This window comes from Desulfosarcina variabilis str. Montpellier, assembly GCF_048565275.1.
GTDB lineage: Bacteria > Desulfobacterota > Desulfobacteria > Desulfobacterales > Desulfosarcinaceae > Desulfosarcina > Desulfosarcina variabilis.
Window position 1 is genome coordinate 5824103 of the sequence record NZ_CP159846.1, and the last position, 56349, is coordinate 5880451.

The window sequence follows — 56349 nt, forward strand, 5'->3', positions numbered from 1 at the left end:
GAGGCAAATCTTCCTAAACATCTCTTAGCTCGATCTCTTTGATTTTTTATAATATCTACAGGCATTATTTTGCCACAGCGGTCAGTGAAGACCTTTGCGATAACACGGTCGACTGTCTCGAAAAAGAAAATCTGGTCCGATTCAGTCCACGTGCCATCTCTGCGTCGTCTCAAGATCTGAATTAGATCATCTGGCATAAGCCTGTAACTCCACTAAATGGTAAAACCTACAACATTTTCATTTTTTCAATCGCAAATGCTAACACCTCACGGCGCACAGTGCCAAGACGTGCTATTGCGCAACCCAACAAAGTCTCTGTGCTCATAGGCTGAGCGCAGGAAACTTTTAAAACTGAAGGGTGGCGAAACAATAAATTTGGAAAATTTTCAACTGCTGGTCTGGCGTTATGGCGCAAGTGGCCTTGTGCTTTTAAATCAAAAAGAATGTCCTTGGCCTTATTTATGGAGCCTGTTTTTGTCGTAAAAGGAATTATTGTTACATTCCCCGACTGTACCTTAACGATTAGTACGCGTCTTGCATATGGTTTCGCTTCTCTTAAGGGCTGATTGAAAGTTACTTCAGAATCTGGAATCAACATAATTTGACCGGCAGCTATGGAATTGCTTAAGGCATTCATGTAGTTTTTTAGGGATTTGCGAATTAGTTTGGCAGTTTTAACATCGCAGGGTACTAACTTAAATGGTTGGTGCTGCAACAATGAGGTCTTAAGATTAAAACGCCAAAGAAACGAGAAAAGATGAGCGTTTAGCTTGTAGGAATAAGCTACTACATTTTTCCAATTTTGAATTTTTTTCAGCTCTTCTGTCAACCCTTGCTCGCTATTATTTAATCCGGGGACCACCAAATGTCTAGCTTCTGACCCTGGAATTAAAGTTGTCTGGCGAGGATTAGGCAGACGATTGTCCTCATTTCGATTGATATGAAAGGATATGCAAGAATCATCTAATAAAGCTATCAAGGGATGGTCAAATTTGAAACGATCCGCCATAGAAATCCCAATCAGATAATTTTCATTTAGGAAAACTACACGTTAGGCAATTAAACAGCAAAATCTGTCAGAAATCCACAAGCGTCTTAGAATCAGCTATTAGTTAAAATGGGCCAAATTCGAATCAATTGATTTTTCTTCTAAGTAAACGCAACTTTTTACACAATATATAGAATTGATATAACTTTTAAACCACAATTTATAAGATAAAGAGATATCATCGCCAGGGTTTATTTCTCGGTCTAGTCCCGGACGAATGCCCGAGGGGATTCGCTAATAAACCTTCCATGGTTTGGGTCAAGTAAGCTGAAAGCATTGGCATTATCATTTCAATCGACTGCACGTTTTTTAAAAATCAGGATAGTTATCTCGATTTTCCCAAAGTATCGCATACTTAACAAATCATAGGAAAAAGGTCAAACTGGTATTCTGTGACATATCGATATTACAGTATATTTTGGTTAAATATGAACCATTTTTTTCACCTTAAAATAAAAAATCGACTGTTCGATACGATTAACTATCTAAAATAACTGTTTTTCAATCGTCTAAACCTTAAAATAGGCTCCGGCTGCGGCCTATAGTTTATCACAACCCCTTATTTACCCTTCCGGGGTCGACCAAAAGCCGTTCTTAGGGTGGTGTGGCCAAAGAGTAGCAGGCTGGTTGATCGGAGGGCATGGTGGAGAGGCGGTGCCAATTTGGCATTTCGCATTGACTCGACTTCTACTGTAAAATTATAGGACTGAGGATTTTCGTATAAAAATCTGCCACTTTTCCTTTATGTAGAGGGTGAAGCGACAAATAGGCAATACCACACATATTTCAGAACTGGCGATGAACTGCAATATGATCCAACTGAGTTCAATCCATTAACAGGTACAAGTAGCCAGATTCCCCAATCCAAAGCCGTTTTTGCAACCAAGCAAAATTGCATTCAAGTCTGTGTAACACAGATGTAACAAATATCCGGTCACTGAAGGGATTTTGATGGTAAAACCGGGAATCCCGATGTGTTAGACAATAGATTGTTATAATAATTTTTACGATAACTTAGGAAATATTATGCAAGATCGGGATAACGCAGGAAAATGGTAGAACTTGGCCCTGAAAATCCCCGTGTCGGCAGTTCGATTCTGTCCCTCGGCACTTACGATTATAAAGCCTACTGTTTATGCAGTAGGCTTTTGATTTTTTTAGAGATACTGACAATTTTGATCGATTCCGACTGTTACACCAAAGTCTTACACCAAGTGACAGACGGAGGTGATCAAAATGGGTTCCCCCTCCTACCGATGCCTTTGGTTTGGATGTATTGGCGGTCCTTATCCGTCAATTTGAATCGGGATTGGAATTTGTAGGAATAGCGGAGAATTCACGCCGTCCCGCTATTCACATTTACCCATTTACTGCTATCGTTTATTGAGATGTTCCGGCCCGTCCCTGAACAGTCGTGATGGGATGGCTATTTTTCCCCACCGAGCTTTCCATCTTTTTTATTATTCCTGCGAGAGTCTCTAATGCTTTGTCATAGTCATAGCTATTGATCTGGGTCTCAATATCCAGGAGGAGTGAGGGATCAAGATGCGCTTTGACAGCGTTTAGATCCTTTTGAACCACCGTAGGGTCGGCGAGCCTGAGCGCATCGGCCAGCCGTTTCAACATGGGGATCGGGTCTGCCCCACCCACAGGGCGTTCCCGGTGATCTAAATCGTCGGATTCCGGGGCAGCAACGATGGATTCCAACGATTTCAGCACCTGATTCAAAGCGGTTTCCACGTTTTCGACCAATGCAGGATCAGGAGACCTGGAAGTTGCTTCATTGCTTGTTGTTTCGAGTTCCTGTGCAGCGGCTTGCAGCTCGTTGGCGCCGATATTGGCCGCCCCCCCTTTGACACTGTGCGACAACTGTCGAAGCAATTCCCAATCCTTACTGTCGTAAGCGTTTTTTATCTTCTTTGAGGTATCTTGATTGTTCATGAAGAATGTGTTGAGGATCCGTTTGAAGGTATCCCGGTCTATTTCAAGCCGGTCCAAGGCATCTTGAATGTTGATTCCCGGGAGGCTTGCCGGGAGGTCTCCCATCCCGGCGGCCCCGCTGTGCGGTCTTTTTTTTCTCTGGGGCACCAATTGGTGCGCTTCAACTGGGGGCGCCTTTTCTGTGGATCGGATGGTTTTGCACAGGGTTTGGAATAATTTGCCTTGATCAATCGGTTTGGAAACATATCCATCCATTCCAGCGTCCAAACACTTTTCCTCGTCCCCCTTCATGGCGTGGGCGGTCATGGCGATGATGGGAAGCGATCGAAACCGTAGGTCTTTTCGGATCGTCCGGGTCGCCTCGTATCCGTCCATTTCCGGCATCTGAATATCCATCAGCACCCCGTCGAAGGCCCTCCTGTCAAGGGCTTTTATCGCTTCTTTCCCATTGGCGGCAATCTCGACAAAAATCCCTGCATTCTCCAGAATTGCCGAGGCGATTTCCTGGTTGGTCGGGTTGTCTTCCGCCACCAGAATCCGGATTCCCTTTAATCGCTCTTTGGAAATGGATGTCGCCTCGCTGATCAACTGATGATCAGCCACGCTTTCCATCGCCTTTTTCCCAAACGTATCCATGATGGCATTAAAAAAGGTGGAGGGGGTTATCGGTTTGGTAAGAAACGCGTTGATGCCGGCCTTTTCGGCCTCGAGCCTTTCCGTTTCTTTGCCGAAGGCCGTCATCATAATGATGGGCAGATCAAGATTCAATTCCCGGCGGATTTTCCTGGACACTTCAATTCCATCCATCTCCGGCATCAACCAGTCCATGATAACCAGGTCAAACGGTTTTCCCCCGATCCTGGCTTTTTCCAGCCGGCTTAACGAGTCTTTGCCTGAAAAGACCGATTCGACATGATAGCCAAACGACCTCAGCATCCTTTCGGCAATGATCCTGCTCTCGAGGCAATCGTCAACCACTAAAACATTCAACCCCTGAAGATCTTGCGGGGGGGCAAGCGTTGGTTCCCGAACCGTTGGCTGCCAACCCAAACGGGCCGTGAAGGTAAACGTGCTGCCCGCGTCCAATTGACTTTCAGCCGTTATGCTGCCGCCCATCATCTCAACCAATTTCTTACATATGGTCAGTCCCAGACCGCTGCCCCCGTATTTTCGCGCAGTGGATGTATCCGCCTGGCTAAACGGCTTGAAAAGCTTGTCAAGAATTTCCGGTGCGATACCAATGCCGGAATCCTTAACAAAGATGGTCAAAATGATCTGCTCGGTATCCAACGGCCGGGCTAATTTTTCCCACCCTTTAACGCCTTCAATAATAATCCCCCCCGGTTTGGTGAATTTGATCGCATTGCTTACCAAATTGGCCAAAATTTGCTGAAGGCGCAAGGGATCGCCAATTAACGATGTTGGTGTTTCATGGGGGATGTCGATAAGCAGTTCAATCTTCTTCTGAGCGGCTTTCAGGCCGAAAACTTCCGAAACCCGAATCAGCACATCCTCCAAGCGGAACGGACGGGTTTCCAATTCCATTCTGTCAGCCTCGATTTTGGAAAAGTCCAGGATGTCGTTGATCACTGTGAGCAGGGATTCCGCAGAGGTGCGAATGATTCTGAGATAGTGTTCTACCTTGGGGGGCAGCTTTTCATTCAGGGCCAGGTCGGCGGCACCAATAACACCGCTCATGGGGGTCCGGATTTCATGGCTCATGTTGGCCAAAAACTCTTCCTTGGCCCGGGTGGCAGCCTCGGCCGTTGCCTTGGCCTCGCGAAGTTCTTCATTGGTCGTGCGTAGCTCGACGGTACGCGCTTCGACCTGTTTTTTAAGCTCCGCTGCGTGGCTGGTCAGCAATTCCTCCTTTGCCTGATAATAATCGATTTTTTCTCTCAGCTCTTCGGGCGTAACTCTGAAATCGGCCAGCATTTCACGATAGACGTCCATGAGGTCTTCGGTTTCTTTGGGATCAAAACTCACCCCGCGGGTCATGGCTTTGTGGGCGGCGGCGGCCCCGATGTAACCGGTCAACGATCGTTCCACTTCGTTGTAGAGCTTGAGAAAGTCAGTGATGGGAATCTGGTTGTTCTCTTGAGGTCCCAATGCCTGCAAGCCCTTTTTGATTATGGTGGAAACCTGGCCGGGGCCAAGATATTGGGCCAGCAAGTTCTCTATCTGCTGTCTTTTGGTGAGTAAATCAACAAAGGCTTTTCGGGGAACAAGACGGCCAACGGCGGGCGGGGCGGCCAAAATGCCCACAAACTCTTCCGCCAGTCGTTGTTCCTCTTCGTTTTGCTTGAAAAAGAGAGACCCTATAATGTACAGCCCGATGTTGAAGAGCATTGTCCAGAACACCGCATGGCTCATATAGTCCAATCCAACCACCCCAAAGAGTTGTTCGGGTTTCAAAAACGTTATTCCCCAGGGTCCGTCTTCTAGCAAGCTGATCGGCAACCACCGGCTTTTCACCAAAAACGGCATCAGCAAGGTGTAAAACCAGATCAAAAAACCGGCACTCAAGCCCAGCAGCGCGCCGGCCTTGTTTCCTTTGCGCCAAAAGATACCGCCCAAAATGGTCGGGACGAACTGGAGCACAGCGGCAAAGGAGATCATGCCGATACTAACCATACTATAAGGATGCCCGATTTGCGGTTCCACATACTTAAGTACAAGCCTGGATAATTCCACTTGTTGCTCAAACCAGTAACTCAAGATGAGGACGCCAACCACAGCCATCCATTTACATTCCAGGAGGTGACCTTGCAAGAAAGACAGCCAGCGAATCCTTCCTAAAAGGGGTAATACGAGATGATTGGTCACCATGGTCGAAAGCGTCATGGCGCTGATCATAACCATGCCTGTGGCGGCAGCAAAGCCCCCAATGAAAACCAACAGTCCCAACCAGGGGTTGTCTTGAATTATCATCAGCCGGGGGGTCAAAAAATCTATTCCCTCGGGCGAAAAGCCCATCAACAGGCCTCCTGCGGCGATGGGGAAAACAAAAATGTATATCAACAGCATATAGACCGGAAATAGCCACATGGCGGTGAGGATGTGCCTCTGATCATAATTTTCCACTACGGCAACGTGGAACTGATGTGGTAGAAAAAGAACGGAGGACATGGCCAGTAGCGTGTAGGTCGCTATTATTGGGACCGGGGAGGTCCCGGATTGGGAAATGCTCGGCATCGTCACGAACCGGCTCTCGGACAAGCGGTGGAAAATGTCGGCAAATCCATCATACGTGAAATAAGTGACCGAAATGCCAACCACCAGAAATCCCAAAAGCTTGACCATTGACTCGACCGACACGGCCATGACCATACCCTCATGACGTTCGGTGGGGTCTAAGCGCCTTACACCGAAGATGATCGTAAATAAAATCATGATTCCAATGAGAATGGGGCCAACGTCCATCTCATACCAGATAGTCTGCGTGTGGCTAGCCGAAATGAGCGTGAAGGTTGAAAGAATGGCTTTTAATTGAAGGGCGATAAAAGGAATGACACCGCAAAGTGAAAGGACCGTTGCGATGGACGCAAGTGCCTCGGATCGATCATAACGCGCCGAAATTAAGTCGGCGATGCTGTTAATGTGGTAGTGGGTCCTAATCTGGACCAACTTGCGAAGGATCAGCCACCAGAGCATGATAGAAATCGTCGGCCCCAAGTACAAGGTGAGGAACAACATACCGGAGTTGGCAGCAAGATCGACAGTGCCGTAGTAAGTCAGTGTGGTAACATAAACAGCCAGAGAAAGGGAATAAATGACCGGATTGTTGACCAGGCTTTTTCCTTTGGCCGCTTTTCGCTCCACCCACAGAGAAATGGCAAACAGGCATCCAACGTAAAAGGCAATCGTTATAATGACGATCAGGGGATTGAACATCGCTATTGTTCCGGCGTCTCTTGCTGGGCCTGCCCCACCGACCAATATCAGCCCAATGGATTCATGGCAGTTTGTTTTGACTGCCAAAACGTTTGGCATTTAGGATACTACTGGAATAATACGTTATCGAATCGAAAAAACGATCATTGCCGAACAGGCTTTTTATTCTGTAATGCAGAGGCGTCGTGGAGCAATTGAAACCCGTTTCAAGCGCGAGGATGGATTGTCAACAATCGAGTATATCATGTACCATTTCGGCCTGTTCTAACTGTTTACCCAGCAGGTTCCTGCATCGGCAGGCATTCTACAGAGCGAATTGAAGCCCGGTGCATCTCAATCAAAATTATTATAGGCGATAACCAGCCGTTCAACAAGGTTCAAGAATGGTTTGTTCAACGGTCCTATCATGCATCGGACTTCTTTTCAGCATCGGTCGATTCGGTCTAAAAAAAAGACTGCCTTTTGGTGGCTTGGGCGGTTTTGGTTTTTAATTGTGGAACAGGAGTGTGGCAGACTCCATCTGTCAAGAAAAATGTTTAATGGATCTAGCCTGAAAACCTTTAAAACTGTTTTTATCGGTTTTAAAAGCCTATGACACATTTTAGCTAATTTTGGATTTTTTTCACACACAGGATTTAGACGAGAGAGTACCATTCTGATCCTTTATCCAACCCATCACCCCAACTCCACCCCATCCCCGATTTCATCATCAGTCAGCGCCCTCCCTTTTCCAATCCGATGCCACTTCCACAGACATCCTCGGGAGCAAGTGGCGGTAGCATGCTGGGCGATGAATACAGCAGGATGCCCTTTCATTGGGGTCTGTTTACCATCATCTTTAGGGAACGCCGAATCCAACCTGGTTGTTATGAAATCGAATGCGTGTGAACGGATGGTGTCGATACCCTTAGTCTGGATGTAGAGGCTGTCCTTGTCCGTTAACTTGAATTGGGATCGGAATTTGGAGTTTTTTAGGAAGGTGAGGGCTGTGGCGATTTGGTTGGTCATAATTTGGAAACGGCCCTATGATCCAATTTATTTTCTGACCGATAAGTAGCGTACTCGATGCCAGGCCCAATAGGCAACATGATTCATATATATGAAGACATGCGCTATACATGAAATTAAAATGATACGAATTTAGTTGGTACCCATGTCAACGGCAATTGGAAGGTAAGCGTCATGAAGACCCCACATCCACGAGACTGGGCGGATTTTTTCCACCGCCTCCCGCGATGGGTCATCCCGCTGATCTTGATTCTCCTATTTGGGCGATTCGTGCTGGTGATCTTATTTCATCTGTTATCGTGATGCCCTTATTGGTTTCCGTTTAGACTCGATGGTATTTACGCCATGTATTGAGATGAAATCAATGCTTCCCCCCATTTCGCTTGTCTGGTGGCTGCTTTACTATAATAGAGAAAGCTTTGAGACACCGTTAACCATCAGTTGCCATGGCGGAACGGAACGGATCTTTAGATGAACACCAAGACAGCAAAGGAGGAATGCATGCAAACGCTTTATCCGTCAAGCGATATCAGAGAAAACGCCTTTACCCCCCCGAGCGGTGACGTTTTAAAGTGCGTTGATTTTTTGGCGGAATCATTGACGGCCGCAGTCAGCGGCAATCCCGACGCACCTGTGAAAGATCCGCCATCACCGCCGAATGAACCGCCCATCAAAGAGCCGGACACGCCGCCGAAAGGACCGTTTCCACCGCGCCATCCGCCCGTGGAAGAGCCTCCGGACGCGCCGCGAAAGTCGCCGGTGGGAGATCCGCCGACGGACGACCCGGATCGGACACCGGCACATCAATCCTGAAAATGGGGGACGGTTGGAAGCACCGGTTCGCCAATTTGAAAGACAGTGTCGACCGGATGCCGGCCAGTTAGTCCGTCGGCCGCCTGCGACAGTCCGGCCCGGGCCGTCGGTCGAGTCTTTCGCAATCGGAGAAAGGATCGTAATCGGCCTCTACGGCCGTGTCTTTTTTTAGATCAACACGAATCATCGCTCTTGACACAAGTCCTCCGATAATCGCACTGCCTTTCCAATCTGCAAACATCTCACCATCATAAATAACAAGGCCGGACGGTGCAATGGAGGGCACCCAAAATGTCCGAGGGGCTTCGAAATCAGGACGGGTATGATGATCGGGGATCGGCTCACCCGAGTAGTGGTCACCATTCGATACGATCGGCCAGCCATAATTTTTGCCGGCAATGATCAGATTCAACTCATCGCCGTGAAGCGGCCCCATCTCATGGACCCACAACCGCCCTTCATCATCAAAATCGACTCCCAGCATGTTGCGGTGACCGATGCTCCAGAATTGTTTAGCCATCTCACCCCGATTTTGCCACGGATTGTCATTCGGCACGGTGCCGTCGTCATTTAAGCGCAGCACCTTGCCAAGATGGCTGTTGAAATGTTGAGCCGGTGCAAGTTTCTGACGATCACCGGAGGTAATGAACATTTTACCGTCGGGGCCGAATGCAATGCGATGGCTGTAATGTCCTTTCCCCGTTACTTTTGGTTCCTGAACCCACAGTTTTTCCACGGATGTAAGCGTTAGCGGAGTGTTTTTTAGATTGAACTTTGCACGGACAACAACAGCACCGATTGTGGAATGATCATCTGCACTTTCGGCATAAGATAAATAAACCCAGGAATTGTTTTCAAAATCAGGAGATAGATAAAAAAGCGCATAGATGTAGCTCCGTTTTTTATTCCAATCAAAGTTTATTTATCACCTTGTATGATCAAGGATAGCAGTAAATTTCAATAGGGATGAACCCTTTCCAAATAAGCGACATGATTTTGCTCATCCTCGGCCAAATCCTGGAAAATCTTTTTTCCGGCGCTGTCATCGGTACCAGCAACCGCCTCTATGTAGAGATCCCGAATCCGCTTTTCAAACGTTAATGCCGATTTAAGGGCTACTTCCAACTCCATGGGTTCCTCCTTGGATTAATGGTATCTGTTGTGGGGGTAGTACCAGAAGTAAGTCTATGATATCCACTTGCTAAATGCAAATTTCTCTATATCGTTAATCTGGTTGATTCTGTCGTGTTGACGTGCGTGACATTGCCGTCGTCGCGGTCCATGCCCTAAGGACTCGCGCAAAAATAACTTCACATTTTCAGCGCCCATCCATCCCGCTCAGCGGTGTTGCGTAAACACGGAATATGCCTGATATTCCTTTGTCTTCGCGCCTTGCTGAGCGGGCGCCTGAACACTGACAATTTGTGAATTTATTTTTGCGCGAACCCTTAGCGGTTTGCTTTGCATGGCAATTGCCATCGGTACCAGCAAAAATGATGAGCAATACAGTTTGTGATCCTGCAGCCGTCCAATCCCAAAAAAAGACAGGCGTAATAAAATGGCTGCCTCTAAAAAAATCTGCTATACATACGAAATTATGGTTAAAGACTCCTTTTGGTGATTGGAAGACGGGGAAGGAACGGATTTTATATGCAGATGAAGCGCGGCCCGGAATACCGGGAATTTGTCACCCTTATGGCACTTATGATATCCATCACGGCGCTGTCCATCGATATGATGCTGCCTGCCCTGCCAGAAATCGGAAGGGATCTTCGTGTTGACCACGCCAATGATGTACAACTCGTTGTTACGGTTTTGCTTTTCGGCATGGGGATTGGTCAGCTGCTTTTCGGCCCCTTTGCTGATTCATTCGGCAGAAAGCCCGTCATTCTTACTGGTTTTGTTATTTTTATCATTGGATGTCTGCTTTCCATTTTTTCTACCCGATTTGAATTCATGGTGGTCGGGAGATTGATTCAGGGCATCGGTACGGGCGGACCACGAACGGCAATTATTGCCCTTGTCAGAGACCAGTATGGCGGACGGGCGATGGCACGAATCATGTCCGCTATAATGGCGGTTTTTATTATTGTACCGGCTGTCGCACCAGCACTGGGACAGCTAGTTCTGCTGGTATTCGGTTGGAAGGCCATTTTCGGCGTCTTGGTGCTACAAGGAGTTGTCGTTTTGACTTGGTTTGGCATCAGGCAACCGGAAACGCTTTCTCGCAATAATCGCATCCCCTTTTCTTTTGTCCGCATTTTAAGTGGTGTCGCTAAGGTGTGCAAAAATCGCATCTCCATGGGATACACCTTAGCTGCAGGATTCATATCCGGTGCGCTGATGTCCTATTTAAGCAGTGCTCAGCAGATCTTCCAGGAGGTTTACGGCCTTGGCAAGGAATTTCCTGTCTACATGGCTGCCCTTTCACTCTTCGTTGGCGGAGCCTCCTTCGTGAATTCCCGGATCGTCATGCGATTGGGGATGCGGGTGCTGTCCGATCGGGCAATTTTGTCTTTTATTTTTTTAATGTCGATTTACCTCATAATCATTTATCAAATGGACGGCCGTTCTCCGCTATGGCTGATGATGGCTTTTTTCGCACCGTCTTTTTTCTGCATGGGGATACTTTTTGGCAATTTGAACGCTTTAGCTATGGATCCGTTGAAGCATATGGCAGGGATTGGGGCAGCGATTATCGGATCGTTATCTAATTTTATCGCTTCATTTTTAGGGACCACAGTTGGTAGATGCTATGATGGATCCACGCTTCCGCTCACTTCCGGGTTTGTTATTTTAGGAATATTGACAGCAATTGCCATGCGATGGGCAGATAACGCTTAAAATGTGATGGGATGCCCTCTCATCGGCGCCTGTGCTGCATCATCTTTGTGGAAAATCGGTGCCAACCTGATGGTTATGAAATCAACTTGAAGCCCCATCCGCCATGAAAAGGCGGATGGGGCTCATTTTTAGGAAATAAACGAACAAGAACGCGATATAAAAATCAGGTCGGATCAATTGGTATGTATTTTCACATCTGCACTTTAACCACACACATTGCAGCGGGTAAGGCATTGTTCATAGGATACATCACGGTCTTTCACCGGTTCACTCGATTGAGACCAATACTTAAAAATACACTGACTAATGCATTCACCCTCGTTTGGTACGATATCTTTATTTTCCATGACAACACTCCTTATATTTGGAAACGTGTCGTAAAAACGAACGTTACCGTTTTTTGTTTCGTAAGGCTTTTTTTCGGGAAAACAATAACGGAAACAACCTTTTCATTGTTCTCCGTTATATATAAGAATAATGAGTTCGACTGCACGCTGCAAGATCCACGATAAGGACACATCCTGGTTTTCGAGAAGATTTGAAATACCGTAAAGACAGTTCAACTCCTTGATTCGTTCAGCTAATAGGACAATCCACTACTCAAATTAAAGCCTATTTTTGAACCTGTTGACCAAGCCTTTCAAATCTGCCATTAACGCAAAATACATTCCTTTAGAAGAAAATTACAGGAAAAGAAGACGGAGGCGCTTACATCCCAAAAAGCGACTCCGTTTTTCAATTGTTATGCTGGATTATCCTAAAATAGCCTTTAAATCATCATCAGCTGTTCCAATCGGTTTGATGTTTTTTAAGTTAATCACTGCGGATCATGACCAGCAGCATCTTGAAGCGCTGCTTGGCTTGAAGGGCGTGAGATACGTTTGCAGGCATGATCAACATTTCGCCGGCATTTACGATTTGAGGTTTTCCACCGATGGTGATTTCTGCTGTTCCGTCTAAGATATGGACAACGGCATCGAAAGGCGCTGTGTGTTCGCTGAGACCTTGGCCCCGGTCAAATGCAAATAGTGTAATGGTGCCGATTTCTTTCTTGATCAAGGTCTTGCTTACCACGGAACCAGCGGCGTATTCAATGTGGTTTTCCAGGTTGAATGGTTTGCCTTTCGGGGTATGGGATTGTTCACTCATATAAGCCTCTCTTTTTTTCCGACTCGATTTTATCAAATCCTTGTTTCAGCTCGGCTAATTTCTTTTCAGACAGATGCTGGATCGCCAAAGGGAAAAGTACGTTGTTTTCTTTGTCGATGTGAAATTCCAGCAGCACAACATAATCGTCCGCATATTTTTTATAAACTTGATCATACCGGCTGCTTTTTTGCGATGGAATTAACCGGAACATCATGGATCGTGTCATCTTTTTGATAAGACCAACCCGTGATCAGCCCAATAACAAAATAGGCCAATGCACCGACGCCGATCAGGAAAACCGTGTCACCGATCGTCCTCAACCAGCGCAAAGCCTCCATAATGGGCTGTTGGAGAAATTCAGCACTGCGTGCATACCACAAGCCGTGCTCGATACTGGCCCACGTCTGCATCAGGCCAATGGGGAGCAGACTCAACGCGATCATGAGCACCAGCCCCCCATTCATTGACCAAAAAGCCAGCCGCAGGGGGCCTTCACGCCATACGCCTTGGGGGTAAAGCCGTCTCAGGACGACAAGGGTCAAACCGAGTGCCAGCAGTCCGTAGACACCGAATTGTTGTAAATATAGCAACATGGATTTGATCGAACCATTGGTTTCCATCGCGGTGGACCTCACAGCAGCAATGACTGCAAAAGATCGTTATGAGAGACTTCTTGTCGCCCTAAGGAAAGTCATTCCCTACGACGCAGCAGCATTGCTTCGTGTTGACGGGAGTATATTGACACCGGTTGCCGCGAAAGGCCTGACGCCGGATGCGCTCGGACGCGAATACTCACAAAGCAACCATCCGAGACTGGAGATCATCTGTAATTCCGATGAACCGGTACGATTTCCAGCACAGACCCCTCTTCCGGATCCGTTCGATGGCTTGCTGGCTGAAAACGCAAATGCCTGGAGTCACATTCACGCCTGCCTGGGATGCCCCTTGCGGGTCGAGGGTCGTCTCATCGGCGTTCTTACAGCAGACGCGCTATATCCTGGCGCGTTTGACGGGATTGATCCCCGCTTCTTGAAAGCCGTGGGTGCACTGGCAGGCGCACAGATGCAAACGGCAAACCTCATCAGCGCACTGGAAAAAAGTGCAGAACGCCAGGGGCTGATCGCCACGGACCTGATGCAGGATATCCAGAGAAGGCAGGGCGACCAGATTATTGGAAGTAGTTCAACAATGGCGCACCTGCGCAAAGAAATCGATCTGGTCGCACGCTCTGATTTTAATATTCTTGTATTGGGTGAAACCGGCGTAGGCAAAGAACTGGTTGCCAGAGCCATCCATGCCGCCTCAAATCGTAACGGAATTCCGTTGCTTTATCTGAATTGCGCTGCATTGCCCGAAACCCTTGCTGAAAGCGAACTTTTTGGTCACACGAAAGGAGCGTTCACCGGAGCGAATCGTGACCGGGCAGGCAAATTTGAGTTGGCGGACAAGGGGACCCTCTTTCTGGACGAAATCGGGGAGCTGCCGCTTCCTGTTCAGCCAAAACTATTAAGGACAATCCAGGAAGGAGAGATCCAACGCGTGGGAACCGACAAGGCCATGCGTGTCAATGTAAGGCTGATCGCAGCGACAAATCGTGATCTTGAAATAGAGGTCGAAAAGAAACGATTCAGAGCTGACCTTTACCATCGATTGAACGTGTACCCGATAAACGTCCCTTCCCTGAGAAAGCGGAAATCGGATATTCCATTGCTGGCTGGCTTTTTTTGCGAGCGCATTCAACGCCGATTGGGATTGGGACAGGTTCGGATCAGTCCATTTGCGTATGAGGTGATGGAGGGGTATGATTGGCCGGGGAATGTGAGGGAATTGGAAAACGTCATTTCCAGAGCGGCGTTAAAAGCATCGTCCGGTGTCCCCAGAAACGAAGCGGTGATCATCGACGCGGCCCATCTTGAAAGCGACCTGATTCCTGTAAATCACCGCGATGCGCATTCGAAACCGAATAGAAGCAGCGTACCATCAAAAGATTTGTCTCTCAATGACGCGGTGAAAAATTACAAGCGAGAATGTATAAAACGTGCGATAGACAAGAATCAAGGCAATATTTCCGCAGCCGCGCGAGACTTAAAAATGAATCGCAGCAATCTTTACAACCTATCCAAACAACTGGGCATTATTGGCAATAAGGAGTAAATCTCTCTCGCACCGCCCAAAAATAACAATTACTTTTGCATCCGCAGAATAAGAACTCGGATTACTCACATGAGCTGTGACTGATCGCTTTTTGGGGACAAACCGCCACGCAGGTGCAACACTCGATGCAATCATCTACTCTTGCTGGAACGGCCTTGTTATCCACAAGATCGTATACTTCCCCGGGACAGGAAGACGCGCATTCACCGCTGCCCACGCATTTATCATGATCGACACGAATGCTGACCTCTTCATTTTCCGCTTTTACGACTGACAATGGCCCCTCCTTTGAATGACTACGGGTCACCAGCACTCCCCTGAGCAGATGGAAAAGGCCGATGACCCGTATTTTTAATGTTGTTATTTGTTACCGAATATCTTTTCCGGTTTTTGTGTATCCCCGGTCGCGTTGGGGTATTTGGGATAGACATAGGCCTTTTTGCCCGTGGCGATCAGGTGGTCCGCCTCTTCCATGAATTCGTTGAAGCGGGCCTTGCATTCATAAAAGCCGTGCCACCAGGCGTAGTCCGGGGCCATCATCATGACGCCCATACGCGCCCGGCGTCCCTCGTGGTGCCACAGCTCGTAGAACTGAAGCTCCAGGTGCTCATCGAAGAACTTGGTCTTGTCCAGCAGGTTCTTGGCGTACAGGTCGTCCAGCATGGCCTTGGCCGGCTTGAAGTAGACATTGTTGTATTCTTCCACGGCCTTGTCGAATCCCTGGTAGAAGTCATCGATCCACGAATCCCCATGGCAGGCGCGGCAGACGTTTTTCATTTTGTCGCGTTCCACCTGCCAGTCGTTGTCGGCGGGAAAGGGTTTGAAGTCGGCCGGGCGAACGGTCAGCGGTGCCTGGGTTTCCCAGGAAATGCGTTCGGTAACATCGTGGGTGCCCATGACCTTGCCGCTGCCGCTCATGTGGCAGGCGGCGCAGGTGGGCGCCCGGTAGTCGGTGCCCGGCGACCACGTTCCGGCGGCGGCCTTGAAATTGAATTCATCCCCGAAGGCGTTGTAGATGGTGCCGTGTTTGGACTCTTCGTAGATCTCGATCTGGGGATGATCCGGGCCCAGGTGGCAGGAATCGCAGGCCTCGGGACGCCGGGCCTCGGACACCGCAAATCGGTGCCGGCTGTGACAGCTGGTACAGGAGCCCATGCTGCCGTCCATATTCAGCCGCCCCACGCCCACGTTGGGCCAGGTGGTGGGGTCCAGCTTGCCTTTGTCATCGATGGCCAGCACGGTACCGTGGCAGTGGTAACAGCCGGTTTTGCGTTCGTTGTCCGAGTTCATGCCCTTGTTCAGCCAGGGGTCGAGCTTCCAAATGATCTCGATTGTGTTGGCATGCTTGCTCTTGCTGTACTGGGTCACCTCGTCCGGGTGGCAGCGGGAGCAGTCCTTGGGGGTGACCACGGTGGCGATGGGCACCTTGTATTTCTGCTCCCCATAGGGAAGGTCGCTGCGGCCGTAGTACTTTTCGTGATCTTTGGCCACGTCCTGATCACCGGGCTGGGCCAGGTGGCAGTCCAGACAGGAGATGTTGGCGCTGGCATGGCGGCTGTTGGCCCAGTCGCCGAACAGACCGGGATTGGTCTGCTTGTGGCACTCGATGCAGGCCACGGCTTCGGGCACCATGCTGCGCTCGATGCGAAACTCCTTGGCCTTGGCGTAATTGGGCTGTGCCAGGGCGGGTAATGATGTACCGGCCAGCACCAACAGGACTATCATGGTGCCTGCCAAAACAGACAACTTGCGTCGCCTCATGGTGATCCTCCTTTCGATTGAAAGATCTGATGAACGATTATGCAAATAGGTCTTTCAGATTGGCATTCATAGCTTTCTCAGCCCCTTGGCCTGATACGGCACCTCCCGGTACTGCTTGTACATGACGGTCACCTGATCGTTGTGAACCAGGTCATAGTGACAGTCTACACATTTTTTTTCATACCCCGGACGCGGGTAAAGGACTGTTTTATGGGCCAGCATAGCGCCGCGTTTGTCCGGCATGGCGAGCAGGTTGCGGTGGCATTTCTGACACTGGGCATTGTCGAAGGAGGCGTAAGCGGCTTCGCGGTTTTTCTCACGATCGTATTCGTCGATGATGAAGTGCTTGATCACGTCCTTTGCGCCATGAAGGGTTTTGGCAAAAAAGAAGTCGAATGTTTTGTGAGGTGCTGGCAGGTGACAATCCATGCAGTCAGCAACAAACCCTTGAGGATTGTTTACATGGGTTGAAGACCGCCAGGCCACAACTGCCGGCTTTATTTCGTGGCAGGAGGCACAGAAGTCAGGAGTGGAGGTTCTTACCATGGTGTAGTTGGTCATGCTGAACAACGGAAAGGCGATGATAATACCGATACCGACAAGGATGGCTGCAATCACATACTTTTTCATGGTGCCACCATCAATCAATTTTCGTCAGATTATTAAGGTGAATGCTGAATAGCGTGTAAAAAGAGATTCCACGCGTTTTTGGATCAATGCCAATACAGCATCGATGATCTCGCTTTTATTTTTGAAATGCCGGTATACTGCAGATGGAACCAAGCCCACCCGTTTTGCCACTGCCGCGACATTAAGCCCCCTGGTACCTTCTGAACGAACAAGGTCTAACGCGGCTTCGGCAATCTGATCATGGCGAACAGCTGTTCCGTAACGTTTTTTTACCATAGCGAAATGATAAGTGAATGTACATTCACGTAATAAATATTGGTGTGCTTGTCAAATAAATCTATTCTATTGGCAAAGGCTTTAAGCTATCTATATTTTTTACAAGATTGCTTGAACCCATGTTTAATAATGGAGTATTTAAAAAATACGAAGCGCAACGTTGGTCCGGCATCGCATTACCTTCACCCCCTAAGAGCAGTCCTCTGCCACTCGTCTGGATGTATAGGAAAAAAGCAGGAAAATACGATGGAAAAAATTATTTCAAATGTTGACCGTCTGACAACATCGGATATTTTTAAAGGATTGGCTGAGAATCAGCAGAGCCAAATCATCGAATGCGGAACTAACAAACAATTACCTGTCCACCATTATCTTTTTCATCAGGGCGATCCCGCTTTGCAATGCTATATGGTGATAAAAGGACAGCTTAAGCTGACCAAACTCAACGAGAATGGAAAGACCGTGACCATTCGTTATGTGGGAAGCGGAGAATTGACGGCCGCCGTTGCGGTCATTAAAAACGGCGTCTATCCGGTTACCGCGGAAACCGTCCAAGAGACAGAAATTGTCGGATGGGATCAACCGAAGATGATGGAATTGATGCGTCGATTCCCGGATATTGCTATCAACCTGTTGAGTGTCGTTCTGTTCCGAATCGAAGATATCCAGCAACGCTACCTCGAGATATGCACCGAACAGGTCGATCAACGAATTGCCCGCTCACTGCTCCGGCTGATGCGCTGGAAAGGGATTAAAAATGATGAGGGTGTCTTGATCGACATCCCATTAAGCCGCCAAAGCCTCGCTGATTATTCTGGCACCACGCTCTACACAGTCAGTCGAACCTTAAGCGCCTGGGAAAAAAGGGGATGGGTCGAAAGCGGACGGGAAAGAATTATCGTCACCGATCCTCATGCCCTGGTTGCCTTTGCCGAGTAAAAGATCTTTTTATCCCATCGCCTTGTCAAAAAAATAGCTGCTGTTTGCGCCAGCGCAAAGACATGTACCCAAAATCCGAGTAGGTTCAGCTTATAGTGACACGGGAAAGCATAAAGGAACGCTCGGCCATGGAAACCTTTCTTTCAGAATCAACAACCGTCAAAGAACTGCTGAATTTTTACCCCTATTTGTTGCCCACATTCATCGAGCTGGGCATGATGTGCGTGGGATGTCCAGCCGATGCATTCCACAATCTGGCCGATGTGGCCAAGGAATATGGTTTAGATAAATATGCGTTGATCGCTCGCCTGGAAACCGCGATCGACGAAAACATGAACCCAAAAAAAAATCGTTGATACAGCCAACAAGAAAACTGGAGGTGGCTCTATGGATTCAAAAATACCGGGCAATCTGCTGACCACCGCCATGGCGGTCATGCCGCACACGGACGTGGACCGGGCACTTGAAATGGCGCTCTCTCTGGACGTACCATTTTGGCCGCAACTTCCCAACTACAGCTACTATGAAGACATGTACGTACAGGCGGCTGAACATTTCCCAGGGATTGTATTGGATACAGAAAAACGCACACTGCGTTTTTCAGCGGAAAAATTCGCCGAGGAATTGGAGGCGGCGCTTGAGCATTTTGACGATCCCGCCATGTTTGACGTCAGTGAGACCTATTCGGCGGTCTATCACCGCTTTTTGGAATTGAATCTTTCGGACCGGCCTGCGATTCGGGGACAGCTGGAGGGGCCTATCAGTTTCGGTTTTAACATCCTCGATCAGGATGAGCGCCCTATTCTTTTCGACGACACGGTCAGGCCGTTCATGCTGGATTTCATGGCCAGGCGGTTGAATGTCCAATTGGCGCGCCTCAAGAAGCGCAACCCCAATGCCTTCATGTTCGTGGATGAGCCGGGATTGCAATTTTTATTTTCAGCCATGGCAGGCTATGGGGATCTCAAAGCCAAAGGGGATCTGGACCAGTTTTTCGCCAAGGTTGACCGGCCGCGGGGCATCCATTTGTGCGGCAACCCGGATTGGGACTTTCTGTTGAATCTGGACCTGGACGTGCTTTCCCTGGACGTCTACACCAATGCTGAAATTTTCGCATCCTATGCAAAGTCAATCAATAAATTCCTGGATCGGGACGGCGTGATTGTCTGGGGGATCGTTCCCACGGGGATCGAGACCTTCCAAAAGGAAAACCTGCCCTCGATACTGAGCCGATTGGAAAATGTCTGGCAAGTCTTGTGGGGCAAGGGCATCGACAGGGATCTGATGATTGCCCGAAGCATGCTTTCTCCGGCCACCTGCTGCCTGGTCAACCCGGATAAAGAACGGACCGTGGAGCGTGCTTTCGCTGCGGTTAAGCGCATGGCCGTGCAACTTCGAGATCAGTACATTACCTGATTCGATGTGCATAAGCGATTGTCTCAAGACAGACGAAAAAAATTATCGATTACGAGAGCGAACAACAATGGAGAATGAGTCATGAATTCATCCAACCTTAGAGAATGTGCCCCTGTCGAAATTTCCGACACTGACGTGATGGCGGCCATGAAGTCCATGCAAGGGTATATCGACATCACTCCCGCCGACTTCAGAGAGGTTTACAGGGTCGCCTATGCCTTGGCCAAGGAACGAATGATGACCGCCTTTAAAGCCACCGACATCATGAGCACCCCGGTGCAGATGGTGAGTACCGGCACTGATTTGGTCACAATCGCCACGCTGCTTTCTGAAAAGGGCATCTCTGGAGCACCCGTAACAGATCCCTTGGGTCGCATTGTCGGGGTGATATCTGAAAAAGATTTCCTGCGACAAATGGGGGCCGACAAGGCAGGATCATTCATGAAGGTGGTCGCCCTTTGTCTTAAAAACAAAGGATGTGTGGCCGCCCCAATGAAAAACAGCACCGCCGGCGACATCATGACCGCCCCTGCCATTTCAGCCAAGACCGACATTTCTATCGGTGACATCTCGGCATTGCTGATGGAGAAAAACATCAACCGACTTCCGATTGTGGACAACGACAGCCATCCAATAGGAATCGTGACCCGTTCGGATCTCGTCAACGCCTTCTGCATGCTGGGGTAAATACTAATGCAATACGTTAAGAAAATGTTGGGACATACACAGAGTCCGCCACGAGTGTCTATAACTGAAGTCTTCTGGTCCTGGTTGGGAAGCTTTCTGGGTATCGCCCTAGTTGGCGCAGTTCATTTCAACTTGTTGGATCGAACAGCATTGATCATGATCATCGGTTCCTTTGGCGCCTCTGCAGTGCTGATTTATGGCGCCATTCGGAGCCCTCTGGCGCAGCCGCGCAATCTGATCGGCGGTCATATGCTTTCGGCGGCGATCGGTGTTGCAGCCTATCAATTTCTCGGCGGGCTACCCTGGTTGGCGGCAGCCTTAGCTGTTTCAATCGCCATCGCCGTCATGCATCTCACCAAGACGTTGCATCCGCCGGGTGGGGCAACAGCCCTGATCGCGGTGATTGGCGGCGATGCCGTACATCAGTTGGGGTATATTTACATCCTCATGCCGGCCGGCCTTGGCGCGCTGGTTATGCTTATTGTGGCTCTACTCATCAATAATCTGGCACCGACCCGGCGCTATCCTGAATACTGGTTGTAGGTGATAGAAATTAACAACGGCACAAAAAGGAGATTTGGTCATGCAAAAAAGAAAAATCATGGAGAAAATTTACTTGTTAGGCGCCGTGGATTGGGACCGGCGACTTTTTGACTCCCTCATTCCCCTTCCGGACGGTACAACCTACAATGCCTATCTGATAGAAGGCAGTGAGAAAACCGCGCTGCTGGATACGGTTGACCCGGACATGGCCGATGTCCTCACGGCCCAGCTCGACACGGTGCCAGCAATCGACTTCATCGTCTCCCACCACGCCGAGCAGGACCACTCCGGAACAATACCACAGGTGCTGGAGCGGTTTCCGCAAGCCAAGGTGGTGGCAACGCCCAAGGCCATGGGCATGCTCATGGATATTTTGAAAATCCCCGAAAACGCCTTCGTCACCGTGCAAGACGGTGAAACGCTGTCTCTCGGAGACAAGACATTAGAATTCATTCACACCCCATGGGTCCACTGGCCCGAAACCATGGTGACCTACCTGCGGGAAGACAAAATTCTCTTCAGTTGCGATTTTTTCGGTTCCCACATTGCCTCCAGCGATCTTTTCGTTACCGACCAGGGACGGGTGCATGAAGCAGCCAAACGCTATTTCGCGGAGATCATGATGCCCTTCCGCAAGATCATCGCTAAAAACATGGAAAAGCTCAAGGGCTATGAAATTCAAATGATCGCCCCGAGCCACGGGCAGATTTACGACCCGCCAGCCTGGATCATGGAGGCCTACCAGGATTGGGTGAACGGCAACCCGCATAATCTGGTCGTGCTGCCTTTTATCTCCATGCACGGCAGCACGCGAAAAATGGTGGACTATCTAACCGCCGCCCTCGTCGGGCAGGGGATTCGCGTGGAGCTGTTCAACCTTGCAGTTACAGACATCGGCAAGCTCGCCATGGCGCTTGTTGACGCGGCTACGATTGTCGTGGGGGTGCCGACGGTGCTGGCCGGGCCGCATCCCCTGGCAGCGTATGCGACCTTGCTGGCCAATGCGCTGAAACCAAAAGTCAGGTTTCTCTCCATTATCGGCTCCTATGGATGGGGAGGAAAGACCGTGGAAACACTTGCCGGAATGATTCCCAATCTGAAAGTCGAGGTGATCGACCCGGTGCTTTGCAAAGGGCTTCCGGCCGAAGCGGATTTCGCTTCCCTGAACCGGTTGGCAGACAGCATTGCGCAAAAGCATAAAGAAAACGGGTTTTGTTAATATCAACCATTTCCACCCACCATTAAAATCAAGGAGGCAGTCTATGTTTTGTTTTCAATGTCAAGAAACGGCAAAAAATCAAGGTTGTACGGTGAAAGGCGTGTGCGGCAAGCCCGAAGAAACGGCGGATCTACAGGATCTTCTCATTTACGTTTGCAAGGGCATTGCGGTTTATGGGGAAAAACTGAAGGAGAAGGGCACGGTGGACAAAGAGGCCGGCCACTTCATCTGTGAAGCGCTTTTCACCACCATTACCAACGTGGCCTGGGATGATGACGTGATCGTCGACCGAATCCGGCAGGCCCTTGATGTCAGAGACGCGGTCAAGGCAAAACTTGGCGGCGACCTTCCGGACGCGCTTCCGGATTGCGCGGTCTGGTTGGCGACCAACAAACAGGCCATTATGGACAAGGCATTATCCGACGAAGTTCGCATTACAGCCATGCAAAACGAGGATGTGCGGTCCCTCAGAGAGCTGTTGATCATCGGCAGCAAGGGAATCGCCGCTTATGCAGATCATGCCGCGATTCTTGGTCATGAAAAGGACGACATCTATGGATTCCTCATGGAGGCCCTGGCTTCCACCACCAAGGAACTGTCAACGGACGAGATGGTCGGTTTGGTCATGAAGGCTGGAGAGTGCGCCGTCAACACCATGGCCCTGCTGGACGAGGCCAATACCAAGGCCTACGGCAATCCTGAAATCACCGAGGTGAACATCGGCGTGGGCAAAAACCCCGGCATCCTGATTTCCGGCCATGACCTGAAAGACATGGAGGAATTGCTCAAGCAGACCGAGGGAACAGGCGTGGATGTCTACACCCATGGCGAAATGCTGCCGGCCAACTACTATCCGGCCTTCAAAAAATACGGCCATTTTGTCGGCAACTACGGCGGATCGTGGTGGCACCAGAACAAGGACTTCGAATCTTTCAATGGGGCCATTGTATTGACCACCAATTGTTTGATCCCGATCAAAAAGACTAACACCTATCTGGATAGGCTGTTTACCACCGGCGTGGTGGGCTATCCGGGAGCCAAACACATTGCCAAAAGGCCGCAAGGCGGTGCCAAGGATTTTTCCGCTGTCGTGGAACGAGCCAAGCAATGCGCACCGCCAGAGGAGATCGAGTCCGGCAAGATCGTGGGCGGTTTCGCACACAACCAGGTGCTGGCCCTGGCCGACAAGGTCATCGATGCGGTGAAATCCGGTGCCATCAAGCGGTTTGTGGTCATGGCCGGCTGCGACGGACGCCAGAAATCCCGCAGCTACTTTACCGAGGTGGCCGAAAACCTGCCCAAGGATACGGTAATTCTGACCGCTGGATGCGCCAAATACCGCTACAACAAGTTGAACCTGGGCAACATCGGCGGTATTCCCCGCGTGCTGGATGCCGGTCAGTGCAACGATTCGTATTCGCTGGCCGTGATCGCTCTCAAGCTCAAGGAAGCGTTCGGGCTGGACGACATCAACGACCTTCCCGTTTCCTATGACATCGCCTGGTACGAGCAAAAAGCCGTAGCCGTGCTGCTGGCCCTGCTGTTCCTCGGCGTCAAGGGGATCCGGCTGGGACCGACCCTGCCGGGCTTTCTCTCACCCAATGTGGCCAATGTGCTGGTCGAGAAATTCGACATCAAACCCATTGGTACCGTCGAGGAAGATATCGCTGCCATGATGGCCGGCAAATAGCAATAAGCGGCCTGCGTGTTTGCCCCCAGGGAGCAGACACACAGGTCTGCCTTACCTTATACTCAAGAAGCTATCATTTCGGTTCAATCTGTTCCTTAGCTTAAATAATTCGGATTTACTATCTCTTGGTGCACTTAATTTAGAAAACCAGATGGGGAAATTGGGCCATCTAATATGAAAAAACTCTCTTAAAGGTCTCTTGCTGGGATTTTGATTGTCATTCTGATTTTGGCCGCTGTTGTGCTGGTGCGCCATCGCAAAACCCAGCTCGCAAACCAGCCCGCACCCTCTCAGCCGCCTGTTGCCGTTTTCACCAAGTCCGGACAGTGGGGACGTTTATCCGTTACCCGGCACTATCTTGGAACCATCGAACCCGAAGCCGAAGCCGTGCTGTCGGCTCAGACCACGGGTTATATCACGGCGCTTCACAAGGATGTGGGAGATCGGCTGACAAAAGGTGAAGCTGCGGCAGAGATAGACACCCGGCTGTCACAGGCAACGAAAAATGCCCTGGTTGCCGAGCTGTCCGGGGCGCGGCAAGACCTGGCCATCAAAAAAACCATCCGCAGCCGCCGGCAGGAACTGCTCCTGAACCAGGCCGTCTCCCAGGAGACCCTGGACGAATCCGAACTGGCGGCAAGCCTGGCCAAAAGCCGCGTCCGGCGTCTGGAACAGGAATTGTTGGCGGCAACCATATCCCTGTCATTCTCCCGTCTTGAATCGTTTTTCGTTGGAATCATTACCGAGCGTATGAAGGAAAGGGGCGATTTGGTCACCATTGGAACACCGGTTTTCCGGGTGGAGGATCCGGGTCAATGATACAAGATTCAGGTCCGGGTGCCGCAGGAAACAGCGGCGACTCTCGCCGGCAACGCCCCGGTTCGAGTGACGCACGGCAATAAGACTCTGGAAACAACCGTCGATCGTATTCACCCGGCCATCGTGTCCGGTCATCTGGCAACCGTGGAAATCAAATTGCCGACAAATCCTTTCGGCCTGCCCAGTTATGGCCTGGTAGGAGTGGACCTGACCGTAGACGAACCAGAGGGCTGGGTTGTGGATGCGGATTGTCTTTTGGAAACCGGATCAGAAACGCTGGTGTATCTTCTATCCGATGATATGACGGTCTCTCCGGTGGTCGTCACCGTGCGTGGACGCTCCGACTCACGGGCCGTTGTGGCGGGTCCCCTGACTGCAGCGAGCACGCTGGCCGCTGGCGCGGAATCCATGCTGCTGGCGCTGGGGCCCGGGGTTCGCGTCCAGCCGGTTTCCGGAGGTGCCCCGTGAACTGGGTGGGCGCTTACCTGAAAAAGCCCCATGCCGTCATCTCTCTGGTGCAGCGGTAACAGACGTCAATGCGGCGTTGAACCGGATCCTACCCAGCTTGCCGTCTGACCTGCTGCCACCGGGAATCTACCGGGTCAGCGACGCCACCGCGCCGGTGCAAACCCTTGCGGTTTCTCCGGTACCCGGATCGCTGATGACCCTATCCAAGGTCCGCCAGATCTGTGATAATGAAATTCAGGAGGCGCTTTTACGGGTCCCGGGTATCGCCGACGTGGAGGTGTTCGGCGGCTATCTTCCTGAAATCCGCCTGATTGTCAGCCGGGACCGCCTGGCGCAATACGGGCTTTCCGCGGATCAGGTGGCACGGGTAATTTACGCCCGTAACCGCAATATCCCCAGCGGCATGCTGCTTTCACGTTCCGAAGAACAGGTCATTACTATCCGCGGAGAGCGGAGTCTGCACAATGATCTGGCAGACATTGTTCTTGCCCGTGATGGCCGGGACGGTGCAGTGTATTTACGGGACGTGGCCGACATCGTCACCACCACCCAGGAACGGCGCTCATTTTTCAGGGGTAACAGCCGGCCCTCCATCGGCCTTAATATTCTGCGAGGTGAAGGCGCATCGGTTACAGGGACCTTGTCTGCCTTGGAAAAGGCCTTGCCGGGAATCAGAGCTATGTTCCCGGATCTGGTGGTCGAGGTGGCCGACACCCAGGGTGAAATCATCGACACCTCGGTGTCTAATCTGATCGGCGCGCTTCGGGATTCCGTGCTCCTGACGGTGATGGTCATTTTTCTTATCCTGGCCCGCATCCGCACCACCCTTCTGGCTGCCGTGTCCATCCCATTTACATTTTTCATGACCTTCGCCGGCATGAAACTCATCGGCTACGAGCTCAACATCGTCACCATGACCGCCATCATCCTGGCCGTCGGGCTCCTGGTGGACGATGCCATTGTGGTCATCGAGAACATTGACCGTCATGCAGCCCCGGGGAACAAATCTCTGTTTCAAGCATCGGTGGATGGCACCCAAGAAATCTTCCTGGCAGATTTCGCAGGTACAGCGACCACCTTGGCGGTTCTGGTCCCGATTATCTTTGTGGGCGGCTATTCCCAGAAAATTCTGCGTCCCCTTTCGGTGGTTTGGATTTTATCGAAACGGCCAGGGCTGAAGGCGTATCGATTCAAGACGCCATCGAGCAGGCCATTTTTCGCCGAACCCGACCCATTTTGATGACGGCGCTGAGCACCATGGCCGGTATGCTCCCGGTGGCGGCACAGTCTGCCGTTGGACTCTAACGGCTGTCTCCCTTGGCGGTGGTGGCCATCGCCGGGCTTTTGGTATCGACATTTCTCACCCTTGCCTGGGTGCCGACAATATATATCGGCATTGAACGATTAAAAAAAACTGAGCCACTCATCCAAAAAACAGCTGGTTCCCTATGGTTGATTGGGTGGATCATGCTTTTTTTCCAATAAGCAACCTTCGAAATAAAGCCCCATCAGCTATGAAAAGGCGGATGGGGCTCAACTATAGAAGATAAATCAGAAAATAAGGATGAATGAACGGATGTGAATAGCCGGCACCCCATTTAAGTACCTGCCTCAGCTCTTCTTTAAAAAAACCTCGTTGACTTTCTCCCAATCTATGACATGGAAAAAAGAATGATTGGCATGACCTCCACCGTGATTCCTGACGGCTGTCCGTATGTCTTCAGAGATGGTGCTCAACTTTTTAATTTCTCGAGTAATGATCTTCACATTCAAGGCCAGCGCTGACCAACGTTCAAGCGGTTGAAATCTGGGAAATTACGCACGCTTCAGAAATAAATGGACCTCAATTTGTTGAGTTATACGAAAAGCTGATTATTTTATCTCAAGGAATTGAGTTTTTTCTGAAGAGGTAAAAAATGGCTGTAAACCAATCCGAGCCGAGCCTGAAAGCGTTGGAAGAAAAATGCCAACTATTAGAAAACCAATGCTCGGAGTACGTCCGTGCTCTCGAGCGAACCAATCAGCGACTCGAAAAAGAGATCCGCAAGCAGAAGCGGACCGAGTCGAGGTTGAAGATCAGCGAAATGCGATTTCGCAAGATCTTCGAACACGCGCCTTTCGGTGCAGCCATCGCCGACCGGGAAGGAAGCATTGTGTTGGCCAATCATGCGCTTTGCCGTATGCTCGGCTATTCGCAGCATGAATTGCAGCGCATGCATTTTGCCGATATCACGCATAAGGAAGATGTCGATGCCGATATGGAACGGTTTCGTCAATTGATCGATGGTGCGATCGACCACTACAACCTGGAAAAAAGATATCATACCAAGCAAAACAAGGTAATCTGGGGAAGCATGGCGGCCACGCTGATACATGGCAGAAATCCCCAAGAGCGGTCTATCCTCGGCATGGTGGAGGATATTTCCGAACGCAAACGTACCGAGAAAAAAATTATTCAATCCAGGGATGATCTGGAGGCTGTGGTTGCCGAGCGTACCCGGGAAATTCAATCCCTTAAAGACCGATTGCAGGCGGAGAATCTGATCCTAAAGCAGGAACTCGCCGAATCTCAGTCATACGGCACGATCATCGGCGAGAGCCACCCCATCAAGACTGTTATTTCACAGATCGAACTCGTTGCGCCCACCGATGCCAATGTTCTTATTCATGGAGAGTCCGGCACCGGTAAGGAACTGGTGGCGCGCGAAATCCATCGCCATAGTCAGCGCCAAGACAACCCCTTGATCAAGGTCAACTGTGCCACCATCCCCAAAGATCTCTATGAGAGTGAGTTCTTCGGCCATGTCAAGGGCGCTTTTACCGGTGCCGTCAAAGATCGTATCGGCCGGTTCGAAGCCGCCGACGGCGGTACCATCTTTCTGGACGAGGTGGGTGAAATACCCCTGGATCTGCAAAGCAAACTGCTGCGCATCCTTCAGGAAGGCGAATATGAACGGGTGGGGGACGATAAAACGCGAAAGGTGAATGTCCGCATCATTGCCGCCACCAACAAATCATTGCTAAGCGAGGTCCGGGCCAAACGGTTCCGTGACGACCTGTTTTACCGGCTGAACGTGTTTCCCATTCAGATTGCCCCTTTAAGGGACCGCAAGGAGGATATCCAGCTGCTGGCCACCCATTTCGTCGAAAAGCTCTCCCGCAAGCTCAATGTGCCGCCTCCCCAGTTGACCCAGGCAAATATTTTGGATCTGCAGTCCTATGATTGGCCGGGAAATGTGCGCGAACTGGAGAATACGGTAGAGCGGGCAATAATCCTCTCCCGGTCAACATCACTGAACTTTTCTGCCATGCAGGACTTTGCCCTCACCGACACGGAGCCGCGAGTGGATCGAGCAGCCAAGCCTCAGAATCGGGAAACGGTTCTTTCCGCCGACGCCATGCAACAATTTGACCGCCAAAACACAATCAACGCCTTGAAACAGTGCAAATGGAAAATCTATGGGAATGACGGTGCGGCCCATCTGCTGGGTATCAAGCCCACCACCTTGATCGAACGCATGAAGCGCATGCGTATTCGCAAACCCTCTAAAAAAGCTTCCGAAGCGCACTAGCTTGTCCATAAAGACCCCACTACCCTCAACCCACTGATCAACTCTGCTGGCTATTTGATGCACATAGTTCGGATTGAATTTAATGGAATGCAGATTGCATCTCTTCCCAGTAATACTTGCAGATGTCGCGCACCACGAAGTGCTGATAGCCACCGAAACATCAGCAATCGTTTTTTGGTGTGCCAGTAGCATTCATCTAAGATCTTTTGATGACAGTTTTACGAACAGAGGAGGTACTCCGATGCTGACAGATAAAGACGTATGCGGCCAAATCCGTTCCTTGTATCCTGATTTTGGACACTGTGGTGAAAATTTGGATGTGAGATGGGATGAGAACAATCACGCTTGGGCGGTTGATTTCGAGTATCAGGGCAATAAAATCCGTCACTACCTTGATAACGAAGATGCCGCTGCCTGTGTGAACGGCGATCAATGCCTGGGCTTAGGCATTGAATTTGGGCAGTTTCGATGATTCCACAAAACCTGACGGTGGCTGTTGGCTCCTGCGATGCAGCAACCCGTTCAGCCAAGCCGCACCGGTTGCCCGATTGGCACACATCGACCGCTTGGTCGTGACCCGCCAGGACCCGGATCAAGATGACTCTTTTTTGTCTGAAATGGAAGGCATCTGGAGGAAGCGGTTCGACGGCATCGTGTTCGCGTGGGAGGGAATGGTAATCGACTGGTAGAAAATCATTTTTTTGATTTATTCACTCAATTTCTTGATAAGGAGGCTAACCATGATGAACGCATTTACTACCAAGGCCAAACGATGTTGCTCCCAGGCGCATGAACAGCTGGTTCGCCGGCTCGACTCGTGCAAAATGGAATCCAAAACCGCCGGTGAACGGCATGATTGCTATCGACGGGCAGCCAAGATGAGCGGCGCCAGGGCCAAAAGATGCATCGCTGAAGGCAACCATTGATGGTGCTCCATCCAATCACGGTCAATACGATTCTGTACTGCCGGCAATGGGATGACATGGTTCGCTTTTACAGGGATCGACTCCAATTGCCGGTCAACTTTTCCAACGATTGGTTCGTGGAATTCCACCTGACGGAAAAAAACCGCTTGAGCATTGCCGATGAAAAGCGATCGACCATTAAGAGCGCTGCTGGAAATGGCATTACCATTACTTTGGAGGTCGAGGACATAGCGACGGTTCACAAAAGGCTATTGGCTATGGGTTTGAAGCCCAATGGCATCAGAAAGCATCCATGGAATGCCCTCGTTTTTCATCTGTTCGATCCTGACAGCAATCGCATAGAGATCTGGCAGTCCATGAAAAATGGTGGATTATCATGATCCAGACACCAAAAAGGTTCAATTGTCTCGAAAACGACCGGCCTGAATTAAAGGCGAGGGGCAAAATGAAGGAAAATAAAAAGCGCTTTCTTAAAAGAGAAAATGATCTGCCTGTTGCCGTGCGGGGCGGCGGCCATCATGTTGCCGGCTTCGCTTTAAAACGTCATCGTTGCAAACTTCACCGTTAAACGCTTTAACCCAACAACATGGAACACGTCTAAAATGAAAAGGTATTGCTATCCGCTGTCTTCAAAGCGCTATCTAATTAAACCAAGCCATTTGCCACTCAAAGCGACCTTTCACGAACCCGGTTCGATCTGGACGAATCGTAAACCGAGAAAAAGTAGTACGATCGGACCGGAAACTGCCATTCACCGTAAAAGAGGTCCTCAACCAAAGACGATGTTACGCAGGTCCACCGCTATCTCTCAGCGCCAGTTCCCAGCCGTTAAGCGTATGGGTGAAGGCCATCGGCTGTTGCTTCACGGATGCGGCGAAAGCCTGAATCTGCTGGAGCGCCTGCCGGCGCCACCTCTCCCGGCCGGTCAACCGTCCGAGGTGCAAAAGGTTGTTCAGGGCCACCGCATTGGCCGAAGGCAAGGCGCCGTCGTAAAGCTCCAAAGGTCTGACCGGCAGATCGTTATCATCGGCGGCCGTCAGATAAAAACCGCCCTGCTCAGCCTTCCAGAAGCCTTCGTTCATGGCCGATTGCAAGGCTTCGGCGTGGTTCAACCAAAATGGCTCACCAACGCTGCGGTGCAGATCGATCAGGCCCATGATGAAAAAAGCATAGTCGTTGGCGGTTGCCGCAATGGCGGCTTCTCCCCCCCGGTACCGGTGCAACAGGGCGCCGCGTTCATCAACAAGGTGTTGCAGCACGAATCCGGCCGCTTTTTCCGCAGCGTCCTTGAACCGCGAATCACCCAGCACCCGGCCTCCCTTTGCCATGGCCGCTATCATCAGACCATTCCAATCGGTCAGGACCTTGTCGTCTTTGAGTGGAGGAATGCGCCGCTCCCGCCGGGCAAACAGACGCTGCCGCAGTTGTTCCCATTTCGCGGCCAGTCGATCCGGGGCCGTTTTCAATTCAGCGGCCCATGCGTCCAGATCGGATGATAAGTGCAAAATATTGTTGCCGGTCTTTTGCTTTGTGGCTTCGTCGAGAAAATTGCCCGCCGGCTGCAGGTTGAAAAGACGCAGCCAGGGCGTCTTTTCGAGTTCGTCGCCGGCGACGTGTTCAAACGCGTCCTGGGTCCACACATAAAACTTGCCTTCCTGGCCTTCGCTGTCGGCATCCTGAGCGGTGTAAAAACCGCCTTGCGGATCGGTCATGTCGCGCAGCACATAGGTCAACGTGTCCCGGGCGGTCTCCCTGAACAGCACGCGGCCGGTTTGTTCGTAAGCATGCAGGTAGGCCAGGGCGAGCAGTGCCTGGTCGTACAGCATCTTCTCGAAATGAGGCAGCAGCCACTCCCGATCCGTTGCGTAGCGATGGAAGCCGAATCCCACATGATCCCACAGGCCACCCAACCGCATGGCCGTCAGGGTGTGCTCGACCATCTCGAGCAGCTTCGCGTCACCGGTGCGCCGATAAACGCTGAGCAGAAAAAGCAGGCGATGCGGCATGGGGAACTTGGGCGCATTGTCGAAGCCGCCATATCGCTCGTCATACCGCGTCATGATCTGACCGCAGGCCTGATCCGGAACGCTCGTATCCGGACGGGCCGCTGGATCGCTTTCGAACTTGAACACATCGCTGAGATGGCCTGCCACAGCATTGGCGGTTTCGTTCAGTCGGTGGGGCTCTTTCTCCGACAAGCCGGTGATCCGGCGGCATAGATCAATGAGGCCCAACCGGCCGAAACCGGAAGTCTTGGGAATGTAGGTGCCGGCAAAAAAAGGTTTTTTTTCCGGCGTCATGATGATCGACAGTGGCCATCCACCGCTGCCGGTGGCCATCTGGCAGGCGGCCATGTAAACGGCATCGATATCCGGCCGCTCTTCGCGGTCGACCTTGATGGAAACAAAGCTTTCGTTAATCGCGGCGGCGGTTTCAGGATCTTCAAAAGACTCCCTTTCCATGACATGGCACCAGTGGCAGGTGGCATAGCCGATGGATAGAAATATGGGTTTGTTCAACCGCCGGGCGGCATTGAACGCCTCTTCTCCCCATGGATACCAGTCCACGGGGTTGTGGGCATGTTGCAGCAGATAAGGACTTTTTTCGTGAATGAGACGGTTTGGCATGATATGGCGTCCTCCTTCGACGTTCGCACTGAGCGGCACTGCATGCAATCTACCAGTGAACCGCCTGGCCGGAAATGGGGTGCAGCCCGTATTTTCCATTCTCGTCCGGTGTATGTTGCGGAATGTTGATTATAAAAGATACGGATCCGAAGTTTCCTTGATCATGATGGACATCGACGATTTCAAACAAGTCAATGATTCTTATGGTCATCCGGAAGGTGACCGGGTGTTGTCGGAGATTTCGACGCTTATTTTGAAAACCGCACGGGATCTTGATATCTGTTCGCGCTACGGCGGCGAGGAGTTCGCCGTCATTCTTCCCCAGACAGGCCACCAGGAGGCATTACGGTTGGCGGAAAGGATCCGGAAGCGCGTTGAAAATCGATTTAAAAAGGATTTAAACGTGACCATCAGTCTGGGTGTGGCCACATGCCCGCGGGTTGCCAAGTCGGCCGAGGCGCTTGTCTCCAAAGCGGATAAAGCGCTGTTCCAATCCAAAAAAAGGGGTAAAAATCGAGTCACATTATCCTGAAAGATGGCGACGGCCGACTACCTCTTGCGCGCCTTTCGGGCGGGAGTGGCCACCCATGCCCGCCAGAACCGCGGGCACCAGGGAAGCGGCTCTTTTCAGCCCCTGTCCCTGCCCCCCCAGGTGCTGGAACGTAACATTGTGAGTTTTGAAAAAGAGACGGTTCAAATCGCTTTTCACATCAGCCTGCCGGGATCAGCCGATAACCGAGTTCTCGGCCGGCAGGCGATGCAAATGTTCGCCCAGGAGCTGACCGGGATCGTCGATACCCTCAACGCATGGATCGCGAAAACCGCTCAACTAAAAAGACACTGTGATGTCATTGAAGATATGGTGGTCCTTCAAAACGAATTGGCCCAATACGGCCTGATGGCCTTTGTCGGCGACGGTGCCATTTTGCCAAGACAGTCCGGTGTTTCCCAAGCCCCGTTGAAAGAAAACGCCGTGGCTTTTTATGCACCGGATCAAATGGCCGTGGAAGTTGAGTTCAAAAATACCGGCCGTAAAAGGGGGCTGGGCATCCGTCCGGGGGTCAACGTGCTTATTTGAAAAAGCCGCCGGGCATGTTTTTCCCGGTCGATCAATTTGTGCCGGCGATTCTCATCTTCCAGACCCACTGGCTGGCCACGTCCATGATTGTCTTGATTATCGGCGTGGGCTTCTCCCCCGCCCCTTTGCTGGACTGGGTGCAGGCCGCCGTGCAGGGGCTGTCCTGATCGTCCCAATGAATGAGATCGGATAAACTCAAAAATTTGATTATTTTGATTAAATTATTGATATCATCAAAATATTGGGATTTATAAAGAGGTGGGTTCACGTCGATTCATTTTATTTTCAGTCAGATAACCATCTACATACCATCGGCATACTCTTTGATTCCCCGTGTTAAAATGAAAGACGACCCGAAAACACGCGACTGTTTTTCAGGGTAATTACATCAACGATCACAAAACGCATATAAATAGGGGTGTACCATGACCGATAATAGTAACACCAAACAAATCCAGAAGGATGAAGACGCACCGGCAATGGACGAAAAAGACGAACAATCCTGCTGTGTCTACATTGACGCCTGCGGTTGTCATGTCGACCCGTGCTGTTGCTCATCCGCATATGTCGCCCCAGCCAGCGCATGCTGCTGTTAAGGAGTACGAATAGAGTAAAAAATGCAATATACACACGGGAAAAACAAAGAAACAGCGTTGGCTTCAGGGTGCAGATAAAAAGCAAAAAGGATCATAAGAAATTACCATCGATGTCCCGACAAAGCGACGTAAGCGACAGCCAGATTATGGTCCGAAACCAAATGAAAGGTTGAATTCCAGGTTTAAGTGAACCGGTTGGGTAGAAAAAATGAGTGCTTAGAATAACTGCTCCATTAGCCGGTCCATCCGTCAAATCAAGACGGCCGTTCAAATCAGCGTATTCAGCGTTGATCTGGGCGGCCGCTTTGCTTTCAATCCGCCCTCTTCCGCTTAAATAGTGTCCATCCACGAATAGGAAACTTGGGTCGAGATCAAGGCGCACGAATCATCCAAACAGACACCTTTGGCCCTCATTTTAAAGTACCGCTGAAACAGATATGGGGTTTCTACCCCATGGCAGGTGGGGGAATAATCCCCTATGTTGAATCAGTGATCCAACAAAACGTATTAACGCATTCTATTTTCTATGCCGCAAGAAAGCGATCCTGCCGCCATGATTGTTCTGCAGCGACAGGAGATGCTGGCAGCAAAAGGAGAGGAACCATGACTCAACGATTATCACATGCGATCTGGGATGGAACGCTGAAGGACGGCAATGGCACCATGCTCATTGGCAACGCGGGATTCGCGGTGGACTATACATTTTTGTCCAGATTTGAAAACGGTGCCGGCACGAATCCCGAAGAGCTGATCGGTGCGGCTCACGCCGGATGTTTCTCCATGGCGTTATCCCACCAGATCGAAGCGGCAGGATTCAAACCCGATAAAATCAGCACCCGGGCAACGGTCCATCTGGGCAAATCTGAATCCGGTTTTTCCATCGACAGAATCGAACTCGACACCGAGGGGCAGGTCCCGGGAATCTCTGCCGAGCAATTCACCCAACAGGCCGAAGCCGCCAAAGCCAACTGCCCCGTCTCACGCGCACTGGCAGGGGTTGAGATAACCCTCAAGGCCAACCTGTTGTCGTCGTCTTAGCGGGTGGAGGAAGTCATGCCAGTCTCACACCCTGATCCGAGTGAAGCCGTCGACCGTGCCATGGACCTGGTGAAGGCATTTATCAGTCCTCATGGGTTCCTGGCCAGTCCGGTCCGCAATGACAACTATCGCCGGATTTGGGCGCGGGACGGTGTCATCATCGGCCTGGCGGGACTAAGGAAAAGCAGTGTTCAGGGTTCATGAATGAAATTTTACTGGGAAGTGATGACGATGAACTCGTGAACAGTCCCCGTTCAGACGGATTCGTAAAAAGCCCGAGATCAAGGCTTGCGAATCCTGAGGAATGAGGCGTACTGATCGTACTCCGCAGTGACGAAGGATGAAGCGTAACGCCGATATCGGACTTTTTACGAATCCGTCAATAATGAAAACAGTCAATATGGAGGACAGATCCAACCATGTGTGGAATATGCGGTCAAATCAACTTCAATGGTCAACCGGCCGATGTCACGGCCGTTGTCAAAATGACCGAAGCCATGACACCGCGCGGCCCTGATTCCTTGGGACTTTCCGTCCACGCCAATGTGGCGCTGGGACACCGCCGTCTGAAAATCATCGATCTGAGTGAACGGGCGCGACAGCCTATGGAAGACAGTGCGTTAGGCTACACCATTGTCTACAACGGTGCGATTTACAACTATAACGAACTGCGCAAACGCCTGGAAGCCAAAGGATACCGTTTTTTCTCCTACGGGGATACGGAGGTCATTCTCAAAGCCTATCATGCCTGGGGAGCGGATTGCGTCCTGCATTTCAACGGCATGTTCGCTTTCGCCATCGTGCACCGGGACAGCGGCGAGGTCTTTCTGGCCCGCGACCGCCTGGGCATCAAGCCGCTGTACCATACCCGTATAGGCAACGCGTTTTACTTCGCTTCTGCCTTGCCGGCCCTTCTCACCCTCAGCGGTATGAGTGCTGAAATCGATCCGGTGGCCCTGCATCACTACATGACGTTCCATTCGGTCGTGCCTGCACCGCATACCATTCTTTCCGATATCAAGAAAATGAGGCCCGGCACCACGATGACCCTTTCCCCGGACGGTAAGGTCGATGAAAAGACCTATTGGGAACTGGACTTCACGCCATCCGATGAAGAAATCCGATACACGCTGCAGGACTGGACCGAGCTGGTCCTGGTTTACCTGCGCCAAGCGGTCAAACGACGGCTGACGGCCGATGTGCCCGTCGGGGTCCTGCTTTCCGGCGGGATTGACTCCAGTCTGATTGTCGGGCTGCTTGCGGAGCTGGGCAAACAGGACATGGAGACCTTTTCCATCGGCTTCAAAGACGCAGGCGGCGAAAGCGGCAATGAATTCGCCTATTCAGATCTCATCGCCAACCATTATGGGACCCGGCACCACAAAATCGAAGCAAGGGACGAGCAGGTCCTGCCTGCCCTCGACCACTGCCTGCGGGCCATGAACGAACCCATGGTCAGCCATGACTGCATCGGCTTTTACCTGCTCAGCCAGGCCGTGTCCCAACATGTCAAGGTGGTGCAAAGCGGTCAGGGGGCCGACGAAATTTTCGGCGGCTATCACTGGTATCCGCCGCTGATGAACGACCGGGACAGCGTGTACGACTACGTCGGTCATTTTTTCGATCGCCCGCACACGGAATACGCCGCCGCCGTGCACCCCCGCTTTGTCGGGGATGATCACAGCCTTACATTCGTTCGTCGGCATTTCGACCGGCCCGGCGCCGAATCCACCGTGGATCGCGCCCTGCGACTGGACACCACGGTCATGCTGGTCGACGATCCGGTCAAACGCGTGGACAATATGACCATGGCCTGGGGCCTGGAGGCCCGGGTGCCGTTCCTTGACCATGAACTGGTGGCGTTCGCCGCCCGCGTACCGGCGGCATTGAAGGTCGGCCAAGGCGGCAAGCACGTTCTCAAGGAAGCCGCCCGGTCGGTGATTCCGGCCGAGGTGATCGATCGGCCCAAAGGCTATTTTCCGGTGCCGGCCCTGAAATACCTGGACGGCGATTACCTGACCTTTGCCACCGACACGCTGCGGTCGACCCGAAGCCGGGAGCGGGAGCTGTTCAATCCCGACTATGTCGATCTGCTGATCAAGCAGCCCGAGGAGCATATCACCCCGCTGCGCGGATCCAAACTGTGGCAGGTAGTGGCCCTGGAGCGGTGGCTGTCCATCCACGGAATCTAAACAGGAAAAAAACGATGTCTTCTCATACTAAAACGAAGCGCAAAGATCGTCTGGCCCGCATGTCCAGCATGTCGCTGAAGAACTGGCAACCGGCCAACGGACCGGACGCCGGCAACCTGAAACAGGATGCAGTGGTAGATATGGGCTGGGGTAGAATCATTTTCGGTCATACGTTTCAGCGCCCGCGCGCCCTGTTCGACAACATCTGCTCGGAAGGTGCCGGCAAGCGGGACATGATTTTCTACCTGCGCGATCCTCACGTGCTCCTGTCCATGGGGCCTGACAAACTCTTTTTGGATCCCTCGCACACCTATCGGCTGTGGTCTCATGACTATCGTCCGGCGCGCCAGCGCTGGCCGGCCTTTACTGTCCGACGCATCAGCTCAGTCGCCGACGCCGATGCGATCAACCGCATTTATCGCTGCCGCAAGATGGTCACCGCCGATCCGGCATTCTATCTGGACCGCAACACGTCACGTCTGCGCACGTATCTGGTGGCCGAGGCGCTGAGCAGCGGGCGGATTATCGGAACGGTAACCGGCCTGGATCATCTGGAAGCCTTCAACGATCCGGAGTCCGGTGCCAGCCTGTGGGGTCTGGCCGTCGATCCCCAGGCCACAGCGCCGGGGGTGGGCGAAGCCCTGGTCAGGCATCTGACCGAGCACTACCTGGCCCGCGGCCGCAGCTATATCGATCTGTCGGTCATGCACGACAATCGTGATGCGATCGCCTTATACGAAAAATTGGGTTTTCAGCGTGTACCGGTGTTCTGCATCAAACGCAAAAACCCCATCAACGAGCCCTATTTCACGGCATCGGCGCCCGAGGCCAAACTCAATCCATACGCCCGCATCATTACCGACGAGGCCCGGCGACGGGGCATCGGCGTGGCCGTGATCGACGAGCGCACCCAATTGTTCAGGCTGAATCACGGTGGCCGGTCGGTCACCTGCCGGGAATCGCTCAGTGAACTGACCTCGGCCGTGGCCATGAGCTGCTGCGACGACAAACGCCTGACCCACCGCATCCTCAAAACGGCCGGATTGAACGTCCCCCGGCAGTACACGGCAGATCCCCAACAACCCGATACCAACGCGAAAATTCTGGAGGCGCTGGGCCGGGTGGTGGTCAAACCGGTTCGGGGCGAGCAGGGAAACGGCATCAGCGTGGATGTGCGTTCTTCGGCGGCTCTTGAAAAGGCCGTCAACCAGGCGGCGCGCTTCTGCGAAGACGTGATCATCGAATCGCTGGTTGAGGGGCAAGACCTGCGCCTGATCGTCATCGACTATCGCCTTGTGGCCGCGGCGGTGCGCCGGCCGCCGGCAATCGTCGGCACCGGCCGCCACACCATCGGAGAACTCATCGAGACATACAACCGCCGTCGGGCCAGCGCCACAGGCGGTGAAAGCCGGGTTCCCCTGGACGCGGAAACAACGCGCTGCATTCGCCAGGCTGGGTATGACTTTAACGATGTCATCGACAAAGATCAGACCGTCCAGGTCCGCAAGACCGCCAATCTGCACACCGGCGGCACCATCGAAGATGTCACCGATCAAATCCATCCGGATCTCAAACGAGCCGGTGAAAAGGCGGCCGAGGCAATCGGCATCCCGGTCACCGGATTGGACCTGATGGTGCCGGACCTGAAGCGGCCGGATTATGTGATCATCGAAGCCAACGAAAGACCGGGGCTGGCCAACCATGAACCCCAGCCCACGGCCGAGCGCTTCGTGGATCTCCTGTTCCCCCAGACGGCAGTGTCCGCATGAGTAAGGCGACCAATTTGACCGATTACGGTATCGATCTCGACTATCTCAACGCGATGCTGGTCACCTTGCTGAATATTCCCAGCCCATCGGGATTCACGGATCAGATCGTCCATTTCGTGGGCGAGGAACTGCAGCGGCTGGGTATCGATTACAATGTCACCCGCCGGGGGGCAATTCGCGCCACCCTTCCGGGGAGCGGCCAGGATAGCATGGACCGGGCCGTGGCCGTCCACCTGGACACGCTGGGCGCCATGGTGCGCCGCGTCAAATCCAATGGCCGCCTGGCCATTGCCCCGGTCGGGACCTGGTCGAGCCGCTTTGCCGAAGGCGCCCGGGTGACAATCTATAGTGACAATGGGCCTGTGCGGGGTAGCGTACTGCCCTTAAAGGCATCCGGTCATGCGTATGGCGATGCCATCGACAGCCAGCCATCCGCGTGGGATCAGGTGGAGGTACGCGTCGATCAGGACATGCCCGGCGGCGACGGCCGACCGTCAACGGCAATCCAGGTCGGCGATTTCATTGCCTTTGACGCCCTGCCCGAAATCGGCGACACCGGTTTCATCAACGCCCGTCATCTGGATGACAAGGCCGGCGTGGCCATTGTGCTGGCCGTGGCCAGGGCCATCCGGGAACAAGGACTCGAGATTCCCGTCGACTGCCACCTGATTTTCACCATCTTCGAGGAGGTGGGATCCGGTGCGTCGGCGGCGGTTTACGGGGATGTGGCTGAAATGATGGTCATCGATCATGCGCCGGTGGCCCCCAACCAGATGGCGACTGAAAAGGCCGCCACCATCGCCATGATGGACCAGAGCGGGCCGTTCGATTACCACCTGAACCGCAAGCTTCTGGCCCTTGCCAAAGCCCACGACATCGATGTCATCCGCGACATTTTTCGCTATTATCGAAGCGATTCCGCATCGGCCATCGAAGCCGGCAATGATACGCGCACCGCTTTGGTAGGTTATGGGGTTGACGGCTCGCATGGCTATGAACGCACGCACGCAAGCTCGCTCAAGGCAGTTGCCGATCTGACCGCCCTTTATATTCAGAGTCCGCCGACCTTCAGCCGCGACAAAAACGGTCTGAGTTCATTGAGCGGTTTTCCGCATCAACCGGAGCGCCGGGTTATCAAAATCGAAACCTGACATCCCAATGCCGCGCCGACATGGTCACCGCAATCACAAACCCAACAAAAGGATTTTTTTTAAACAACGGAGTCATTATGGAAATATGCAAGAATAAGAAAACCGGAAAGACCTTTGTATATCTGGATGATGAATACAACGGACAAATGCTGATGATTACCCCCGACGGGACGGTCAAAGCCCTAGAAGCAGATCTGTTCACCGAACCGGTCGAAATTGATGACGACGAAGAAGAAACGGTGGTGGGTCAGGGATTGGTCAATGACACCCAGTATGCGGTGTACCACCGATATCACCAAAACTGAAGATGGTACTTGAATGATGGGATAAAATCGGACGTCCGGGGCCAGCCGACATTTAATCCACAGTGCCTGAGGCCATCACCCCTGATTCATGGGCCCGGGATGCGTCCGCGTACCGGCCAGAGATAAAAATCGGCGATAGGTTTGAATCCAACACCGATAATACCATCCTCCATGTACACCGTCCATGCGTAGCGCGGTTCGTAAACACTGGTGGTCGATGACCAATAGGCATCCCTGACGTTGACGAACGGGTGGCCGCTCGGCAACGCAGGTGAATGGGCGTCCAGACTGACCAGGCGCTCCAGTTCCCTGATGGTGGGCAGACGCCAGTCGGAATGCCCGTTCATAAGGTTGGTATTCATCTGAGCCACCATATCGATTGCCTGTTGCCAGTCAAGGGGTCCGTCAGCCGTATCAGCATTCCGGCTCCAGGTCAGACCGGTGACGGGATCATGGACGCACAATCCATCGATGTTAAAACGGTCGGTGCCGGTAATCGTGTCAACGGCTGTGCCGATGTCATGCACGGAAACCGGCCAGACCATATACGATCCATGTTTCATTCCCCGGTGGACGCGCCCACCGCCAAGATGAACGTACCAGGCCTGATTGGGCAACCGGTGGCAAGTGTCGGCCGTCCAGTAGTAGCCGCTGAATACGTTCTGGAACGGGTGCCCCTCGGCCAGCGTCGGATTGATCTCTTGATGGCTGATCAGTGAAAAAAGCAGACCGCGTGAAGGCAGCTGCCAATCATCGCGTCCGTATACGTGACGCGCACGCATATTTTCCACGAATGTCTGCGCCTCGTTCCAGGTCAATGGAAATTCAGGCAGGTTGGCATTCCGGCTCCAGACGGCACCGGTCAGCGTATCCCTGACAATCTGGCCCTGGGGGTGGAAGCGCTGACTGGTCGGCAGCGGTGCATTGTTTTTGAAAGATGCATCCTGACCGGCATTGGCACACGGAATCACGCGGCCGTCCGGACCGTAGCACAGGGTCTGATCGGTTGGAAGAAAATCAACAGGAGAAGTCATCGGTTACTGAGCAAACGTGATAAAGGGTTGTGATTCGACAAAACCGCCATCACTGGAGGCTTCATGCTTCTCGACATCGGCAGCCAGACCAAAGGCGTCGATATCTTCGTTGTCCACGCCCGGTAAGGCGTGACTGATCGACGGTGGAAACGCACCGTCGGCGGACTGCAGCCGTGTGATCACCGGTGTGTCGGGAATATTGGGAACCCGCAGGATCTCCTCGATGTAAACATTGACCACGGCGGCCATTTCCCGGATCTGGGTTTTCATCTTCTTGATGTGATCCTGGAATTTGTCAACGGCCGCATCTGGTGTCTTTGCATCAACGATGCTGCTGAAGTACCCGTGTTTGGGGCTGCCATCCGGACTGATCTCGTCGAAGGAAAAATGACCGATAAACAACATGCAAAGTCCTCCTTTTCTCAAATATTGCAGTTCATATGGGTTTCTCATACGTTTCCTAATAGTATAAGCATCATTCGGTTGCAGTGAGTATCGGTTCGAAACTGTAGTTCACTGTGCGACAGACCGTATTTTGTTCCGTCTGCAGTCATTATCCGGGAAAAATCAATTCCCGCCCCTATTTTCCGGAAAGCGTGGCGGATATACATTGAAAAATTATTTCTGATCAATGTGCATGTTGACCAATCCATTCATAGGAGATCGACCATTGGCGTTGCAATTTCAACCATCGACAAACTGTTATACTGTCGAATCCGCCCCAGAGGTCGCATTCGTGATCGACGGTGAGGCTTATTACCGCGCCCTTTTTGAAGCCTTCAGTCAGGCCCGTCGCACCATTTTCATTGTCGGCTGGGACCTGCACAGCGATCTGCAGCTGGTGCGCGGAAACGAAAAAGACAATGGGCCGACCCGGCTGGGTGAATTCCTCAACCACCTGGCGCGTCAGAACAAGGCGCTTCACGTCTACCTGCTGAGCTGGGACTTCTCGATGATCTATGCCCTGGAACGCGAATTCTTCCCGCGCTACAAATTCAAATGGCGCACCCACCGGCGCATCCACTTCTGTCTGGACGGCCATCATCCCATCGGTGCGTCACAGCACCAAAAAATCGTGGTCATCGACGACAGCATTGCATTTGCCGGTGGCCTGGATCTTTCCAAATGGCGTTGGGATACGCCGGACCATGCTCCAGATGACCCGCGGCGGGTCGATCCGGACAAAAAAACCTATCCGCCTTTCCATGACGTAGAAATGGCCGTCAGCGGACCGGCGGCGCATGCATTGGGCCGGATCGTCAGAGATCGCTGGATCCGTGCCGGCGGAGGGAAACCGGTGGATCCACGACCACATCCGGCTTCGGCAGCCTGGCCGACCAGCCTTGTCCCGGACCTGGAAGACGTTCCGGTAGCCATCGCCCTTACGCTTCCCGAATACGAGGATCAAACCGCTGTGAGGGAAGTCGAGCAGCTCTACCTGGACAGCATCTCTATGGCCAGAACCTGCATTTATATCGAGAACCAGTACCTCACCTCATATCGTATCGGTGAGGCATTGACCCGCCGGCTTGAGGAAAATGACGGACCGGAAATCGTCATCGTCATGCCGTTTAAAACCGGCGGGTGGCTGGAACAGCACACCATGGATGTGCTGCGCAGCCGTATTTTAAACAAACTGCGCCATGCCGACCGGCATGACCGCCTGCGGGTCTATTATCCCCGGATCGCCAAGGATCCGTTTAGCGCCGTAATGGTGCACGCCAAGATCATGGTGGTCGATGATAACCTGGCCCGTGTGGGATCCGCGAACCTGAGCAATCGATCCATGGGGCTTGATTCGGAATGCGATCTGGCCGTTGCCGCCAATGGCGATGAGACGGTGCGCACCGCGATCACCCATTTTCGCAACCGCCTGATCGCCGAACATTCAGGGATGACTCCAGACGATATTTCACGCGCTGTGGCGCATTATGGGTCGCTGATCAAAGCAATGGACGCATTACGTCAAGGCGAACGGACCCTGGTTGATCTGTCCGGCCATGTCCCCCAAAAGGTCGATAAATGGGTTCCAGACTCCGCCCTTCTCGATCCGGAAAAGCCGGTGGCGCCCCAGGAACTGCTTGATTACATGGTCCCCCGGGAGCAGCAGCCGTCGGCGTATCACCACATCCTCAAGATCATGCTGTTGATTGGCGGTGTGCTGGCCCTGGGTGCGGTGTGGCGCTGGACCCCGGCCGGCGAGTGGCTTGACATGCAATCGGCCAAAGCCGTCGGCCAGTGGATTCGACAGCAGCCCTTCACACCGGTTCTGGTGGTTCTGGCTTACGTTCTGGGCGGGATGGTGGCATTTCCGGTCACCCTAATGGTGGTGGCCACGGTCGTGGTGTTCGGCCCCTGGTGGGGAGCGGTTTATGTCCTGGCCGGTTCCCAGGCCAGTGCGATCACCGTCTTCTGGGTGGGGCGCTGGCTGGGCCGGGATGCGGTCCACCGGTTCGCCGGCACGCTGTTCAATCGGCTCAGCCGAAAACTGTCCGATTCCGGCCTGATGGCGGTAATCACCTTTCGGATCGTTCCCGTCGCCCCGTTTTCGGTAATCAACCTGATTGCCGGCGTCTCGGGCATTCATCCGCGGAACTACATACTGGGCACACTGATCGGCATGCTGCCGGGCATGGTGGCCACGATCATTCTGGCGGATCGTCTGGCGGTATCCCTCAGCCAGCCGGACCTGGTCAACGTTGCCACCCTTGGTGGCTTCATCGTGCTGGCCATCATCGCAATCACCGCTCTACGCCGCTGGATCAAACAAAAGCGCACCAGCGCATCGGATTCGGCCGCCGAGACATCGCGCTGACATGATCATTCGATTCGCCACCTATAACATTCATCGCTGCATGGGTATTGATGGAATCACATCCGCGGATCGGATTGCCACGGTACTGCAGCAGATGGATGCCCATGTGATCGGTCTTCAGGAAGTCGCCTATGATACCCGGGCGCCGCACAACGTTCTGACCGACATCGCCCGGGCCACGCAAACCGAAGCGATTCCAGGGCCGACCTTGCTGGAACATAGCGGAAGGTATGGCAACGCCCTGCTTACCCGCACCATGCCGGAGAAGATCCGGCGCTTGAACATCAGTTGTCCGGGACGGGAACCGCGAGGCGCGTTGATCGTCAGTTTTCAGTGGGATGGCGTAGCCGTCAACGTCATCAGTACCCATCTCGGGCTCATGCCTTCCGAACGGCGGCGGCAGATGCAGCGGTTGCGGCCTTTTTTCCTCCCGCCAGGGAGCGGGATCACCATTCTCATGGGAGATTTTAACGAGTGGTTCAGATGGGCATTGCCTTTACGCTTGATCCGGCGCCGTTTCGGCAATCAGCCGGCACCGTTGACATTCCCCAGCCGCCGGCCACTGCTGGCCCTGGACCGCATCTGGGTTCACCCGGCCGATGCCCTGGTAGACTTAACGCCTCATGTATCACCACTTTCGAAAATCGCTTCCGACCATTTACCGTTGGTGGCGGATGTGGATATTCTCTGTAATTTCTCCTGTTAACCATTACCATTCAAAGATAGTTGCAACTCAATTTTCTGAATCGCCGAATAGGCGTCGTTGCACTGACCGGCATCCAGCAGCCTGGGGATACCCCCGATGTCTCCCAGTTTCTTTTCATAAAAACGATATTTACCGCAAGCCAGAGTCAATACAATGCAATCCTGCGGCACCTTTTTGTAAAGACGGATTTGTGTTTTCCTTTTTTGTCTGATCCGTCCGGCCCGGCATCGCTTTATTGTCATCCCTGTTTCCAAACTCCAGAGGCAGACGTCCAATGGCGGCCTCAAGACGTTTCATCGCAGCGGCTGCATCCTCGAAACGTTTGTTTCCCATGGCCTTCAGATAACCATCGAAAGCCTCTTTTGCATCCCGCCCCCAGACCACCGGGGAAGAGTGGTCGGTAGATGGGCTCCACATATAGCAGCGTATTGTCAACCGGAATGGCCAGGACATTCCCCCGAATCACCCGGGATCCGCGTTGATCCCAAAGGGTCCGGGCCGCATCGACCTGGACCTCCAGATTCACATCACCGTCGATGCGCAGCCGCAGGAATGCATCCACCGCAGAAGCCACGAACGCAATTCCCACAAGCACAAACAAATCTGACGATTCTCCTTCCTCGCCGCCAGCAACGCGGCTTCATTGACCAGGTTTTGTAGGTCGGCGCCGGAAAAACCGACGGTGCGGTCGGCCATGCGCCCCAAGTCCACGTCGTCGGCAACCGGTTTATCGCGGACGTAAATTTTCAATATCTGATGACGCGCACGCTTTCCGGGCATGTCCAGGGTAATGCGACGATCGAAGCGCCCCGGACGGACCAGCGCCGGATCGAGCACATCCGGCCGATTGGTGGCGGCCAGCACAATGACCGATTCATGGGCTGAGAATCCATCCATTTCAGCAAGGATCTGGTTCAGTGTCTGCTCCCGCTCGTCATGTCCACCGCCCACCCCCGCTCCACGGGCCCGGCCGATGGAGTCCAGCTCGTCGATAAAGATCACTGCCGGGGCTTCCTTTTTGGCCCTGGCAAACATGCCCCGTACCCGGGAGGCCCCCACACCGACCAGCATTTCGATAAATTCTGAACCACTGATGCTGAAAAAAGGCACGCCCGCTTCACCGGCCATGGCCTGGGCCATCAGGGTTTTACCGACACCCGGTGGTCCGGCGAACAAAAGCCCCCGGGGAAGATTGCCGCCAAGCATCTCGAATTTGGCAGGATTTTTCAAGAAATCGACGATTTCGGTCAGCTCCCGTTTGGCATTCTCCAGGCCGGCGACATCGCCGAAAGTGGTCTGACTGGATTCAGGCGTGAACCGCCTGGCTTTGGATTTGGCGAACCTGAAAGGGCCCCCCTGTCCCAGCCCCCCATACGGCCACGCCATTTACGGTTGGAGTAGATAAAAAAGCCGATGATCAGCACCCATGGCAGCAGGGTGATGATCAGACTCCAGAACCAGGAACGCTGCTCCAGTTTGGCACGGACAACAACATGATTGGTCTCGAGCAGTTCCATCAATCCGGGATCCGTGACCATCGGCTTTACGGTTTCAAATCGGACCATGTTTCCACTGGACGCACTGGAAGCATTGGAACCACTGTCCGTGGAACGATTGGCGGACCGATCGGTTGCATCATTCATCGACGTCTCTTCGCCATCACCGGCGACCATCTCGCCGTTGATGTTCGCCCCCCGCATGACAACCCGGACCACCTCACCCCGGCGGACTTTTTCCTTGAACTGGGTGTAGGCGATATCACGGGGCGGTGTGCCTGCGCCGACCCCCTGGAACAGATAAAAGACAAGCATCCAGAGCAGCAGCAGCCATACGATCGTTTGCCATTTTATGGGTGCATATCGGGGTTGAGATGAAGGCAGTTGATTGTTCATGGGACTCCTTTTCTTCTAAATATGATAAGGAATCATACCATTGACGAAACAGGTAAAAACATACGGCAGAGGGCGTAATTTTAAATCAACACAGGGGTATCCGCCTGCTGATCCCGACCATCGACACCCTTCCCTTTTGCTCAAGCCAGGGTAACGACAGCGGTCCATGGACGTAACCGCCATGCACTGTCGTCACAGAAGAAGTGCGGATGCAATGGTTTTTGAATAGAAAAGCCGCCATTTTGCATTGACCCCACGCCCACATACCAGCCCACATACCAATTGGACAGTAATGCAAACCAAAGGGAAATGCGTCAGCCCCAATGGGTCACGAGCCGTTTGACCATATGGGGGGTAATCCTCCGACAGAATACAGGGAATTCCCCATTCCCGTGAATATCACCCATGCGTATGATATGATTATGCCAAGCGGAAAAGAAAATGCCGCTCTCGACGGATACTGCAGCAAACACGACGACCGCCAGGAATTCATGCTGGCGATTGACACCGTTCTGGCCGGATGGATTTTTCTCAGCTCTTCCATAGCCGATAATGTCTTGGCTGTTTTTTTAGCCAATCGCGATTCCAGAAGCGTTGACGCTGCCGTGGAAAATGTCTCGCGACGCGAAAAAGAGAGCTTGAAATTACTTGCCGAATAGATCGAATCGGGTCTACCAGCAGAGAGAATCGACTGATTCACATCTCGAAGGCAGATCCAAATCCAATCGAAGGTGAGAGGAGGAAACTGATGATTCGACAACGTAACTCACCGGCCTTGAGCGGTCATACCTTTATAAGCGGTTGCGTACGATTGACCGGGTTGGTCATGGTTCTTACGATGGGCTGGACATGGACACCGTATGCAACCGCTACATCAGTTCCCGGTGATGGCGACATCCAAAAGTTCATCGATCGCTATCTCGCAATCGAGACGACCGTCGTGCCGGGCAGTATCGACATCGACGTCAAAGATGGAATCGTGATGTTATCCGGATCCGTATCCAACCTGTTGCAGAGAAATCAGGTTAAACGCGTTACCGGAAGCGTCGTGGGGGTGCGGTCGGTCGTCGACAATATCCGTGTAGAACCCGCGGTGCGCGACGATAAGGCCATTGCCCGCGATGTGCTGGCCATTTTGCCGCCACTGCCACCCGATCGAAAGGCGGTCATTGGCGTCAATGTCAAAAACGGCGTGGTAACCCTGAATGGCCGAGTAGATTCATGGGTGCTGAGTCGCCTGGCCGACCGCCGGGCCATGTCGGTCAAAGGTGTGTCCCGGATTGTCAACCAGATCGACGTTTCTCCCGGCACTCACCGGGATGACCAACTGATCCGAGCGGACGTTGAGCGACGCTTGGCCGCTGATCTTTATGTTGATGCGTCCAGCATCGAGGTTGCTGTCAACAACGGGCGGGTGAGTCTTGCAGGCACCGTCAGAACACTCGCACAAAAACACCGCAGTGTTGACGACGCCTGGATTGCCGGAGTGGTCGAGGTAGACGATCGAAAATTATCCGTGGATTGGCGTACGGCGATACCCACCTTGCGATCCTCTCCTTATGTTCACCAGCCGGACGAGACCATCTCGCGAGCGGTACGGGACGCCTTGCGCTTAGACCCCCGGATGACCTCGCCCATACCTGAGGTTTCGGTGGTCAATGGGGCCGTGACGCTTTCCGGGGTCGTCGAGACCCTGTATGCCAAACAAGCCGCCGAAGCGGATGCACTCAACACCACCGGTGTGTGGAGAGTAATTAACCGGCTCCAATTGCGCTACCGGGATTTTCCGCCGGACAAGGCGGTGGAACAATTGATCCGGGATGTGTTCAGACGCGATGCTGAATTGGACGGCCTTGATATCAATGTGGCCGTGGTTGATCACCACCTGACGTTGACGGGCAATGTAGAAAACATGAGCCAAAAGATCCGCGCCGTGAACATCGCCTCCCGGATCGACGGCGTGTTGGCCGTAGATGACCGAATCCAGGTGGCCTCCAGCGCGCAAACGGCCAGCGACAGTGATATGCATGCAGCGATCACGGATGAACTTTACTGGAGCCCCTATGTGGACAGCGACCCGATCCACGTCATCGTGACGGACGGACAGGCCGTGCTCACGGGCCGGGCCGTCAACCGTTTCGTCGCCCGCATGGCGGTGATCAATGCATTCGAAGGAGGCGCCCGGTCGGTACGGACCCGACTCAAATTGAAAAACGGCGGCACTTATGCCGAACACCTGATGCAAAAACCGGCTGACCCCCTGCTGGATACCGGGTTATGGCCCTGACCATTGCCGGAGAGGGTCGACTGTTTCCGGTATTTCTTGACTCGTTCCGTCAAGGGACGGGAAATATACGGAGGTAGACCATGAAAACCATTTTGACCATATTGGTAATGACAATCATCGGTAGTTTGACGTTCACTCTGTTGCCCGGCATGGCAGTCGGTGCAGAGTCCACCCCCCCACACCACGCCGTTGCCGTGCTTCACCCCACGGCGGGCAGCAATGTTTCCGGCACGATCCATTTTACTGCCGTGGCCGACGGGGTGAAGGTGTCGGCAACCGTTGAGGGGTTGAAACCTGGCAAGCACGGTTTCCACATTCACGAGCTGGGAGACTGCAGCGCCCCGGATGGCACGTCAGCCGGCGGCCATTTCAATCCCGAGAAGAATCCCCATGCAGGACCGGATCAGGCAAAACGCCATGTCGGTGACCTTGGCAACCTATTCGCCGATGGGTCTGACCGCAGTCATTATGAACGGGTGGACAGTCATCTAAGTTTGAACGGCGCCCATTCAATTGTTGGACGGGCGGTGATCGTTCACGCCGGCGAGGATGATCTCACCTCACAGCCGACGGGTGCCGCCGGTGGACGATTGGCCTGCGGTGTGATCGGCGTCACCGTACGCTGATCAAGGCTAAAAAGGTTGACAATGACGGTCGGGGATGGGCCGTGAGGGCCCGCCCGGCCCATCCGACCGGCACTGTGCCGGGGAATACTCCTCATTCATTTCATTATCGTCTCTGGAATTCAGTAACCATTTTCAAATCCATAAACGGGGGGCTTTTGCTGCCAATATCCTGTCGTTGTGCAGGCCGGATCAACGAAAAAACATCGCCGGCTTAATCAAAGCCTACGGAGAGGATAAGGGGCTGCAGTCAATGGCCAGAGTGCACTGAGAAAAAGGCCGTTCCCAAAAACGCCATCGGCAGGCGCCTAGCGGGTCTCAACGCGTTTTTCATCACGGATATCGACAACACACTGATCGGTGGTGAAAACGATCGTCTGGAAACCCTGCTCAACCTTAATTCGGGATCACCTGGTGCGTAACCACTGCCGCTGCAATGTGATGTATTCAAAAGACAGATATTTGGACATTTTGCCGTACCGCGCCTCCAAAGGAAAAACAGTACACTGTTTGAGCGATCAATGGCAGATTCCCCTGGCCAATTTTCTCGTTTGCGGTGATTCTGGCAGTGATGCGTCAATGCTCCGGGATGAGCCGCCCACTTTAGATTTGTATCTGCGAAGCGTTGCTTGATCGGGGTCAAAGATTCAGCAGGCTGATCACCCCCGCCAGGATCAAATAGATCGCGACAATATAATTGAGTGCTCGGGGTATCAATAAAATCAAGATTCCAGCGAGAATCGAAACAATGGGTTGGAGGGAAAACGCAGTCATCACAAATAATCCTTTCCTGGTAATGCATCCATCCTCAACGATGCAAACACACCACTGGCATGGATCTTTCTATGAACCGTGCTCCGTGCTTTGTTTATTTGATTCAAACACCTCGTTGTCGGGCCTCGTAGCACCTGCGCTCTGTATAATTTCGGTCCTTATCGCTCCACACAGCTTCATTTTCATGAATCAATGTCGGGGGGCCCTCCCAGGCACCACATGCCAGAACCACAGGATCACCCAGGTTGAAAGGCTGACCACAGGCGGCACAGGTTTTAAAGTGCATCAATTTCTCTCGATCGATGATTGTCTTTAATTTCCCTCGGTCTCCTATATTCATGATGTTCCACCTTTCCTTTTTATTTATTCTTTTTCTTTATTGGCCGCCAACGGTGCCATACCAGCAGTCGTTGGTCTTTTTTTCATTGAAAAAACGCCTGTAAGGCCATGATGTTTCATTGCGGAGCCTTTACGATCGTCACTTGAACCTGGATTGAGCCGAACGTAGGGCCTCACTCAGCGAATCAGCCGCAAGCTCAACGCCACTTTTCATGTCTTTCCAGGCGTCCCCCCCGGCCTGGCGCAGATCATCGAACCGCTTCGAGAGATTTTTGCGTTTCTCTTTGAGCGTATCGATCTGATCCTGGTAGCCGATCCTGGCATCGGCTTCCGCCTGTCTGGATTTGGCCTTCAGCTTGTCGATCTCGGCATTCCATTCATCCAACTTCGCTTTTATTTTTTCTACATAGGCTTCTCGATTGTCACTCATGGTATGTCTCCTTTTCATTCATGGATACCGCATGCATATGACATCATGTTCTGCGGTGTGGCGTAACGACTGGAATCGATCTCAACTGTCTGTGCCTTTTTACAGCATTTGCAGGAAACAGCCGTTGTCAACGGCAATATCAATCGGAGCGCTTTATACTAATCAAACTATACTTCCCACCCTCCCCGATTGTATATAAGGTGATCTGCGTAGTTTGGGATCAGAAATAATTTATTTCGTCCTCAGCGCGCAGGAAAAAAATCGAATATCCGGTAAGCCGTTGAATGGTTAAGCAACTAAGCGGATCGTTGCCGGAACAACCAGGCCGACAAGGGTAAGGTCCCTGCGGCGATCATTAAGAGCGGCCACAGTTGTGGCCAGATAAACGCCAGGTCCGCACCTTCGAGAAAGAGCTGGCGCAAGGCAACGACGATATATCGCAAGGGATGGATCAAGGTGGCAACCTGCAGCCATTCGGGCATGTTGGCAATGGGTGTTGTAAAGCCGGACCGGATGGCCGCCGGCATGATGAAAACAAACGGCCCCAGCAGCGCCTGCTGCATGGTGGACGAGAGGGACGAAACCAACTACACCTACCCGCGCTTTGAAAAATCGGCCTACATTCCTGTTGGAAGGTATGAGGACTTCGAGCACCACCGGGCCGATGAAGCGCGGCGCATGATCTGGTATCACACCGGCATCAGTACCCCCTGGTGGGCCGAGAAAGCAGCACCGGTCAACACCCAGCCGCTTTATGCAAAGCGGCTCCGCCGCAACGTACCGCAGGGCACGGTAGCAATGGAATAGGGCGCCAACGTGCATAATGCCAACGGCTATCGGGTGGGCAAGGTCCTCAATGTGTATTTGGATGGTGACGGTTTAAATACTCAATAGATTCGTAAGAGATACCGCACGGCCCCTATTTACGTCCGTCTCCCGCTATTCTATATTTTCTGATAAGGTCGGCAAAAAAGATCAACATATCGGCCGAAAACCAAAGCACGCTGACGTGTAAAGACATCTGCCTTGTATATGCGGCAAGCTCGACAATCGCCCAGTTTAGGCAAGTATGTGGCTGATCGATTTTTCGCCGTGCCGACGACTGGCGGACAAGGCGATTCATACCATTCCCTACCCGATCCGGTTTGATGAGGCATAACCAACAGCAACCATGAAAGGAGCCCGTCAAATGAAGAATATCAACAGAATTCTTTGCCCGGTAGACTTCAGCGACCCGTCCCGAGCCGCTGTGGAACATGCCGTGGATCTGGCGAAACATTTTTCAGCCCAGATCCTCCTATTCCATTCAGTTTCGGAAATCGATCATCCGCCATCTCCATCATACACACTCACCCCTGCGCTTACGGATCAGATGATGCAAATCACTATGCAGATGACAGAAAATGCCAATAACGCCATCAAGGAACTGATTGAAACTGACATTCCCGATGGAATCAGCGTCGATCAGCATGTGGATGTTGGCGATCCATCGACGAGTATCGTTCAGGCCGCAAAGGAGGAGGACGCTGATCTGATCGTGATGTCTACCCATGGAAGAAGTGGGATCAAGGGGTTGTTTTTTGGGTCGGTTGCCGAAAAAGTAGTTCGCAGTGCCGAATGTCCGGTGCTGACCATCAAACCCAAATCAACGGAAACTAACGAGTAAACAGTTGATATGATTTCGATAGAGGCTTTTTCTATCGTGTTGACGTTATCCATCTTGATTACCCGCATTGCCACCGTCGCTTTAATGCACACCAGGCTGGCCCGTGAATCGGCCAAATTTCAGACAAGGTCGGCCTTCACGGGCGTGGGATTCACGACCAGTAACTCTGAGAAACTGGTCAGCCATCCCATGCATCGCCGGATTCTGCGAGTGCTCATGCTGTTCGGCAACGCTGGTATCGTCACAGCAGTCTCCTCAATGATCATATCCTTCGTGGACATTTTACCCCCTGGCCAGAAGTCACATATGAGTCGTTGAGAGTTTCCACCTACCACCACACAACCAAACGACTCACATTGCTTCAGTCGCTTGATGCCGTATATTTGGAACAGGAAAGACGAAACACCAAGACAACAAAACAATGAATCAATGAGGTGATAATATGGACGATAAAAAAAATCAGGATTACTTTGACGACAAGAGTGAAGGACACGTAGATACCCGCGAAAGAAACTTCGAGTGTGAAAACAAAGACGAACATCTGGGATGCGATCCGGGGATTGATGTGGCGGGATAAATGAAAGGAAGGTGCCCCATGATAGGAACGACATTGACGATCATTTTGCTGGCTTACTTCATCAACAGATGCATCGCCGGTGCTTCCTGCAAAATTTGAGGGCATGGTGAACGGCAGAGCTTCGACAGCTAAGGCAAAAATATGATCCGCAGATATGGCGGTTGAACGGGCAGAGCCTCTAACGGGGCTCTGCCTATTTTATTTGATAGACCTTGCTGACTTACACGTCAGATATTATAATATGATTAAACCGGAGCAACGCAAAGGAAGGCATCAAAGATTTTCTGAAATATTAATTTCGATTGACTAATTTTCGATACGACCCAAACAACACCGGACCACTTGCACTTCGACAGGATTCGAATTTTCTGCTGACGACCATTTTGTGGTGCAATGTGGGCATTAACCTGCTGTTGACGTTGTTGTACGATTTGGTCATGATCGGCGTTATGGCATTTTTTTCAACCATTTTAATAAGGCTGGTGGGCGAGATTGGGCCGCAAGCCTATTTCTCAAGGCATGCGCTGAAAATGGCCTCCCTTCTGTCGCCCGTCTTAAAGTTCTACCAGATCATCCTCTTTCCCGTGGCGAAACCAACCGCCATGATCCTCGATCGCTGGCTGGGGCCTGAGGGGAGTCACTATTTCCGTGAGCGCGATTTACGGGAGGTCATCAAAATGCACATGAATGCAGAGGAAGCCGAAGTGGACCATGTGGAGGGTGTCGGGGCGTTGAATTTTCTTACCATAGACGACTTGGCGGTTATTCATGAAGGTGAAAAAATTGCCCCGGAGAGTGTTATCCGTATTTCGACGAAAGACAACGGCAAACCGGTTTTTCCAGCTTTCGATAATTCGTGCAGTGACAGTTTTCTGAGACAAATCGAGCGTTCGGGAAAAAAAATGGGTTATTTTGACAGATGTTAACGACGCGCCACTGATGGTATTGGATGCCGATGGATTCCTCCGCCAAGTGCTGTTCCACAAGGAAACAAATCCCTATACCGACTGCCATCGTCCGTTGATTGTTCATGATCCGCTAACGCCCATGGGCCAGGTGATCAGTCAATTGAAGGTCGAGCCGCAGGCGCCGGGAGACGATGTGATCGATCACGATATCATACTCATATGGGGAGAAGAACGGCGCGTCATTACCGGTGCCGATATTTTAGGACACCTGATGCGGGGCATCATCAATTCACCCGAACCATTGATCCCAAAAAAAACCGAAAAAAGAGCGTTTGGATGAATAGCACAGCCCCCGTGATTGCATACTCGCTGCCATATCTCATGATCCTGGCCGGATTCGCATTTCTGATCAAGTATACTGTAAACAGCGCAATGAAGTTGGGAGGGATAGGCGACTACGCCACAGGGAGCCCTCTACGTCTCAAACACGCGTTATTGAATATCGGCATGGGCTTGGTTGGCCTGGTGGGCGGCGGTCAGTTAATTGTCAGTGGCGCAGTCATCATTTCAAGGCAACTGGGCATCGCGGAAGCCGTGATCGGCCTTACGGTGTCGCGGTTGGGACCTCTTTGCCGGAATTGGCTTTCGGCATTATTCTTAAGAGTTATCAGTCGCCGTGCCGGTAAGGAAATAACGGATCTATTAAGAGAAAAAGGTCAACCGGTTACCGTCTTCGTGGGTGAAGGCATGAAAGGCCCGGTAAGTGAATTATACATCGCCTGCCGACGGCGCGATTTAAAATGGATTCTTCCGGAAGTCAAAAGATTGGACGAGAATGTATTTTATATCGTAGAGCAGGCGCTTGATATGAGTAAGGTGTTAAAACCCATTCATACACCCCTTGGTGGATGGCGGTCGGTGTTTAATCGGTTTTCTGTTTGTTTTTGCCTGGAAGACAACGATTCAATGAAGCGATCAGATGCGGAGGAAGCGTAATGCGCGAAGACATGTTGGTTGCGCTGTCAGCCATATTGCTGGCCGACATGGAGAGCCAGGAGTCAGGCTGGCTGCCGTGACGAAGTCGGACTGAGGAAAGCCATATGTCAACATCTCTGGATATCTGGAAGCTGCTCGCCGGGCTGGGCATTTTTCTCTTCGGCATGCTGCTCATCGAAGAGTCGGTCAAGGCCTTGTCCGGGCGGACCTTCCGGCGGATCATCCGCACTTACACCAACGGCAAGCTGCGCGCCATCGGCAGCGGCGCGCTGGTCACTGCCCTGCTCCAGAGCAGTTCAGCGGTCTCCTTGATGGTGCTGGCGTTCGTGGGCGCCGGCGTGATGAATATGCCAAACGCTATCGGGGTCATCATGGGCTCGAATATCGGCACGACCCTGACGGCGTGGATCATTGCCACCATCGGGTTCAAAATCAAGATCGAGAGCCTGGCTCTGCCCTTTATCGGCATCGGTGCCGCTGGGTTGATCCTGTTCAAGCCGGGCATGAAGCCCGCCATGGTGACCCGGCTATCCATCGGGTTCGGTTTTCTGTTTTTAGGACTCGATTTCATGAAAATCAGCGTGGAAAGTTTCGCACAGACCTTCAGCCTGGCCGGATTCCAGCACTACGGCCTGTGGGTCTACCTGCTGGTAGGCACCTTCTTCACGGCCCTGATGCAGGCAAGCGCTGCCACCATCGCTATCGTGCTCACCGCCCTCAACAGTGGCCTGATCACCTTCGAAATCGGC

67 protein-coding genes (2 of these 67 only partly in view) are annotated in these 56349 nt (G+C 52.2%); 44 read left to right on the top strand and 23 right to left on the bottom strand.

Annotated elements, in window-relative coordinates; genetic code table 11:
- The 4 genes from Dvar_RS26175 to Dvar_RS26190 form a co-directional block, all read right to left on the bottom strand.
- Positions 1-65: the start of a hypothetical protein gene (locus Dvar_RS26175; RefSeq protein WP_419656072.1), read on the bottom strand. Its footprint begins 895 nt before the window's first position; only the first 65 of its 960 coding nucleotides appear in the window; its start codon is at positions 63-65; the stop codon falls past the left edge of the window.
- A 161-nt stretch (positions 66-226) separates the two neighbouring features.
- The gene (locus tag Dvar_RS26180; RefSeq protein ID WP_419656073.1) at positions 227-1009 is read right to left on the bottom strand and encodes a hypothetical protein; all 783 of its coding nucleotides are present in this window, start codon (positions 1007-1009) and stop codon (positions 227-229) included.
- 1419 nt (positions 1010-2428) lie between these two features.
- Complete coding sequence (locus Dvar_RS26185; protein WP_419656074.1) at positions 2429-6883, bottom strand: response regulator; 4455 nt, start codon at positions 6881-6883, stop codon at positions 2429-2431.
- Positions 6884-7558: 675 nt separating this feature from the next.
- A complete protein-coding gene (locus Dvar_RS26190) occupies positions 7559-7891 on the bottom strand; it encodes a DUF4186 domain-containing protein (RefSeq protein ID WP_419656075.1) in 333 nt (110 codons plus the stop codon).
- Positions 7892-8392: 501 nt separating this feature from the next.
- On the opposite strand from Dvar_RS26190, the gene Dvar_RS26195 reads away from it, so the two are divergent.
- The gene (locus tag Dvar_RS26195; RefSeq protein WP_419656076.1) at positions 8393-8704 is read left to right on the top strand and encodes a hypothetical protein; all 312 of its coding nucleotides are present in this window, start codon (positions 8393-8395) and stop codon (positions 8702-8704) included.
- Between the two features lie 67 nt (positions 8705-8771).
- Here the strand turns inward: Dvar_RS26195 and Dvar_RS26200 are convergent, their stop codons facing one another.
- Both Dvar_RS26200 and Dvar_RS26205 read right to left on the bottom strand, forming a co-directional pair.
- On the bottom strand, positions 8772-9626 hold the full coding sequence (locus Dvar_RS26200) for a PQQ-dependent sugar dehydrogenase (RefSeq protein ID WP_419664163.1): 855 nt from the start codon (positions 9624-9626) through the stop codon (positions 8772-8774).
- 35 nt (positions 9627-9661) lie between these two features.
- Positions 9662-9835 (bottom strand): hypothetical protein, encoded by a 174-nt coding sequence (locus Dvar_RS26205; RefSeq protein WP_419656077.1) that lies wholly within the window; start codon positions 9833-9835, stop codon positions 9662-9664.
- Positions 9836-10354: 519 nt separating this feature from the next.
- Between Dvar_RS26205 and Dvar_RS26210 the strand changes: the two genes are divergently transcribed.
- Entirely contained in the window at positions 10355-11548 is a 1194-nt protein-coding gene (locus tag Dvar_RS26210) for a multidrug effflux MFS transporter (protein WP_419656078.1), read from the top strand.
- 813 nt (positions 11549-12361) lie between these two features.
- Here the strand turns inward: Dvar_RS26210 and Dvar_RS26215 are convergent.
- Together Dvar_RS26215 and Dvar_RS26220 are read right to left on the bottom strand one after the other, a co-directional pair.
- Positions 12362-12697 (bottom strand): cupin domain-containing protein, encoded by a 336-nt coding sequence (locus Dvar_RS26215; protein ID WP_419656079.1) that lies wholly within the window; start codon positions 12695-12697, stop codon positions 12362-12364.
- 170 nt (positions 12698-12867) lie between these two features.
- The gene (locus tag Dvar_RS26220; protein ID WP_419656080.1) at positions 12868-13317 is read right to left on the bottom strand and encodes a hypothetical protein; all 450 of its coding nucleotides are present in this window, start codon (positions 13315-13317) and stop codon (positions 12868-12870) included.
- A gap of 22 nt (positions 13318-13339) precedes the next feature.
- Between Dvar_RS26220 and norR the strand changes: the two genes are divergently transcribed.
- Positions 13340-14851, top strand: a complete 1512-nt coding sequence (gene norR, locus Dvar_RS26225) for a nitric oxide reductase transcriptional regulator NorR (RefSeq protein ID WP_419656081.1) — start codon at positions 13340-13342, stop codon at positions 14849-14851.
- A 61-nt stretch (positions 14852-14912) separates the two neighbouring features.
- Here the strand turns inward: norR and Dvar_RS26230 are convergent, their stop codons facing one another.
- From Dvar_RS26230 to Dvar_RS26245, 4 genes are all read right to left on the bottom strand, one after another.
- The gene (locus Dvar_RS26230) at positions 14913-15128 is read right to left on the bottom strand and encodes a 4Fe-4S dicluster domain-containing protein (RefSeq protein WP_419656082.1); all 216 of its coding nucleotides are present in this window, start codon (positions 15126-15128) and stop codon (positions 14913-14915) included.
- Positions 15129-15211: 83 nt separating this feature from the next.
- Positions 15212-16612 carry a multiheme c-type cytochrome gene (locus Dvar_RS26235; protein WP_419656083.1) on the bottom strand — a complete coding sequence of 467 codons (1401 nt, stop codon included), beginning with the start codon at positions 16610-16612 and terminating at the stop codon, positions 15212-15214.
- A gap of 66 nt (positions 16613-16678) precedes the next feature.
- Complete coding sequence (locus Dvar_RS26240; RefSeq protein ID WP_419656084.1) at positions 16679-17242, bottom strand: NapC/NirT family cytochrome c; 564 nt, start codon at positions 17240-17242, stop codon at positions 16679-16681.
- Positions 17243-17266: 24 nt separating this feature from the next.
- Positions 17267-17518 (bottom strand): TetR/AcrR family transcriptional regulator, encoded by a 252-nt coding sequence (locus Dvar_RS26245; protein ID WP_419656085.1) that lies wholly within the window; start codon positions 17516-17518, stop codon positions 17267-17269.
- Positions 17519-17647: 129 nt separating this feature from the next.
- Between Dvar_RS26245 and Dvar_RS26250 the strand changes: the two genes are divergently transcribed.
- The 17 genes from Dvar_RS26250 to Dvar_RS26330 all read left to right on the top strand — a co-directional run bounded on the left by Dvar_RS26250 (position 17648) and on the right by Dvar_RS26330 (position 30365).
- Positions 17648-18457 carry a Crp/Fnr family transcriptional regulator gene (locus Dvar_RS26250; RefSeq protein WP_419656086.1) on the top strand — a complete coding sequence of 270 codons (810 nt, stop codon included), beginning with the start codon at positions 17648-17650 and terminating at the stop codon, positions 18455-18457.
- Positions 18458-18585: 128 nt separating this feature from the next.
- A complete protein-coding gene (locus tag Dvar_RS26255; RefSeq protein WP_419656087.1) occupies positions 18586-18813 on the top strand; it encodes a DUF1858 domain-containing protein in 228 nt (75 codons plus the stop codon).
- A gap of 31 nt (positions 18814-18844) precedes the next feature.
- The gene (locus Dvar_RS26260; protein WP_419656088.1) at positions 18845-19873 is read left to right on the top strand and encodes a hypothetical protein; all 1029 of its coding nucleotides are present in this window, start codon (positions 18845-18847) and stop codon (positions 19871-19873) included.
- 81 nt (positions 19874-19954) lie between these two features.
- Positions 19955-20560: a CBS domain-containing protein gene (locus Dvar_RS26265; protein ID WP_419656089.1), complete on the top strand. Its 606-nt coding sequence runs from the start codon at positions 19955-19957 to the stop codon at positions 20558-20560.
- Between the two features lie 54 nt (positions 20561-20614).
- A complete protein-coding gene (locus Dvar_RS26270) occupies positions 20615-21103 on the top strand; it encodes an HPP family protein (RefSeq protein ID WP_419656090.1) in 489 nt (162 codons plus the stop codon).
- 40 nt (positions 21104-21143) lie between these two features.
- On the top strand, positions 21144-22322 hold the full coding sequence (locus Dvar_RS26275) for an FprA family A-type flavoprotein (RefSeq protein ID WP_419656091.1): 1179 nt from the start codon (positions 21144-21146) through the stop codon (positions 22320-22322).
- A 43-nt stretch (positions 22323-22365) separates the two neighbouring features.
- Positions 22366-24012: a hydroxylamine reductase gene (hcp, locus tag Dvar_RS26280; protein WP_419656092.1), complete on the top strand. Its 1647-nt coding sequence runs from the start codon at positions 22366-22368 to the stop codon at positions 24010-24012.
- Positions 24013-24222: 210 nt separating this feature from the next.
- Entirely contained in the window at positions 24223-24831 is a 609-nt protein-coding gene (locus Dvar_RS26285; RefSeq protein WP_419656093.1) for an efflux RND transporter periplasmic adaptor subunit, read from the top strand.
- 18 nt (positions 24832-24849) lie between these two features.
- Entirely contained in the window at positions 24850-25299 is a 450-nt protein-coding gene (locus Dvar_RS26290; protein ID WP_419656094.1) for a hypothetical protein, read from the top strand.
- Positions 25289-26539, top strand: a complete 1251-nt coding sequence (locus tag Dvar_RS26295; protein WP_419656095.1) for an efflux RND transporter permease subunit — start codon at positions 25289-25291, stop codon at positions 26537-26539. Before Dvar_RS26290 ends, Dvar_RS26295 begins: the two co-directional genes overlap by 11 nt.
- Complete coding sequence (locus Dvar_RS26300) at positions 26512-26604, top strand: hypothetical protein (protein WP_419664164.1); 93 nt, start codon at positions 26512-26514, stop codon at positions 26602-26604. Before Dvar_RS26295 ends, Dvar_RS26300 begins: the two co-directional genes overlap by 28 nt.
- A gap of 611 nt (positions 26605-27215) precedes the next feature.
- Positions 27216-28871 carry a sigma-54 interaction domain-containing protein gene (locus tag Dvar_RS26305; protein WP_419656096.1) on the top strand — a complete coding sequence of 552 codons (1656 nt, stop codon included), beginning with the start codon at positions 27216-27218 and terminating at the stop codon, positions 28869-28871.
- A gap of 241 nt (positions 28872-29112) precedes the next feature.
- Positions 29113-29343, top strand: coding sequence for a hypothetical protein (locus Dvar_RS26310; RefSeq protein ID WP_419656097.1), 231 nt, complete (start codon positions 29113-29115; stop codon positions 29341-29343).
- Entirely contained in the window at positions 29327-29560 is a 234-nt protein-coding gene (locus tag Dvar_RS26315) for a hypothetical protein (RefSeq protein WP_419656098.1), read from the top strand. The genes Dvar_RS26310 and Dvar_RS26315 overlap by 17 nt, the downstream gene beginning before the upstream one ends.
- Before the next feature lie 51 nt (positions 29561-29611).
- Positions 29612-29797: a hypothetical protein gene (locus Dvar_RS26320; protein WP_419656099.1), complete on the top strand. Its 186-nt coding sequence runs from the start codon at positions 29612-29614 to the stop codon at positions 29795-29797.
- A complete protein-coding gene (locus Dvar_RS26325; RefSeq protein WP_419656100.1) occupies positions 29797-30177 on the top strand; it encodes a VOC family protein in 381 nt (126 codons plus the stop codon). Before Dvar_RS26320 ends, Dvar_RS26325 begins: the two co-directional genes overlap by 1 nt.
- Positions 30178-30242: 65 nt before the next feature.
- A complete protein-coding gene (locus tag Dvar_RS26330; protein ID WP_419656101.1) occupies positions 30243-30365 on the top strand; it encodes a hypothetical protein in 123 nt (40 codons plus the stop codon).
- 217 nt (positions 30366-30582) lie between these two features.
- Here Dvar_RS26330 and Dvar_RS26335 read toward each other — a convergent pair whose 3' ends face one another.
- Positions 30583-32424, bottom strand: a complete 1842-nt coding sequence (locus Dvar_RS26335; RefSeq protein WP_419656102.1) for a thioredoxin domain-containing protein — start codon at positions 32422-32424, stop codon at positions 30583-30585.
- On the opposite strand from Dvar_RS26335, the gene Dvar_RS26340 reads away from it, so the two are divergent.
- The 10 genes from Dvar_RS26340 to Dvar_RS26385 all read left to right on the top strand — a co-directional run bounded on the left by Dvar_RS26340 (position 32423) and on the right by Dvar_RS26385 (position 40553).
- Positions 32423-32956: a GGDEF domain-containing protein gene (locus tag Dvar_RS26340; RefSeq protein WP_419656103.1), complete on the top strand. Its 534-nt coding sequence runs from the start codon at positions 32423-32425 to the stop codon at positions 32954-32956. The two genes, Dvar_RS26335 and Dvar_RS26340, sit on opposite strands and share 2 nt — an antisense overlap.
- A gap of 3 nt (positions 32957-32959) precedes the next feature.
- Positions 32960-33502, top strand: coding sequence for a P-loop domain-containing protein (locus Dvar_RS26345; protein ID WP_419656104.1), 543 nt, complete (start codon positions 32960-32962; stop codon positions 33500-33502).
- On the top strand, positions 33499-33669 hold the full coding sequence (locus Dvar_RS26350) for a hypothetical protein (protein ID WP_419656105.1): 171 nt from the start codon (positions 33499-33501) through the stop codon (positions 33667-33669). The genes Dvar_RS26345 and Dvar_RS26350 overlap by 4 nt, the downstream gene beginning before the upstream one ends.
- A gap of 258 nt (positions 33670-33927) precedes the next feature.
- Positions 33928-34098, top strand: coding sequence for a hypothetical protein (locus Dvar_RS26355; protein ID WP_419656106.1), 171 nt, complete (start codon positions 33928-33930; stop codon positions 34096-34098).
- A 603-nt stretch (positions 34099-34701) separates the two neighbouring features.
- Positions 34702-35136, top strand: a complete 435-nt coding sequence (locus Dvar_RS26360; RefSeq protein WP_419656107.1) for an OsmC family protein — start codon at positions 34702-34704, stop codon at positions 35134-35136.
- 15 nt (positions 35137-35151) lie between these two features.
- The gene (locus Dvar_RS26365; protein WP_419656108.1) at positions 35152-35340 is read left to right on the top strand and encodes a hypothetical protein; all 189 of its coding nucleotides are present in this window, start codon (positions 35152-35154) and stop codon (positions 35338-35340) included.
- Positions 35341-35555: 215 nt separating this feature from the next.
- Positions 35556-37328, top strand: coding sequence for an N-acetylglutaminylglutamine amidotransferase (locus Dvar_RS26370; protein ID WP_419656109.1), 1773 nt, complete (start codon positions 35556-35558; stop codon positions 37326-37328).
- Between the two features lie 14 nt (positions 37329-37342).
- On the top strand, positions 37343-39097 hold the full coding sequence (ngg, locus tag Dvar_RS26375; protein ID WP_419656110.1) for an N-acetylglutaminylglutamine synthetase: 1755 nt from the start codon (positions 37343-37345) through the stop codon (positions 39095-39097).
- Positions 39094-40248 carry an osmoprotectant NAGGN system M42 family peptidase gene (locus Dvar_RS26380; protein ID WP_419656111.1) on the top strand — a complete coding sequence of 385 codons (1155 nt, stop codon included), beginning with the start codon at positions 39094-39096 and terminating at the stop codon, positions 40246-40248. The genes ngg and Dvar_RS26380 overlap by 4 nt, the downstream gene beginning before the upstream one ends.
- A 77-nt stretch (positions 40249-40325) precedes the next feature.
- Entirely contained in the window at positions 40326-40553 is a 228-nt protein-coding gene (locus Dvar_RS26385; protein ID WP_419656113.1) for a hypothetical protein, read from the top strand.
- Positions 40554-40639: 86 nt separating this feature from the next.
- Here the strand turns inward: Dvar_RS26385 and Dvar_RS26390 are convergent, their stop codons facing one another.
- Positions 40640-41587, bottom strand: a complete 948-nt coding sequence (locus tag Dvar_RS26390) for a DUF1566 domain-containing protein (RefSeq protein WP_419656114.1) — start codon at positions 41585-41587, stop codon at positions 40640-40642.
- A gap of 3 nt (positions 41588-41590) precedes the next feature.
- Complete coding sequence (locus Dvar_RS26395; protein ID WP_419656115.1) at positions 41591-41992, bottom strand: hypothetical protein; 402 nt, start codon at positions 41990-41992, stop codon at positions 41591-41593.
- 265 nt (positions 41993-42257) lie between these two features.
- On the opposite strand from Dvar_RS26395, the gene Dvar_RS26400 reads away from it, so the two are divergent.
- Complete coding sequence (locus Dvar_RS26400; protein WP_419656116.1) at positions 42258-44402, top strand: VTT domain-containing protein; 2145 nt, start codon at positions 42258-42260, stop codon at positions 44400-44402.
- A gap of 1 nt (position 44403) precedes the next feature.
- Complete coding sequence (locus Dvar_RS26405) at positions 44404-45108, top strand: endonuclease/exonuclease/phosphatase family protein (protein ID WP_419656117.1); 705 nt, start codon at positions 44404-44406, stop codon at positions 45106-45108.
- On the opposite strand, the gene Dvar_RS26410 is transcribed toward Dvar_RS26405, so the two are convergent.
- Genes Dvar_RS26410 through Dvar_RS26425 form a run of 4 tightly spaced genes read right to left on the bottom strand, consistent with a single transcriptional unit; the run spans position 45105 to position 47000 of the window.
- Complete coding sequence (locus Dvar_RS26410) at positions 45105-45350, bottom strand: hypothetical protein (protein ID WP_419656118.1); 246 nt, start codon at positions 45348-45350, stop codon at positions 45105-45107. The two genes, Dvar_RS26405 and Dvar_RS26410, sit on opposite strands and share 4 nt — an antisense overlap.
- A gap of 41 nt (positions 45351-45391) precedes the next feature.
- Positions 45392-45682, bottom strand: coding sequence for a hypothetical protein (locus Dvar_RS26415; protein ID WP_419656119.1), 291 nt, complete (start codon positions 45680-45682; stop codon positions 45392-45394).
- The gene (locus Dvar_RS26420) at positions 45631-46314 is read right to left on the bottom strand and encodes an AAA family ATPase (protein WP_419664165.1); all 684 of its coding nucleotides are present in this window, start codon (positions 46312-46314) and stop codon (positions 45631-45633) included. The genes Dvar_RS26415 and Dvar_RS26420 overlap by 52 nt, the downstream gene beginning before the upstream one ends.
- 41 nt (positions 46315-46355) lie before the next feature.
- The gene (locus Dvar_RS26425; protein WP_419656120.1) at positions 46356-47000 is read right to left on the bottom strand and encodes an ATP-dependent metallopeptidase FtsH/Yme1/Tma family protein; all 645 of its coding nucleotides are present in this window, start codon (positions 46998-47000) and stop codon (positions 46356-46358) included.
- A gap of 392 nt (positions 47001-47392) precedes the next feature.
- Between Dvar_RS26425 and Dvar_RS26430 the strand changes: the two genes are divergently transcribed.
- The 4 genes from Dvar_RS26430 to Dvar_RS26445 all read left to right on the top strand — a co-directional run bounded on the left by Dvar_RS26430 (position 47393) and on the right by Dvar_RS26445 (position 50543).
- On the top strand, positions 47393-47659 hold the full coding sequence (locus Dvar_RS26430) for a hypothetical protein (RefSeq protein WP_419656121.1): 267 nt from the start codon (positions 47393-47395) through the stop codon (positions 47657-47659).
- A gap of 89 nt (positions 47660-47748) precedes the next feature.
- Complete coding sequence (locus Dvar_RS26435; RefSeq protein ID WP_419656122.1) at positions 47749-49287, top strand: BON domain-containing protein; 1539 nt, start codon at positions 47749-47751, stop codon at positions 49285-49287.
- An 80-nt stretch (positions 49288-49367) separates the two neighbouring features.
- Positions 49368-49913 (top strand): superoxide dismutase family protein, encoded by a 546-nt coding sequence (locus Dvar_RS26440; protein ID WP_419656123.1) that lies wholly within the window; start codon positions 49368-49370, stop codon positions 49911-49913.
- Positions 49914-50273: 360 nt separating this feature from the next.
- Positions 50274-50543: an HAD family hydrolase gene (locus tag Dvar_RS26445; RefSeq protein WP_419656124.1), complete on the top strand. Its 270-nt coding sequence runs from the start codon at positions 50274-50276 to the stop codon at positions 50541-50543.
- 6 nt (positions 50544-50549) lie between these two features.
- Here Dvar_RS26445 and Dvar_RS26450 read toward each other — a convergent pair whose 3' ends face one another.
- From Dvar_RS26450 to Dvar_RS26465, 4 genes are all read right to left on the bottom strand, one after another.
- Positions 50550-50684: a DUF3096 domain-containing protein gene (locus Dvar_RS26450; RefSeq protein WP_419656125.1), complete on the bottom strand. Its 135-nt coding sequence runs from the start codon at positions 50682-50684 to the stop codon at positions 50550-50552.
- A 103-nt stretch (positions 50685-50787) separates the two neighbouring features.
- A complete protein-coding gene (locus Dvar_RS26455) occupies positions 50788-51024 on the bottom strand; it encodes a hypothetical protein (RefSeq protein ID WP_419656126.1) in 237 nt (78 codons plus the stop codon).
- A 138-nt stretch (positions 51025-51162) separates the two neighbouring features.
- A complete protein-coding gene (locus Dvar_RS26460; protein WP_419656127.1) occupies positions 51163-51453 on the bottom strand; it encodes a hypothetical protein in 291 nt (96 codons plus the stop codon).
- 296 nt (positions 51454-51749) lie between these two features.
- Positions 51750-52040, bottom strand: coding sequence for an ABC transporter permease (locus Dvar_RS26465; RefSeq protein WP_419656128.1), 291 nt, complete (start codon positions 52038-52040; stop codon positions 51750-51752).
- Between Dvar_RS26465 and Dvar_RS26470 the strand changes: the two genes are divergently transcribed.
- The 8 genes from Dvar_RS26470 to Dvar_RS26505 form a co-directional block, all read left to right on the top strand.
- Positions 52015-52260, top strand: a complete 246-nt coding sequence (locus tag Dvar_RS26470; protein WP_419656129.1) for a hypothetical protein — start codon at positions 52015-52017, stop codon at positions 52258-52260. The two genes, Dvar_RS26465 and Dvar_RS26470, sit on opposite strands and share 26 nt — an antisense overlap.
- 382 nt (positions 52261-52642) lie before the next feature.
- The gene (locus tag Dvar_RS26475) at positions 52643-53119 is read left to right on the top strand and encodes a universal stress protein (RefSeq protein ID WP_419656130.1); all 477 of its coding nucleotides are present in this window, start codon (positions 52643-52645) and stop codon (positions 53117-53119) included.
- Positions 53120-53128: 9 nt separating this feature from the next.
- Positions 53129-53437: a hypothetical protein gene (locus tag Dvar_RS26480; protein ID WP_419656131.1), complete on the top strand. Its 309-nt coding sequence runs from the start codon at positions 53129-53131 to the stop codon at positions 53435-53437.
- 124 nt (positions 53438-53561) lie between these two features.
- A complete protein-coding gene (locus Dvar_RS26485) occupies positions 53562-53696 on the top strand; it encodes a hypothetical protein (RefSeq protein WP_419656132.1) in 135 nt (44 codons plus the stop codon).
- 302 nt (positions 53697-53998) lie between these two features.
- Positions 53999-54622, top strand: a complete 624-nt coding sequence (locus tag Dvar_RS26490) for a DUF21 domain-containing protein (RefSeq protein WP_419656133.1) — start codon at positions 53999-54001, stop codon at positions 54620-54622.
- Positions 54609-54944 carry a hypothetical protein gene (locus tag Dvar_RS26495; RefSeq protein ID WP_419656134.1) on the top strand — a complete coding sequence of 112 codons (336 nt, stop codon included), beginning with the start codon at positions 54609-54611 and terminating at the stop codon, positions 54942-54944. Before Dvar_RS26490 ends, Dvar_RS26495 begins: the two co-directional genes overlap by 14 nt.
- On the top strand, positions 54941-55600 hold the full coding sequence (locus Dvar_RS26500) for a DUF2179 domain-containing protein (protein WP_419656135.1): 660 nt from the start codon (positions 54941-54943) through the stop codon (positions 55598-55600). The genes Dvar_RS26495 and Dvar_RS26500 overlap by 4 nt, the downstream gene beginning before the upstream one ends.
- Before the next feature lie 104 nt (positions 55601-55704).
- Positions 55705-56349 carry the 5' end (the start) of a Na/Pi cotransporter family protein gene (locus Dvar_RS26505; RefSeq protein WP_419656136.1) on the top strand. It continues 1074 nt past the right edge of the window, so only the first 645 of its 1719 coding nucleotides appear in the window; its start codon is at positions 55705-55707; its stop codon lies beyond the right edge, outside the window.

What these genes read in the sequence shown, in the direction of transcription:
- Dvar_RS26385 (WP_419656113.1), top strand. Translation starts at nt 40,326, where the DNA reads ATGGAAATATGCAAGAATAAGAAAACCGGAAAGACCTTTGTATATCTG.
- ngg (WP_419656110.1), top strand. Translation starts at nt 37,343, where the DNA reads ATGTCTTCTCATACTAAAACGAAGCGCAAAGATCGTCTGGCCCGCATG.
- Dvar_RS26250 (WP_419656086.1), top strand. Translation starts at nt 17,648, where the DNA reads ATGGAGTATTTAAAAAATACGAAGCGCAACGTTGGTCCGGCATCGCAT.
- Dvar_RS26260 (WP_419656088.1), top strand. Translation starts at nt 18,845, where the DNA reads ATGGATTCAAAAATACCGGGCAATCTGCTGACCACCGCCATGGCGGTC.
- hcp (WP_419656092.1), top strand. Translation starts at nt 22,366, where the DNA reads ATGTTTTGTTTTCAATGTCAAGAAACGGCAAAAAATCAAGGTTGTACG.
- Dvar_RS26345 (WP_419656104.1), top strand. Translation starts at nt 32,960, where the DNA reads ATGGCGACGGCCGACTACCTCTTGCGCGCCTTTCGGGCGGGAGTGGCC.
- Dvar_RS26440 (WP_419656123.1), top strand. Translation starts at nt 49,368, where the DNA reads ATGAAAACCATTTTGACCATATTGGTAATGACAATCATCGGTAGTTTG.
- Dvar_RS26330 (WP_419656101.1), top strand. Translation starts at nt 30,243, where the DNA reads ATGAAGGAAAATAAAAAGCGCTTTCTTAAAAGAGAAAATGATCTGCCT.
- Dvar_RS26485 (WP_419656132.1), top strand. Translation starts at nt 53,562, where the DNA reads ATGGACGATAAAAAAAATCAGGATTACTTTGACGACAAGAGTGAAGGA.
- Dvar_RS26475 (WP_419656130.1), top strand. Translation starts at nt 52,643, where the DNA reads ATGAAGAATATCAACAGAATTCTTTGCCCGGTAGACTTCAGCGACCCG.
- Dvar_RS26305 (WP_419656096.1), top strand. Translation starts at nt 27,216, where the DNA reads ATGGCTGTAAACCAATCCGAGCCGAGCCTGAAAGCGTTGGAAGAAAAA.
- Dvar_RS26335 (WP_419656102.1), bottom strand. Translation starts at nt 32,424, where the DNA reads ATGCCAAACCGTCTCATTCACGAAAAAAGTCCTTATCTGCTGCAACAT.
- Dvar_RS26500 (WP_419656135.1), top strand. Translation starts at nt 54,941, where the DNA reads ATGAATAGCACAGCCCCCGTGATTGCATACTCGCTGCCATATCTCATG.
- Dvar_RS26435 (WP_419656122.1), top strand. Translation starts at nt 47,749, where the DNA reads ATGATTCGACAACGTAACTCACCGGCCTTGAGCGGTCATACCTTTATA.
- Dvar_RS26195 (WP_419656076.1), top strand. Translation starts at nt 8,393, where the DNA reads ATGCAAACGCTTTATCCGTCAAGCGATATCAGAGAAAACGCCTTTACC.
- Dvar_RS26220 (WP_419656080.1), bottom strand. Translation starts at nt 13,317, where the DNA reads ATGGAAACCAATGGTTCGATCAAATCCATGTTGCTATATTTACAACAA.
- Dvar_RS26390 (WP_419656114.1), bottom strand. Translation starts at nt 41,587, where the DNA reads ATGACTTCTCCTGTTGATTTTCTTCCAACCGATCAGACCCTGTGCTAC.
- Dvar_RS26240 (WP_419656084.1), bottom strand. Translation starts at nt 17,242, where the DNA reads ATGAAAAAGTATGTGATTGCAGCCATCCTTGTCGGTATCGGTATTATC.
- Dvar_RS26255 (WP_419656087.1), top strand. Translation starts at nt 18,586, where the DNA reads ATGGAAACCTTTCTTTCAGAATCAACAACCGTCAAAGAACTGCTGAAT.
- norR (WP_419656081.1), top strand. Translation starts at nt 13,340, where the DNA reads ATGACTGCAAAAGATCGTTATGAGAGACTTCTTGTCGCCCTAAGGAAA.
- Dvar_RS26405 (WP_419656117.1), top strand. Translation starts at nt 44,404, where the DNA reads ATGATCATTCGATTCGCCACCTATAACATTCATCGCTGCATGGGTATT.
- Dvar_RS26395 (WP_419656115.1), bottom strand. Translation starts at nt 41,992, where the DNA reads ATGTTGTTTATCGGTCATTTTTCCTTCGACGAGATCAGTCCGGATGGC.
- Dvar_RS26235 (WP_419656083.1), bottom strand. Translation starts at nt 16,612, where the DNA reads ATGAGGCGACGCAAGTTGTCTGTTTTGGCAGGCACCATGATAGTCCTG.
- Dvar_RS26275 (WP_419656091.1), top strand. Translation starts at nt 21,144, where the DNA reads ATGCAAAAAAGAAAAATCATGGAGAAAATTTACTTGTTAGGCGCCGTG.
- Dvar_RS26215 (WP_419656079.1), bottom strand. Translation starts at nt 12,697, where the DNA reads ATGAGTGAACAATCCCATACCCCGAAAGGCAAACCATTCAACCTGGAA.
- Dvar_RS26245 (WP_419656085.1), bottom strand. Translation starts at nt 17,518, where the DNA reads ATGGTAAAAAAACGTTACGGAACAGCTGTTCGCCATGATCAGATTGCC.
- Dvar_RS26190 (WP_419656075.1), bottom strand. Translation starts at nt 7,891, where the DNA reads ATGACCAACCAAATCGCCACAGCCCTCACCTTCCTAAAAAACTCCAAA.
- Dvar_RS26480 (WP_419656131.1), top strand. Translation starts at nt 53,129, where the DNA reads ATGATTTCGATAGAGGCTTTTTCTATCGTGTTGACGTTATCCATCTTG.
- Dvar_RS26355 (WP_419656106.1), top strand. Translation starts at nt 33,928, where the DNA reads ATGACCGATAATAGTAACACCAAACAAATCCAGAAGGATGAAGACGCA.
- Dvar_RS26180 (WP_419656073.1), bottom strand. Translation starts at nt 1,009, where the DNA reads ATGGCGGATCGTTTCAAATTTGACCATCCCTTGATAGCTTTATTAGAT.
- Dvar_RS26205 (WP_419656077.1), bottom strand. Translation starts at nt 9,835, where the DNA reads ATGGAGTTGGAAGTAGCCCTTAAATCGGCATTAACGTTTGAAAAGCGG.
- Dvar_RS26340 (WP_419656103.1), top strand. Translation starts at nt 32,423, where the DNA reads ATGATATGGCGTCCTCCTTCGACGTTCGCACTGAGCGGCACTGCATGC.
- Dvar_RS26380 (WP_419656111.1), top strand. Translation starts at nt 39,094, where the DNA reads ATGAGTAAGGCGACCAATTTGACCGATTACGGTATCGATCTCGACTAT.
- Dvar_RS26185 (WP_419656074.1), bottom strand. Translation starts at nt 6,883, where the DNA reads ATGTTCAATCCCCTGATCGTCATTATAACGATTGCCTTTTACGTTGGA.
- Dvar_RS26310 (WP_419656097.1), top strand. Translation starts at nt 29,113, where the DNA reads ATGCTGACAGATAAAGACGTATGCGGCCAAATCCGTTCCTTGTATCCT.
- Dvar_RS26360 (WP_419656107.1), top strand. Translation starts at nt 34,702, where the DNA reads ATGACTCAACGATTATCACATGCGATCTGGGATGGAACGCTGAAGGAC.
- Dvar_RS26265 (WP_419656089.1), top strand. Translation starts at nt 19,955, where the DNA reads ATGAATTCATCCAACCTTAGAGAATGTGCCCCTGTCGAAATTTCCGAC.
- Dvar_RS26210 (WP_419656078.1), top strand. Translation starts at nt 10,355, where the DNA reads ATGCAGATGAAGCGCGGCCCGGAATACCGGGAATTTGTCACCCTTATG.
- Dvar_RS26450 (WP_419656125.1), bottom strand. Translation starts at nt 50,684, where the DNA reads ATGACTGCGTTTTCCCTCCAACCCATTGTTTCGATTCTCGCTGGAATC.
- Dvar_RS26370 (WP_419656109.1), top strand. Translation starts at nt 35,556, where the DNA reads ATGTGTGGAATATGCGGTCAAATCAACTTCAATGGTCAACCGGCCGAT.
- Dvar_RS26460 (WP_419656127.1), bottom strand. Translation starts at nt 51,453, where the DNA reads ATGAGTGACAATCGAGAAGCCTATGTAGAAAAAATAAAAGCGAAGTTG.
- Dvar_RS26455 (WP_419656126.1), bottom strand. Translation starts at nt 51,024, where the DNA reads ATGAATATAGGAGACCGAGGGAAATTAAAGACAATCATCGATCGAGAG.
- Dvar_RS26325 (WP_419656100.1), top strand. Translation starts at nt 29,797, where the DNA reads ATGGTGCTCCATCCAATCACGGTCAATACGATTCTGTACTGCCGGCAA.
- Dvar_RS26420 (WP_419664165.1), bottom strand. Translation starts at nt 46,314, where the DNA reads ATGCTTGGCGGCAATCTTCCCCGGGGGCTTTTGTTCGCCGGACCACCG.
- Dvar_RS26470 (WP_419656129.1), top strand. Translation starts at nt 52,015, where the DNA reads ATGGTGGACGAGAGGGACGAAACCAACTACACCTACCCGCGCTTTGAA.
- Dvar_RS26365 (WP_419656108.1), top strand. Translation starts at nt 35,152, where the DNA reads ATGCCAGTCTCACACCCTGATCCGAGTGAAGCCGTCGACCGTGCCATG.
- Dvar_RS26320 (WP_419656099.1), top strand. Translation starts at nt 29,612, where the DNA reads ATGATGAACGCATTTACTACCAAGGCCAAACGATGTTGCTCCCAGGCG.
- Dvar_RS26425 (WP_419656120.1), bottom strand. Translation starts at nt 47,000, where the DNA reads ATGAACAATCAACTGCCTTCATCTCAACCCCGATATGCACCCATAAAA.
- Dvar_RS26410 (WP_419656118.1), bottom strand. Translation starts at nt 45,350, where the DNA reads ATGACAATAAAGCGATGCCGGGCCGGACGGATCAGACAAAAAAGGAAA.